Source organism: Clostridium sp. LIBA-8553, from assembly GCF_057782465.1.
The window spans coordinates 3,490,687-3,548,357 of record NZ_CM173489.1 but is presented as its reverse complement, the minus strand read 5'-3'; the positions used below and the strand labels follow the sequence as shown (position 1 = coordinate 3,548,357).

43 protein-coding genes, 8 tRNA genes, 3 rRNA genes and 1 other annotated feature (2 of these 55 only partly in view) are annotated in these 57,671 nt (G+C 30.2%); of the genes, 15 read left to right on the top strand and 39 right to left on the bottom strand.

Translation table 11 applies throughout. The annotated features are described in order from the left end of the window. Window positions 1-72: the 5' end (the start) of a CobW family GTP-binding protein gene (locus tag AC2JAQ_RS16215; protein WP_488457281.1), read on the bottom strand. It extends 855 nt beyond the left edge of the window; only the first 72 of its 927 coding nucleotides appear in the window; it begins with the start codon at window positions 70-72; its stop codon lies beyond the left edge, outside the window. A gap of 219 nt (window positions 73-291) precedes the next feature. Next, window positions 292-1,488: a phospholipase C gene (locus tag AC2JAQ_RS16210; RefSeq protein WP_488457280.1), complete on the bottom strand. Its 1,197-nt coding sequence runs from the start codon at window positions 1,486-1,488 to the stop codon at window positions 292-294. A 334-nt stretch (window positions 1,489-1,822) separates the two neighbouring features. Between AC2JAQ_RS16210 and AC2JAQ_RS16205 the strand changes: the two genes are divergently transcribed. Beyond that, a complete protein-coding gene (locus AC2JAQ_RS16205; protein WP_488457279.1) occupies window positions 1,823-3,295 on the top strand; it encodes a protein adenylyltransferase SelO in 1,473 nt (490 codons plus the stop codon). Window positions 3,296-3,367: 72 nt separating this feature from the next. On the opposite strand, the gene AC2JAQ_RS16200 is transcribed toward AC2JAQ_RS16205, so the two are convergent. The 7 genes from AC2JAQ_RS16200 to AC2JAQ_RS16170 all read right to left on the bottom strand — a co-directional run bounded on the left by AC2JAQ_RS16200 (window position 3,368) and on the right by AC2JAQ_RS16170 (window position 7,733). Continuing rightward, window positions 3,368-4,030, bottom strand: a complete 663-nt coding sequence (locus tag AC2JAQ_RS16200) for a glucosaminidase domain-containing protein (RefSeq protein ID WP_488457278.1) — start codon at window positions 4,028-4,030, stop codon at window positions 3,368-3,370. Window positions 4,031-4,138: 108 nt separating this feature from the next. After that, a complete protein-coding gene (locus tag AC2JAQ_RS16195) occupies window positions 4,139-4,504 on the bottom strand; it encodes a ribosomal maturation YjgA family protein (protein ID WP_488457277.1) in 366 nt (121 codons plus the stop codon). 154 nt (window positions 4,505-4,658) lie between these two features. Continuing rightward, on the bottom strand, window positions 4,659-5,117 hold the full coding sequence (locus AC2JAQ_RS16190) for a hypothetical protein (protein ID WP_488457276.1): 459 nt from the start codon (window positions 5,115-5,117) through the stop codon (window positions 4,659-4,661). A 62-nt stretch (window positions 5,118-5,179) separates the two neighbouring features. Further along, on the bottom strand, window positions 5,180-5,611 hold the full coding sequence (gene tadA, locus AC2JAQ_RS16185; RefSeq protein WP_488457275.1) for a tRNA adenosine(34) deaminase TadA: 432 nt from the start codon (window positions 5,609-5,611) through the stop codon (window positions 5,180-5,182). A 2-nt stretch (window positions 5,612-5,613) separates the two neighbouring features. Further along, complete coding sequence (locus AC2JAQ_RS16180) at window positions 5,614-6,879, bottom strand: HlyC/CorC family transporter (RefSeq protein ID WP_488457274.1); 1,266 nt, start codon at window positions 6,877-6,879, stop codon at window positions 5,614-5,616. Between the two features lie 155 nt (window positions 6,880-7,034). Further along, window positions 7,035-7,109, bottom strand: a tRNA-Arg gene (locus AC2JAQ_RS16175). A gap of 54 nt (window positions 7,110-7,163) precedes the next feature. Then, a complete protein-coding gene (locus AC2JAQ_RS16170) occupies window positions 7,164-7,733 on the bottom strand; it encodes a TetR/AcrR family transcriptional regulator (RefSeq protein ID WP_488457273.1) in 570 nt (189 codons plus the stop codon). A gap of 168 nt (window positions 7,734-7,901) precedes the next feature. On the opposite strand from AC2JAQ_RS16170, the gene AC2JAQ_RS16165 reads away from it, so the two are divergent. Next, window positions 7,902-8,786 (top strand): phosphatidylserine decarboxylase, encoded by an 885-nt coding sequence (locus AC2JAQ_RS16165; protein ID WP_488457272.1) that lies wholly within the window; start codon window positions 7,902-7,904, stop codon window positions 8,784-8,786. 117 nt (window positions 8,787-8,903) lie between these two features. Here AC2JAQ_RS16165 and AC2JAQ_RS16160 read toward each other — a convergent pair whose 3' ends face one another. Next, a complete protein-coding gene (locus AC2JAQ_RS16160; protein WP_488457271.1) occupies window positions 8,904-10,043 on the bottom strand; it encodes a Card1-like endonuclease domain-containing protein in 1,140 nt (379 codons plus the stop codon). A gap of 216 nt (window positions 10,044-10,259) precedes the next feature. Beyond that, window positions 10,260-10,336 (bottom strand) — tRNA-Arg (locus AC2JAQ_RS16155). Window positions 10,337-10,513: 177 nt separating this feature from the next. Between AC2JAQ_RS16155 and AC2JAQ_RS16150 the strand changes: the two genes are divergently transcribed. Beyond that, entirely contained in the window at window positions 10,514-11,389 is an 876-nt protein-coding gene (locus tag AC2JAQ_RS16150; RefSeq protein ID WP_488457270.1) for a DegV family protein, read from the top strand. A gap of 71 nt (window positions 11,390-11,460) precedes the next feature. On the opposite strand, the gene pepT is transcribed toward AC2JAQ_RS16150, so the two are convergent. Beyond that, window positions 11,461-12,681, bottom strand: coding sequence for a peptidase T (gene pepT, locus AC2JAQ_RS16145; RefSeq protein WP_488457269.1), 1,221 nt, complete (start codon window positions 12,679-12,681; stop codon window positions 11,461-11,463). Between the two features lie 231 nt (window positions 12,682-12,912). Here pepT and AC2JAQ_RS16140 point away from each other — a divergent pair, with 231 nt between their 5' ends. Then, window positions 12,913-14,073: a L,D-transpeptidase gene (locus tag AC2JAQ_RS16140; RefSeq protein WP_488457268.1), complete on the top strand. Its 1,161-nt coding sequence runs from the start codon at window positions 12,913-12,915 to the stop codon at window positions 14,071-14,073. A gap of 29 nt (window positions 14,074-14,102) precedes the next feature. Here AC2JAQ_RS16140 and AC2JAQ_RS16135 read toward each other — a convergent pair whose 3' ends face one another. Then, window positions 14,103-15,074: a 3'-5' exoribonuclease YhaM family protein gene (locus AC2JAQ_RS16135; protein WP_488457267.1), complete on the bottom strand. Its 972-nt coding sequence runs from the start codon at window positions 15,072-15,074 to the stop codon at window positions 14,103-14,105. A 139-nt stretch (window positions 15,075-15,213) separates the two neighbouring features. Here AC2JAQ_RS16135 and AC2JAQ_RS16130 point away from each other — a divergent pair, with 139 nt between their 5' ends. Beyond that, a complete protein-coding gene (locus AC2JAQ_RS16130) occupies window positions 15,214-16,482 on the top strand; it encodes a CCA tRNA nucleotidyltransferase (protein ID WP_488457266.1) in 1,269 nt (422 codons plus the stop codon). A 134-nt stretch (window positions 16,483-16,616) separates the two neighbouring features. Here the strand turns inward: AC2JAQ_RS16130 and addA are convergent, their stop codons facing one another. Together addA and addB are read right to left on the bottom strand one after the other, a co-directional pair. Beyond that, window positions 16,617-20,438 (bottom strand): helicase-exonuclease AddAB subunit AddA, encoded by a 3,822-nt coding sequence (addA, locus tag AC2JAQ_RS16125; RefSeq protein WP_488457265.1) that lies wholly within the window; start codon window positions 20,436-20,438, stop codon window positions 16,617-16,619. After that, window positions 20,428-23,904: a helicase-exonuclease AddAB subunit AddB gene (addB, locus tag AC2JAQ_RS16120; protein ID WP_488457264.1), complete on the bottom strand. Its 3,477-nt coding sequence runs from the start codon at window positions 23,902-23,904 to the stop codon at window positions 20,428-20,430. The genes addA and addB overlap by 11 nt, the downstream gene beginning before the upstream one ends. A gap of 216 nt (window positions 23,905-24,120) precedes the next feature. Between addB and AC2JAQ_RS16115 the strand changes: the two genes are divergently transcribed. Continuing rightward, window positions 24,121-24,285, top strand: a complete 165-nt coding sequence (locus tag AC2JAQ_RS16115) for a hypothetical protein (RefSeq protein WP_488457263.1) — start codon at window positions 24,121-24,123, stop codon at window positions 24,283-24,285. An 88-nt stretch (window positions 24,286-24,373) separates the two neighbouring features. On the opposite strand, the gene AC2JAQ_RS16110 is transcribed toward AC2JAQ_RS16115, so the two are convergent. From AC2JAQ_RS16110 to dnaA, 24 genes are all read right to left on the bottom strand, one after another. Beyond that, window positions 24,374-25,255 carry a metallophosphoesterase gene (locus AC2JAQ_RS16110; protein ID WP_488457262.1) on the bottom strand — a complete coding sequence of 294 codons (882 nt, stop codon included), beginning with the start codon at window positions 25,253-25,255 and terminating at the stop codon, window positions 24,374-24,376. Between the two features lie 204 nt (window positions 25,256-25,459). After that, a tRNA-Ser gene (locus AC2JAQ_RS16105) sits at window positions 25,460-25,550 on the bottom strand. 5 nt (window positions 25,551-25,555) lie between these two features. Further along, window positions 25,556-25,646, bottom strand: a tRNA-Ser gene (locus tag AC2JAQ_RS16100). Between the two features lie 109 nt (window positions 25,647-25,755). After that, the gene (locus AC2JAQ_RS16095) at window positions 25,756-26,022 is read right to left on the bottom strand and encodes a hypothetical protein (protein ID WP_488457261.1); all 267 of its coding nucleotides are present in this window, start codon (window positions 26,020-26,022) and stop codon (window positions 25,756-25,758) included. A gap of 363 nt (window positions 26,023-26,385) precedes the next feature. Further along, window positions 26,386-26,476: transfer RNA gene (locus tag AC2JAQ_RS16090), tRNA-Ser, on the bottom strand. A 33-nt stretch (window positions 26,477-26,509) separates the two neighbouring features. Next, window positions 26,510-26,600 (bottom strand) — tRNA-Ser (locus AC2JAQ_RS16085). A gap of 98 nt (window positions 26,601-26,698) precedes the next feature. Then, window positions 26,699-27,442 (bottom strand): hypothetical protein, encoded by a 744-nt coding sequence (locus AC2JAQ_RS16080; protein WP_488457260.1) that lies wholly within the window; start codon window positions 27,440-27,442, stop codon window positions 26,699-26,701. Between the two features lie 198 nt (window positions 27,443-27,640). Further along, window positions 27,641-28,918, bottom strand: a complete 1,278-nt coding sequence (gene serS / locus AC2JAQ_RS16075) for a serine--tRNA ligase (protein ID WP_488457259.1) — start codon at window positions 28,916-28,918, stop codon at window positions 27,641-27,643. Window positions 28,919-29,003: 85 nt separating this feature from the next. Next, window positions 29,004-29,208, bottom strand: a binding site (T-box leader). Window positions 29,209-29,265: 57 nt separating this feature from the next. Beyond that, on the bottom strand, window positions 29,266-29,499 hold the full coding sequence (locus AC2JAQ_RS16070) for a DUF1667 domain-containing protein (protein WP_488457258.1): 234 nt from the start codon (window positions 29,497-29,499) through the stop codon (window positions 29,266-29,268). Between the two features lie 13 nt (window positions 29,500-29,512). Continuing rightward, on the bottom strand, window positions 29,513-30,907 hold the full coding sequence (locus tag AC2JAQ_RS16065) for an NAD(P)/FAD-dependent oxidoreductase (protein ID WP_488457257.1): 1,395 nt from the start codon (window positions 30,905-30,907) through the stop codon (window positions 29,513-29,515). Window positions 30,908-31,074: 167 nt separating this feature from the next. Next, window positions 31,075-33,834: a UPF0182 family protein gene (locus tag AC2JAQ_RS16060; protein ID WP_488457256.1), complete on the bottom strand. Its 2,760-nt coding sequence runs from the start codon at window positions 33,832-33,834 to the stop codon at window positions 31,075-31,077. Window positions 33,835-33,985: 151 nt separating this feature from the next. Further along, a complete protein-coding gene (locus AC2JAQ_RS16055) occupies window positions 33,986-34,489 on the bottom strand; it encodes an HD domain-containing protein (protein ID WP_488457255.1) in 504 nt (167 codons plus the stop codon). A gap of 273 nt (window positions 34,490-34,762) precedes the next feature. Next, window positions 34,763-34,838: transfer RNA gene (locus AC2JAQ_RS16050), tRNA-Ala, on the bottom strand. A 5-nt stretch (window positions 34,839-34,843) separates the two neighbouring features. Then, window positions 34,844-34,920, bottom strand: a tRNA-Ile gene (locus AC2JAQ_RS16045). Between the two features lie 5 nt (window positions 34,921-34,925). Beyond that, a 5S ribosomal RNA gene (rrf, locus tag AC2JAQ_RS16040) occupies window positions 34,926-35,044 on the bottom strand. Between the two features lie 95 nt (window positions 35,045-35,139). Beyond that, window positions 35,140-38,044: ribosomal RNA gene (locus AC2JAQ_RS16035) — 23S ribosomal RNA — on the bottom strand. A gap of 187 nt (window positions 38,045-38,231) precedes the next feature. Continuing rightward, a 16S ribosomal RNA gene (locus AC2JAQ_RS16030) occupies window positions 38,232-39,744 on the bottom strand. The 16S, 23S and 5S rRNA genes sit together here with 2 tRNA genes alongside, the layout of an rRNA operon. Window positions 39,745-40,297: 553 nt before the next feature. After that, window positions 40,298-42,817, bottom strand: coding sequence for a DNA gyrase subunit A (gene gyrA / locus AC2JAQ_RS16025; protein ID WP_488457254.1), 2,520 nt, complete (start codon window positions 42,815-42,817; stop codon window positions 40,298-40,300). A gap of 21 nt (window positions 42,818-42,838) precedes the next feature. Beyond that, window positions 42,839-44,755 (bottom strand): DNA topoisomerase (ATP-hydrolyzing) subunit B, encoded by a 1,917-nt coding sequence (gene gyrB / locus AC2JAQ_RS16020; protein WP_488457253.1) that lies wholly within the window; start codon window positions 44,753-44,755, stop codon window positions 42,839-42,841. Window positions 44,756-44,991: 236 nt separating this feature from the next. After that, window positions 44,992-45,252: an extracellular matrix regulator RemB gene (gene remB / locus AC2JAQ_RS16015; RefSeq protein ID WP_003451015.1), complete on the bottom strand. Its 261-nt coding sequence runs from the start codon at window positions 45,250-45,252 to the stop codon at window positions 44,992-44,994. Window positions 45,253-45,265: 13 nt separating this feature from the next. After that, window positions 45,266-46,351 (bottom strand): DNA replication/repair protein RecF, encoded by a 1,086-nt coding sequence (gene recF / locus AC2JAQ_RS16010; protein WP_488457252.1) that lies wholly within the window; start codon window positions 46,349-46,351, stop codon window positions 45,266-45,268. A 55-nt stretch (window positions 46,352-46,406) separates the two neighbouring features. Beyond that, window positions 46,407-46,613, bottom strand: a complete 207-nt coding sequence (gene yaaA, locus AC2JAQ_RS16005) for a S4 domain-containing protein YaaA (protein WP_488457251.1) — start codon at window positions 46,611-46,613, stop codon at window positions 46,407-46,409. A gap of 123 nt (window positions 46,614-46,736) precedes the next feature. Beyond that, window positions 46,737-47,837, bottom strand: a complete 1,101-nt coding sequence (gene dnaN / locus AC2JAQ_RS16000) for a DNA polymerase III subunit beta (RefSeq protein ID WP_423240344.1) — start codon at window positions 47,835-47,837, stop codon at window positions 46,737-46,739. A 295-nt stretch (window positions 47,838-48,132) separates the two neighbouring features. Beyond that, the gene (dnaA, locus tag AC2JAQ_RS15995; protein WP_488457250.1) at window positions 48,133-49,506 is read right to left on the bottom strand and encodes a chromosomal replication initiator protein DnaA; all 1,374 of its coding nucleotides are present in this window, start codon (window positions 49,504-49,506) and stop codon (window positions 48,133-48,135) included. Between the two features lie 973 nt (window positions 49,507-50,479). Here dnaA and rpmH point away from each other — a divergent pair. The 9 genes from rpmH to noc all read left to right on the top strand — a co-directional run. Beyond that, window positions 50,480-50,614: a 50S ribosomal protein L34 gene (gene rpmH, locus AC2JAQ_RS15990; RefSeq protein WP_003451019.1), complete on the top strand. Its 135-nt coding sequence runs from the start codon at window positions 50,480-50,482 to the stop codon at window positions 50,612-50,614. 60 nt (window positions 50,615-50,674) lie between these two features. Next, complete coding sequence (rnpA, locus tag AC2JAQ_RS15985) at window positions 50,675-51,052, top strand: ribonuclease P protein component (protein WP_488457249.1); 378 nt, start codon at window positions 50,675-50,677, stop codon at window positions 51,050-51,052. Beyond that, entirely contained in the window at window positions 51,024-51,233 is a 210-nt protein-coding gene (yidD, locus tag AC2JAQ_RS15980) for a membrane protein insertion efficiency factor YidD (RefSeq protein ID WP_322504935.1), read from the top strand. The genes rnpA and yidD overlap by 29 nt, the downstream gene beginning before the upstream one ends. Window positions 51,234-51,266: 33 nt before the next feature. Then, window positions 51,267-51,986: a membrane protein insertase YidC gene (locus AC2JAQ_RS15975; protein ID WP_488457248.1), complete on the top strand. Its 720-nt coding sequence runs from the start codon at window positions 51,267-51,269 to the stop codon at window positions 51,984-51,986. Window positions 51,987-52,026: 40 nt separating this feature from the next. Continuing rightward, window positions 52,027-52,650 carry an RNA-binding cell elongation regulator Jag/EloR gene (jag, locus tag AC2JAQ_RS15970; RefSeq protein ID WP_488457247.1) on the top strand — a complete coding sequence of 208 codons (624 nt, stop codon included), beginning with the start codon at window positions 52,027-52,029 and terminating at the stop codon, window positions 52,648-52,650. A gap of 341 nt (window positions 52,651-52,991) precedes the next feature. Beyond that, entirely contained in the window at window positions 52,992-54,368 is a 1,377-nt protein-coding gene (mnmE, locus tag AC2JAQ_RS15965; protein WP_488457246.1) for a tRNA uridine-5-carboxymethylaminomethyl(34) synthesis GTPase MnmE, read from the top strand. Between the two features lie 14 nt (window positions 54,369-54,382). Further along, the gene (gene mnmG, locus AC2JAQ_RS15960; RefSeq protein ID WP_488457245.1) at window positions 54,383-56,275 is read left to right on the top strand and encodes a tRNA uridine-5-carboxymethylaminomethyl(34) synthesis enzyme MnmG; all 1,893 of its coding nucleotides are present in this window, start codon (window positions 54,383-54,385) and stop codon (window positions 56,273-56,275) included. A gap of 173 nt (window positions 56,276-56,448) precedes the next feature. Then, complete coding sequence (rsmG, locus tag AC2JAQ_RS15955) at window positions 56,449-57,168, top strand: 16S rRNA (guanine(527)-N(7))-methyltransferase RsmG (RefSeq protein ID WP_488457244.1); 720 nt, start codon at window positions 56,449-56,451, stop codon at window positions 57,166-57,168. Window positions 57,169-57,326: 158 nt separating this feature from the next. Further along, window positions 57,327-57,671: the start of a nucleoid occlusion protein gene (gene noc / locus AC2JAQ_RS15950; RefSeq protein WP_488457243.1), read on the top strand. It continues 438 nt past the right edge of the window; only the first 345 of its 783 coding nucleotides appear in the window; the start codon lies at window positions 57,327-57,329; its stop codon lies beyond the right edge, outside the window.

Sequence of the window (57,671 nt, the reverse complement as noted above, 5' to 3'; positions counted from 1 at the left end):
TTTATCTAAAATCTTTTTTATTAAAGTGGTTTTACCAGCTCCTAGGAATCCAGAAATTATATCTACTTTCATTTGAATCCTCCCAATATAGCAACAATATTCTTATTGATTATATTCTTAAAATAAAAGGATTATTACTTTAAGTAATAATCCTATAAAGGCTATTTAAATATATATAAATAAAAGACTATGTTTTAAAACACCATTGGTTTTCAGATAAAGCAAAAAAGCCTAAACAAGATTTTTATCTTGCTTAAGCTTTTTTCTTTAAATACCACCAAAAACCTATTATTATTTTATATTAAACGTTGAATTTCCTGAAATCCATTCATTTACATCCTTATTCACTACAACATTTCCATTTGCTATTACCTTTATATTTGCAGGTTTATAGTCATCTCCAAATTCCGTGAATTTACTTTTTCTAATCCACATATCTTGTATATCGTCAATTTTTAAATTTTTATCTTTTAACTTAAAAGTATAAGTATCTTGACTTCCAGTCATAAAATCATTTCCAGGGTTGTCCATTTTCCATTCTTGAGTTTGTCCATCTTTTGTTTTAACTCCAAAATACATGTAGTCATCTGTTCCAGCATACTTTTCACCACTAGTTGTTATATAAGCTACTAATTCATTTACATTTTTGTTAGCTGATGAATCATTTCCATCTGATACATCATGTAAAAATCTATATATATACCCAGATGTTCCTTTTTGAGAATTTGCTAAAGCTACTCTTGCTGCATAATCCCAGTCGTCCCAACTGCGACTCATATTAGCATGACTATAATATAAATCTTTTGCCGTTTTAGCAAAACTTCTAACAAATTCTTTTGACCATGAATTGAAATCTTCATTTGTTAATATATTAGAATAAAAAGCATCATTAGTTTTACTTCCTGTTGTATTTATCTTATACTGATCTTTTCTCTCTTCTACAAAAGTTTCAAATTTAACATGTCCTGGACTATCAACTGCAGTTACGTTAGCAGCATGATATGGAGTATCTGCATCTCCAAAATAATGCATTGCTTCTCCAAGATAAAAAGTGGCTTGCTTATAATTTCCTTTTTTCCATTCATATCTAGCTAATGCTGAAAATTTCCTTATTTGTGATTCTGCTGTATCTGGTATGGAATAAGATAAGTACCACTTATTGTCATTTGTGAAATTATTGTCTGTATCAGGATCCCAGAAGTGATCTTGATATAAGTCATAGGCATTCTTATCATAATCAGGATAAGTAGACCCAAGTTGAAGATCATGCATGTTCTGTTTTAAAATCTCTAAATTATTTCTTATACCTTCTGATTCATTGCTTGATAAATCGTTTTCTAGGATTGTAACACCTTGAGTTGCAATCATAGCATGAGTTCCTGTTCCATCAGCCTTTCCATCCCAAGCATAGACTTTAGTTGTACGCACAGCCCATAGGCTAGTTGCTATAGTTGCACAAATAAGTACTTTATAAATTTTTCTTTTCATTTTTTATCCCCCGTCATTGTTTTAAGCTTAAATCTCCCCTTTGTTTGATAACGATTAATACTTGTATTGAAATTATACCATAAATTTACCAGCAACTCACTAGAAAATTGAATATTTTTTAAATAAATTTTAAATATAATTCAAACTCCAATAATAATTAATTCATTCTTTTCTATGAAAGCCTTTATTTTTAGCTAAATCTATATAAAAATTTATATTTAATAGTGTTATAATAACTTAAACATTGTTTTTAATTTAATTTAAAAATTTTAGACATAATATAAGGGATGGAATAAAATTTGAAATAAATTATAAAACAAAGGATTTGAAAAATATGAATGATAAAAATTTAGAATTAAAGGCAGGATTTAATTTAGAAAATAGTTATTCAACTCTTCCAAGTATATTTTTTAGTGAACAAAATCCTAAGGGTTCAAAAAATCCAAAACTTATTAAATTTAATTCCTCTCTTGCAAGGGAACTTGGACTTAATGAAGAAGTTTTAAATAGTGATTTTTGGCTTAATATATTTGCAGGAAATAAAACTTTTGAAGAAATTAAGCCAATTGCTCAAGCCTATGCTGGCCATCAATTTGGTCATTTTACAATGTTAGGTGATGGTAGAGCAGTTCTATTAGGTGAACATATATCTAAAGATGGAAAAAGATTTGATATTCAGCTTAAAGGTTCAGGAAGAACTATATATTCAAGAGGTGGAGACGGAAAAGCAGCTCTTGCTCCTATGCTTAGAGAATATATAATAAGTGAAGGAATGTATGGCCTTGGAATTCCTACTACTAGAAGTCTCGCTGTTGTTGATACTGGCGAGGAAATAATAAGACAAAAATTTGAAACTGGTGCTATATTAACTAGAATAGCATCTAGTCATATTAGAGTAGGTACCTTTGCTTATGCGGCACATTGGGGAACTCCAGAGGATATTAAAGCCCTTGCGGATTACACTATTAGAAGACATTTTCCTCACATAGAGAATAGTGAAAATAAATATATATTATTCCTTGAAGAAGTAATAAATCTTCAAGCAAGGCTTATATCACAATGGCAGAGCGTTGGATTTATTCATGGAGTAATGAATACTGATAACGTAGCTATTTCTGGTGAAACTATAGACTATGGTCCATGTGCATTTATGGATACATATAATATTAATACAGTATTTAGTTCTATTGATGTTGCTGGAAGATATGCCTATGGAAATCAACCTAGCATAGCTATGTGGAATCTAGCTAGATTCTCAGAAACGTTACTTCCTCTCTTAAGCAATAATTTAGAAGAGGCAATTGAAATTGCAGGAAAATCAGTATCAAACTTTTCTAAAATATATAAAGATTATTGGCTTGATAAGATGAGAGCTAAACTTGGTTTATTTAATAAAAAGCCTGAAGATGAATCATTAATTGAAGGTCTTTTAAGTACAATGCAAAAATACGGTGCTGATTATACTAATACTTTTGTATCATTAACTCTTAACAAAATTGAAAATGAAGTAATTTTTAATACTGAAGAATTTAAAACTTGGTACACTCTTTGGAAGAATCGATTAAAAGAAGAAAATAAATCAAAAGAGGATATACAGAACTTAATGATGAAAAATAATCCTTATATAATTCCTAGAAACCATAGAGTAGAAGAAGCTTTAAAAAGTGCTGAAAAAGGAGATTATACTGTTATGAATAATCTTTTAGAGGCATTAAGAAATCCTTATAACTATTCTAAAACCTTAGAATATTATACTAGATTACCTGAAAAAACTAATATTCCTTATGTAACTTACTGCGGAACTTAAAAAATTTTTACTATAAATAAAAATGGTCTACTTACATGATTAATTGAAGTAGACCATTCTTTTTATTCTTTCTTAAAATATATTAATTACTTCCACATCCTGACTTCCTGTAACTTCAATCAGCTCATTATACATGGCAAGAATCTCTTCTCCATAAGTTTCACTTGGAGCCCAACTTTTACTTAAATCAATTACTGATTCAGCCTTTCCATGTATTGAAGGAAAGTGCCTAGGATCATTTGTCTCAACCTTTGGATATCCTTCAGCTCCTGCATATAAAGCTAAATGATCTAGATGAGCTTTTACTCCCTCACTCCAACTTTTAAACTTCATGTGAGCATTAGGGTCTTTATCACTTCCACCTTTCTTAGTTTTTAACCCACAAGGATTATGATATGAAGCATCTAAAACTCCACCAAAATTACCATAAGCGGTTTCTTTAGCGGCTTGTACATAAGCTAAAGCTGGATTTACATTGCCATGTTCAGCTGAATATTCCCAATACAAATCAGCTAATTCAATAAACTCACTAGTAGCTCCTTTTACCTCAGCCCATCTCTTAGCATGGTCAGCTGTTATAAAAACATTTGAAACTATAGGAACATTTTCTTCTGTTTCTATCTCTATATTTATATTTTGTGCTTCAGTTATATTAATCACATCAATATTTATAAGTGTCAACATTATAAGTATTGATACTAATAAGGTCTCTATGCTAAATTGATCTTCATTCACAAGAAGTCCTCCTAATACAATTACATAATATTCTCTCTAAAATAATATGCCTCTTGATCTTCATTTATGTAAAAAAGTGAACTCAAAATTTGAGTTCACTTTAAATAGTTAATTTTTATTTATAAATTCCCAAAGAACTAAAATTAAACATCCAACTAAATAACATAAAATATCTTTTATATCAAAGGATGTTCCTATAAGTATCGTGAAGAACCTGCTATTTTGAAGATTTAATAATTCAACAATTTTAAAGTATTGTAGAATTTCAACTAAAACACCAAATAAGAATATATAAAAAGGTAAAAATCTTATTTTTCTTCCTACTAATCCTCTTATGAATGTGTATATTACTATTACAACTAGAATATCACCAATATAAGGTCTAATAAAATTATCTTTAATAAAAAGCGCAATAAAAACCTCAACTATTAGTAATATAAAAAATGTAAATAAATATTTTTTATTTATTTTCATGAAAACACTTCTTTCACATTATTCTATGTAATTATTGCTTAAAACTTTAACTTTTATCTATTGTTATTTTCTAATTCTTAAATCTATTTATTAATTATATAATATAAACAAAATCAGTAAGTAAAGCTTTACTTACTGATTTAAAAAAATATTATTATGAAACCTTTAATGATCTTACTTTACATTCTTTTTGTAAATAATTATCCTTAATATAATCGAAAACTTCCTTATAATCTTCTTCACCATATTTTTTAACTAACATAACATTTAAGCTTGTACCAAACCATACTCTACAGAAAGAAGGATCTATCATTAGTTTTGCCCCTTCTTTACCACTTATTTTTACATTCTTATCTTCTAATAATTTGTTAAAGTGGTTTATAAGTCCCATCATTATTCTGTCACCCATTTTAGGATCTTCATCAGCTATTGTAACAAAATAATATGACCAAGCATATAAAAGATTTTCTTCTATAGCTATTCCAGCAACTTTTTCCCCTATAGTTTCATTAAAGCATCTATGCATATAGTAAGATAATTTCTTTATGTTTTCATCAAACTTCTTTTCATAGAAATTTATTTCATATCCTACCATCATGTCTAATTTATTCATAACGCACCCCCACCAATATTTGTATTTTCAGTATAACATAAAAAGGGTAAGTAAATCATTACTTACCCACGTCTATCTTTGAAAAATTCTGTTAATATTTTACTACAACTCTCATCATTCTCCCAATTAACTTCAAGAAAATGATTTAAATTAGGATTTTGAAGAATATTAACTATAGAACCAGCAGCTCCAGTTGTATCATCAAAGGTTCCTATATAAATTTTAGAAATTCTACTTTGAAGAATTGCACCAGCACACATAGGACAAGGTTCTAATGTTACATACATCTCACATCCATGAAGTCTCCAGTTATTAAGTTTATTACAAGCTTCTCTTATAGCAAGGATCTCTGCATGAGCTGTTGGATCATTTAAGCTCTCTTTTAAGTTATGGGCCTTTGCAATAACTTTCCCATCTTTGACGATTACAACACCTACAGGAACCTCTCCTTTTTTTCTAGCCTTTTCTGCCTCTTCCAAAGCTAAACTAAGCACTATTAACTCTCCTCTTGTTCTCTCTTATATGTGTAAACTCTAACTTTTTTTATTCTGTTTCTATCTAATTCTTCAACAATGACTCTAATATTATTTGTTTTTATTTCTTCTCCAACCTCAGGCATTCTTCCTAAATATCCTATGACATAACCTCCAATAGAATCAAATTCTTCAGACTCTATATCAAAGCCTATCATATCACTTAAATCTGAAAGTCTTGTGCTACCATCTACTACGAACTCATTTTCCTTGATAACTTCTATATCCTTATCTCTCTCATCATATTCATCTTCAATATCTCCTACGATTTCTTCTATTAAGTCCTCAATAGTAACTATACCTACTGTTCCACCATATTCATCTAATACTACAGATATATGATTTCTAGTTGTCTTCATTTCTGAGAATAATTCTGTTATCTTCTTAAATTCAAATGTTCTAAATGGCTCTCTCATGTACTTAGTTACATCAAAGTTTTCTTCATCACTATCTAAAAGAATTAAATCTTTAATATATAATATACCAACTATATCATCTATTGATTCATTGTAAACTGGTATTCTTGAAAACTGTTCTTCTTTTATAACTTTTAATATCTCTTCATAAGTAGCTGTTACATTAACTGCAACAACATTTACTCTTTGAACCATTATATCTTTTACTTGAAGGTCTCCAAATTCAAAAACATTAAATATCATTTCTTTTTCTTCAACCTCTAGAACACCTTCTTCTTCACTTACGTCAACCATTGTTTTTAATTCTTCTTCTGTTATAAATGGCTCACTTTTATTTAAATCACCGCCTAGTAATTTTACCATTAATGATGATATTGAAGAGAATAACCACACCAATGGTTTAAAAACTATAACAACTATATTTATTATAGGCGCCACAAATAAAGAAACTTTTTCTGCATTTTGCTTAGCTAATGACTTAGGTGTTATTTCACCAAAAATTAAAATAAGAATAGTCATAACACCAGTTGCTAAAGCAACTCCACCATCACCAAAAATTCTATAAGCAAGTGTTGATGCTAATGATGATGCACCTATGTTGACTATATTATTTCCTATCAATATTCCACCTAATAATTTATTAGGATCTTCTAATAATTTTTCTAATAATTTAGCTCCCTTTACCCCTTCATCAACCATATGTCTTATTCTAATTCTACTTAAAGACATTAAGGCAGTTTCTGATGCTGAGAAAAATCCTGATAGTACTATTAATACTATAAGAAGCACAATTTGAAACGTATATTGGTCCAAATAAACCACTCCTATTATTTTATATATTTTTCTTCTTTTTTTTATTTTCCTTATCTAATATTATATTATACAAAATTTTCATATTGAATATATTTTTATAAATATTTAAAAAACTCCATATAAATATGGAGTTTTTTTCTTCACAGTTAAAACCGTGGTATCCCCAGTAGGAATCGAACCTACATTTATCCCTTAGGAGGGGATTGTTCTATCCATTGAACTATGGAGACTTATTTAAATTTTATAATAATTTTAACTCTTTAACTAATATATGTCAATACAGCTTATTTTATTACAACACCATTTAAAGTATTTTCAGTCAGTTCCTCTATAACAGTATTAACATCTATTTTTTTATCTATACTTAGTTCATATAATGATGCAGATATAAGGCTTCCAAATAAGCTATGAGCTAATAGCGAAACATCACAATCTCTTATTTGTTTTTTTATCATAGCTTCTTTTAATATTCTTTCTATTCTCTCTATATATTCTGTAATCTTACTTCTTAACTCATCTTGTCTTGTTTCTTGACCCCAAAGTTGGCTTATTACAAGCTTAAAAAATGCTCTGTTATCATATAGTAATTTAAACTGCATTCTCCAAATCGCCTTTATCTTATCTATAGGCTCATCTTTTGATATTTCTATTTCTGTTAACTTTTCATTCCAAATCTCTAAACCATTTCTTACTACAAAATTAAAAATTTCTTCTTTACTTTCAAAATTATAATAAAGGGTTCCTTTAGCGACATTAGCCTTAGCTGCAATCTCATCGACTGTCGCTCCCTTATACCCTGAAGTAGCAAAAACATTTATAGCTGCTTCAAAAATAGCCTTCTTAGTTCTACTCATACTACTCACTCCAACCTTTATTTATAAACTAATTTTAATGATATACCACTTATTTTGTTTAATCAATAATATATAAATTTGTAATTTATTTGTTTACATTTTGATTTTATATATATAATAATATAAGATATGATATTTAACATAATTTTTTTAGGAGAGATATAATTTATGATAAAAGTTTATAATAGGAAAACTAAAACTTATGACATCGAGCAAGTAGCTGGTCTTAAATATATAAATTGGTCTTATGCATCTCCTGTAGGAAAAAGCTTCTTAGAATTATTTATTAAAAAGAAGATGTTCTCAAAACTTTATGGAAGTTTTTGTGACTCTCCTTTAAGTAAGAAAAAAATTAATGCTTTTATTGATGAGTTTAATATTGATATGTCTCTTTGCAATAAAAATATAGATGAATTTGAAAACTTTAATGATTTCTTTGCAAGGACATTAACTCCTGAAGCTAGACCTATTGATTATAGTGAGAATATTTTAATTTCTCCTGGAGATGGCAGATTATCTGCATTTGAAAATATAGATCTTGATAAAGTTGTTCAGATAAAAGGATATACATATTCTTTAAAAGAATTAATAGATGATCCTGAAGTAGCTAAAGAGTTTGAAGGTGGAACTTGTCTTATATTAAGACTATGCCCTACAGATTATCATAGATTTCATTTTGTAGATAACGGAACTTGTGGTGAAACAAAGAAAATTTCAGGTTTTTATTACTCAGTTAACCCAATAGCACTTAATAATATATCTGAACTTTTCTGTAAGAACAAAAGAGAATGGTCTATTTTTAACTCTGATAATTTTGGTGAAATTCTTCATGTAGAAGTTGGTGCTACTTGCGTTGGTACAATTCTTCAAACATATGCTCCTGGTAAGAAAGTTACTAAAGGAGAAGAAAAAGGTTACTTTAAATTTGGTGGTTCAACTACTATATTGTTCTTTAAAAAAGATATGGTAAAGATAGATGAAGATATAGTTGAGCAAACAAAGTTAGGATTTGAAACTAAAGTTAGTATGGGTGAAACTATTGGTCATAAATAGTTAAACAGAAGCTTAATTATTTTTAATAATTAAGCTTCTGTTTTTTATAAAATAAGATTATAGGAGAATTTAATTTTATTTTCTCCTTATTTTTTTTATTTATCCAAGTAATAAAATTTATTTTATTATTTTTTCTAACTCTTTTTTAAATGATTTTTTATCTCCATCAAAGATTACTAAATTTATATCCATTTCCTTAGCTCTCTTTGAAGTAGATGATTTAATAGGAGGCTTAGTAGCTACTAATATTTTTATTACATTTTCTCCTCCTAACTGTTCTGAATAAACATTTAATTCATTTAAAGCAACTTCATCATATTTTTTTGAGTCTTTACAAGAAACACATATAAGAACTGAATCTTTTATAGCAACAACATCTAACTCATTTTTAACTCTAGCTTCTTTATCATTCCAGAGAAATAAAACTCCACTTTTTATATCATCAACACTTTTTATTTCTTCAATAGTATTTTTTGTTAAAATTTCAAGCCAAGTTCCACTTTTAAAAATAAATCCTTTTATAAATTCATTTTGAAACATTACTTTTAAACATTGATCTGCATTTTTTATTTTTATCTGGCCATTTTTTTCTAAGAACTGAAGTATCTTATCTAAAAGTATTTTCTCTTCTCTACTTAATAATTCCTTATCTATCTTTATACATTTTGGGTTTGAAACATCATGAATAAATACGCTATTATCACTAAGTCTTCCTTTATAGTTTTCCCATAATGATAAATTATCTGCTATATAGTTAGTCATACTCTCTATAATATTAATTTCAGAAATTTCTGTTGAGTCTATAACAATAGATGCACCAATACTACTTATAATATCCTCAACCTCTAAGTCTGCAAAATTACATTTTTCACATTGTATATCTTCTAAATTAAATTTTAAAAGTTCTTCCTTTGGTATATCAATAAAAAAACCATCTATATTATGCTTTAAAGCTAAAGTATACATCCTTAAAATGTCCTTTTTATTCCCCTGATTTAGACATACTGCTACTTTTTTATCTTTAATTTTTTTTATAACTCCTTCAATAGAAATTAATTTATCTTTTTCTAATTTTTCATCATTAAAAATACAATTAGGAAATTTGTTTGAATAAAATTGTCTTAAAGGATTCAAAATTTTTAATTCATCATCACTTTCATATAAATAAAGTATTTCTCTAGGCTTTAATTTTTCAGTTAATAAAATACTGGATTCGTTATGTTCATCTAAAATCGTAATTATAAAATCATAATTCATACTACTTCACCTTTAGTGTATTATTTTATCTTTCTTTAAACTTAGATAATTTTGACTAAAATTCTTAATTAAGCTTAATTTTATAATTATTTTCACCTAAGAAAATTTTTTTATTCTAAATTCCGATTATAACTAAAATATAAAGAGTATATTTATAGAGTTTTTTATAATATATTAATGGACAAAAAAAGCTTGTAACTTAAAGTTACAAGCTTTTGGTGCGGCGAAGAGGATTCGAACCCCCGACCAATCGGTTCGTAGCCGACTACTCTATCCAGCTGAGCTACCACCGCATATTAACAGACTTATAATATCATATATTAATTAATAAATCAAGGCATTACATATTATTCCCAAAGCTTAATTTATTATTAAATATATTATTACGCTATTCTATTAACTAGATATTTTTTATATTAAATATTATACTTAGTTAGTAATATTATATTAAAAAAGGAGGAAAATGTGCTTTGAAAAATTTTGTTATATTCACTGACTCAGCAGCAGACCTTCCAAAGAGCATGGTCAAAGATTTAGATATTAACTATTTAGGACTTATATGTAATATTGATAATAAAGAATATGTTGATAATTTTGACGGAGAATTAACTCATGAAGATTTTTATAATAAATTAAGAGCTGGTGCCATGCCATCAACAAGTCAAATAAATTCATTTAGATTTGTTGAAGCTTTTGAAGAGTATATAAAACAAGGAATCTCAGTGCTATATTTAGCATTCTCATCTGCTTTAAGTGGAACATATAATAGTTCACTTATAGCTCGTGAAGAACTTTTAGAAAAATATCCTGATGCAGATATAAGAATAATTGACACTAGAGCTGCTTGCTTAGGTCAAGGATTAATAGTTTATTATGCTGCTCAAATGAAAAAGGATGGAAAATCTATAGATGAAATCTACTCTTGGGTAGAGGAAAATAAAAATAAAGTATGTCACTATTTCACAGTAGATAACCTAGATCATTTAAAAAGAGGTGGTAGAATCTCTTCTACAGCAGCCGCTATTGGTAGTTTATTAAACATAAAACCAATGCTATATGTAAATGATGCAGGAGAACTTCATAATTTTGCAAAAGCTAAAGGAAGAAAAAAATCTTTAAAAATGCTTTTCCAAGAGCTTGAAAAGCATATTGTAAATCCTGAAGAGCAAACAATTTTTATTGCTCATAGTGATTGTCTTGAAGATGCAGAAACTTTAGCAAACATGATTAGAGAAAAATATAATGTTAAAGACATAGTTATAGATTATATAGGAATAGTTATAGGTTCTCATACTGGTATAGGAACACTAGCCCTATTCTGCTTAGGTGATACAAAAGAACCTTAAAAAAATCAAAACCTATAAATATATTTCGAGAAATTCTCTCAATATATTTATAGGTTCATTTTTATTTCAATTTATTTTTCTGCATAAATTTTTATTATGTTTAGTATTACTTCAACAGCTTTTTCCATTGAATTTATTGATATATATTCGTATCTACCATGGAAGTTTTCTCCACCAGTAAATATATTTGGTGTTGGTAATCCCATAAATGATAATCTAGCACCATCAGTACCGCCTCTTATAGGACTCTTAATTGGCTCAATTCCACATTCTTTCATAGCCTTTTCAGCACTCTCAACAATGTGCATTCTAGGTTCTATCATTTCTTTCATATTCATGTATTGATCTTTTAAAGTTACATTAACTGTACCTTCACCATATTTTTTATTTAGTTCACTAGCAATTTCATTAAATTTAGCTTTTCTATTTTTAAAGCCTTCTTTATCAAAATCTCTTATTATGAATGATAATGTAGTTTTTTCTACTTCTCCTTTTATATCTAATAAGAATGAGAATCCTTCATATCCCTCAGTTTTTTCTGGAACTTCATCTAGAGGAAGCATAGAAACAAACTCATGAGCAACTAAAATAGAGTTAATCATCTTTCCTTTAGCACTTCCTGGATGAACGTTTTTACCTATGATTTCAACCTTAGCTCCTGCAGCATTAAAGTTTTCATACTCTAATTCACCTATTCTGCCTCCATCCATTGTGTAAGCAAAATCTGCGCCAAATCCTTTAACATCGAAGTGATCTGCTCCTTCTCCGATTTCCTCATCTGGAGTGAACGCTATTTTAATATCACCATGTTTTATTTCTGGATTATTTACTAAATATTCGATAGCAGTTATTATTTCAGCTATTCCAGCCTTATCGTCAGCTCCTAAAAGAGTTGATCCATCAGTAGTTATTAAAGTTTGACCTTTATACATTGGAAGTTCTGGTGAAAAGCTTGGTGACAATACAAACCCATTTCCTAATTCTATATCTTTACCATCATAGTTTTCAATGATTTTAGGATTTACATTTTTTCCACTCATATCAGGTGCAGTATCCATGTGTGAAATAAATCCTATTTTAGGAATATCCTTATCACAATTGCTGTTTAAAGAAGCATATACATATCCTTCTTCACTTATTCTTACTTCATCTACTCCAATTTCTTTTAATTCCTCTGCAAGAATTTTTCCTAGCTCTAATTGCCCTTTTGTACTAGGAGTTACTCCTGTTGTTTCATCTGATTTAGTATCAACTTTTACATATTCTAAAAATCTTTCATGAACTTTTTTCATGCTCAACACCACCTTATTACAAAATAAATTGTTAACGTTTTAGCAAAACTGCCACTTTATACTAATATTATGACTGTTTAATATTAAAAATACAATAGTCCTTATTTAAAGGACAAAAATGTAATATAATGATTATTGTTAATATTTTTTTCATATATGAAAATTATTGTCTATTATTTAAATTATTGTCTATTATTAAAATATAAATATTAATTTTTTAGGGGTACATAAATGAAAAAACAAAAACTTTTAATCACAATCTGTTCAACATTATTAATATTATTAGTATTAGTTGTAACTTATTTTACAATATCATTTAAAAATAATTTAAATGAATTTAGTGAAGCTTTAGAATCAAATAATTATGAAACAGCTTCAAATTACTTTAATAAAGGAACAAAAAATATTTTATTAAAAAAATCATTCCTTAATTCATCAGATGACATAATAATAAAAAAGTTCTCAGATATAAAAGCTGATTTTTCTTCTGGAGATATATCAGAAGAAGTAGCAGTGGAACAATTAAATCACTTACTTTCTTTCAATGTATTAAGTGAAGAAATATCAGGCTTTAAAAATACAATTCCCATAATTAAAAACTCAAAGGAATATTTTGATATTGGAGTTTCCAAATTAAATGAATCTAAGTCTTTAGAAGCTTTAAACTACTTTAAAAGTGTTAATGAACTTTCTGATCTAAAGCCTAAAGCTTTAGATTATGAAGATATATGCTTAAATGAAATAAGAAAACCTATTTTAGAAACTGTAGATGAATATATTTCAAATGAAAAATATTCAAAAGGAATAGAGTATTTAGATTCTCAGCTTGAAACTTTACCAGAAGATTCAACATTACAATCAAAAAAAGATGAATTAGAAAAACTTAGATTAGAGCATCTTGAAAATTATAGTCAAGAAAATATAGATAAGGCTACAGAAAGAACTGCTCCTGTTATGGAATATTATAAAAAATTAAATTCAGATACAATAAATCAATTTAATATTAGTAGTAAAACTGATCATTTAGTTTTTGTTAATATTGCTGAACAAAAGACTTATGTATATAAAGGTTCAGAAAATAATTGGTCCTTAGAAAAATCTTTCCTTTGTTCAACAGGTATTGAAGGAAAAGAAACACCAGTTGGAGTATTTACAGTACAAACTAGAGCACCATGGTTTTTCTCACCTAAATACGGTCAGGGTGGAAAGTATTATGTTCAATTCATGGGAAATTACTTATTCCATTCAATTCCTTTTGATTCAGACCAAACAACAGTATCTGATCCAACTTTAGGTGTTCCATCCTCTCATGGATGCATAAGATTAGCTGTTGAAGATTCTAAATGGCTTTATGATAATGTAAAAAATGGCTCAAAAATAATAATATACTAATAAAAAACAGCTCTTTTAGAGCTGTTTTTTTAATTATTTTTTTCACTTATTCCATGATTATATATTCTTCTACTATCTAAAGACCAAATTCTTTCTGAGAATTCATTTACTTTAGTTTCACTAATTGCCTTCTTCATATCATACATTCTCGCATCCATTACATCTAAATAGTGTAATATTTCTGCCTCTGGTATAAGAGGCTTAACAGGACTTCCGTATTCTGGCTCATAATGATGAGATAGCACCATATGTTGAAGTAACATTATAATTTTGCTCTCTGCATTCACTTCTTTTCCTATTACCTCAATTTCTTTTATTCCTTGGGTAATGTGTCCAAGCAAAGTTCCCTCTAAAGTATATTCATCAACTATTCCCATTTCATTAGAAGACATTTCCTTTATTTTAGCCATGTCATGAAGTATTACCCCTGCATAAACCAAATCTTTATTTAAGAAATCATATATATCACAAATATTTTCAGCTAACTTTAACATAGTTGTTATGTGATATAAGAGACCTCCCTTTATTGAATGATGATTAGATTTCGCTGCTGGATAATACTTAAGCTTATCCTCATTAATTTCTAAAATTCTATTAAGAATATTTTTTATGTCTATATCATTCATATTATCAACAACACATTTTATAGTGTTAATCATTTCATCACTAGTATATGGTGCACATTGAACATAATCGTCTAAATTTATATTATCTTCTTCATTAGCTTCTCTAGCATGTTCTACTTTAAACTGAAGTGTTCCTTGCCAACTATTTATAGTTCCGCGCATCTTAACAACAGTATTGCATTTTAACTCTTCATGCTCAGGTTTTATCTCCCATACTTTACCTAATATATCCCCAGTTTTATCACTTAGAACTAAATCTAAATACTTTTTCCCACCTGAATTAGTAGTCTTTAAAGTAATTGATTTTAAAAGAAAAAAACCTTCGACTCTTTCTCCTTTAACGAATTCACCTATTTTTTTTACCGGTATTTCCATAAGTCTATCCTTTCTTTCATTTTAATAATCTCTATTTTAATTATTGCATATTATTAAATTTTGTAAACAAATAAACTTCTTATTTATAGCTAAAATTTATATTAATTGATAAAATAACTTATATGGAGGTGGCTAGTTAATGAATTTACCCAATAATGTTCAATATATCTTAGATAAGTTTAACACCAATAATTTTGAAGCCTTTATAGTTGGTGGTTGCGTAAGAGATTCATTATTGAATAAACGTCCACAAGATTATGATATTACAACTAATGCATTGCCTGAAAAAATAGAAGAACTTTTTGATAAAACAATTCCTACTGGCATAAAGCATGGAACTGTAACAGTTTTAATAGATAAAACTCCTTATGAGGTAACTACATATAGAGTCGATGGTGAGTACCTAGACAATAGAAAACCTAAAGATGTAAAGTTCGTTTCTAACATAGAAGAAGATTTATCTAGAAGAGATTTTACTATAAACGCAATGGCATATAGCCCTTATTTAGGATTTAAAGATTATTTTGATGGAAAAGGCGATTTAAAAAAGAGATTAATAAAATGTGTAGGAGAACCTGATAAACGTTTCTCTGAAGATGCTTTAAGAATGCTTAGGGCGATTAGATTTAGCTGTCAATTAAACTTTAAAATAGAAAAAGAAACTGCTGAATCAATAAAAAGAAATTTTAAATTAATAAAAAATATAAGCATGGAAAGAATTCAAAGTGAATTCACTAAAATCATCCTAAGTAATAATCCTGACAGAGGACTTATGCTTCTTAGAAAACTTAGTTTTGCTGATTTATTAGTTAAAGAATTTAATGATTTAAAACTAATAAATTGTTATGATGCATATGATGATATTCATGATACTTATGGATTATTAAATTCACTTCCTAAAAAACTTCATGTAAGATTAGCAGGTTTATTTCATAAAGTTTATAATTCTGAAAATGCAGTTGATAAATGCAGAACAATTTTAAAGAAACTTAAATATGATAATAGCACCATAAATAGTACATGTAATCTAGTAGAAAATATAAATATGATTTCATCTAATATGACAAGAAAAAAACTTAAGTTACTTATAAACTCAGTAGGAACTGAGAATATTTTTGATTTACTAGAGTTAATAAAAGCTTATTTAACTTATATGGATGAATATGATACTGAGTATATAGATATTTTAAAAGATAGAATTTCTGATATACTAGATTCAAAAGAACCTATATTTATCAAGGATTTAGCCATAACAGGTAATGACTTAATTACCGAACTTAACTATAAACCTGGAAAGAATATAGGTATTACATTAAATTTTCTTCTTGAAAATGTGCTAGAAACACCAGAATTAAATACAAAAGAAAATTTATTAAACCTTAGTAAACAATTTTCTTCTTATAGATAATAAAAAGATGCTGTATCAAAACTTAAAATAATAAAACTTATAAATAATATGTTGATTTTTAAAACTTATTACTTAACAAATTATGTGTAGAAATAAAATAAGCAGAGAATATTTTCTCTGCTTATTAAATAAAATTATTTTATTTTTAATTCTTTTTCAAGATAGAAAGAATATAAATAAGATTCTTTAACATCTTCTCCTAAAATTTTATTTAAAGTTTTTTCATATAATTCTATTTGGATTCTATATTTATTTATAAACTCTTCTTCTTCCCCTTCTTTAATGTAATCTGTCTTATAGTCTAAAAGAACATATCCGTCATCTTCTTCGAAGAAGGCATCTATTATACCCTGTAATCTAACTTTTTCATTACTATAAACTTTAGGATCAAGATTTTTTTCTATAATTGTACTTGGTATTTCAGTTATAAAAGGTAATTCTCTATAAACTTTTTTCCCTGATTTATAAGCATGTAGCATTCTTTTTCCTAAATCACTCTTAAAGAATTTTTGTATTTTAAATACATTCACTACCTTTCCTTCTTCTTCAGTTAAAAGTTCTTTTTGAACCATTTCCTCAACCTCTTTTTTTATTTCATCTATATAAGTTACCTTATCTAAATCAATGTGTTGCATTACAAAATGAGTTATAGTTCCTTTTTTAGCAGCTGAAAACTCTTCTTGTTTTTCTTCCATGAACTTTGGCTTTCTTTTTATTTTTTCCTTTTTATTTTCTTCATTACTGTCATTATCAATAATGTTATAACTCTCTTCCATAAAATCTTCTTCTTGATGAGCTCTCTTTAATTCAGTTACAGAAATATTTGAAGGCATACTACATGATTCTATATATTTATATTTAAAGTCTAATCTATTTCTTATTTCTATAACTTCTTTTATATCTTTCTTGGATTCTATCCAACTACCACTTTCAAAGGCATCAATATTATTTTTCTCAACCTTACTTTCATTGCTACCTAAAAGTTCACCTTTTTCCCAGCTTCTAAACTTCCAGCTTGAATTATCCTCTGAATTTATTATAATATCTCCATCCCCTATATTCCTTATAGCGTCACCATCCTTATGTTTAGATAATGCCATACCAATCCAATCTAAATAACTCTTTCCTTTTAAGACATTACCAGGATTTATTCTAGTTGTTTCAGATGAAGCTCCTGCCTTACACCATTTTTCACAGGATTTCTCTAAATCCGATACAGCACCAGTTATAATCAACTTTTCCTTTGCTCTTGTGAAGGCAACATATAAAATTCTCATTTCCTCTGATAAAACTTCTAATTCACATTTTTTCTTTATAGCATGTTTTTGAAGAGTATCATACTTTATTCTCTTTTTAACATCTATGCAGTTTGTTCCTATTCCTAAAGTTTCATGAAGAAGTATATCTTCTCTTAAGTCCATTTTATTAAATTGCTTTCCAGTTCCCCCTAGTATAACAACTGGGAATTCTAGCCCTTTACTCTTGTGAATGCTCATTATTCTTACAACATCTTCATTTTCACCAAGAATTTTAGCACTTCCCATATCTCCAGAGGATCTCTTAAGCTTATTTATAAAGTTTATAAAGTTAAATAATCCTTTAAAACTTGTAGATTCATACTGCTTAGCTCTTTGGAATAATATCCTTAAATTTGCCTGACGTTGAACCCCATTTGGCATTGTTCCGACATATCCATAATAAGAGGTATCAGAATATAAGAACCAAATAAATTCATCTATCGGCATATAAGCAGCCTTTTCTCTCCATTTATTTAAATATTCCAAGAAATATTTGCATTTATTCTTTAATTCCTCTGAAATGGCTCCATCATAATTTTCTTCAACAACCTCTTTTATAATCTCAAAGAAATATTTATCCTTATTTAATAATCTTAAATCAGCAAATTCATCAGATGTAAATGAAAATATAGGTGAACGTAAGGCTGACAATATATAAATATCTTGCATCGGATTATCTATTATGTGAAGCAATGCCATTATAGTTCTTATCTCTATAGTTTGAAAATATCCTGTTCCTGTATCAGCATAAATAGGAATCCCTTCAGTTCCCAACTCATCTACGAAAGTTTCAGCCCAGTTTTTAGTGGCTCTAAGTAGAATTACAATATCCTTATATTTAATTCTTCTATACTTTCCTAAATCCTTATCGAAAACCATATAAGTTCTACCATCATTAGGACTCATTAACTCTTTAATCTTTTTACCAACTATTCTAGCCTCTAGTTGTATGCTATCTAAATCCTCTTCTTCCTCGCTTTGACTCTCTTCATCACCAAATTCTTTATTATCTTCTAAACTTCCTGCTTTATTTAATATATTTAATTCAATATCTCCTGCAACCTTTAAGTTATCTATTTCCTCAATGTACTCAACTTCCACATTTTCTTCATTTATTTCACCATAACTAGCTCCTAAGTTTAAAGCTTCTTTTTCATCATACTCAAGCTCACCTACAGTATTGCTCATTAGAGTTTTAAATATATAGTTTACTCCATTTATAACCTCTACTCTACTTCTAAAGTTTTTATAAAGCATAATTTTTTTATTTGGAGATTCTTCCTCACTATAATTAATATACTTATCTAAGAAAAGCTCTGGATTTGCCTGTCTAAACTTATATATACTTTGTTTAACATCACCAACCATGAATACATTAGGATTATCCACATCTCTTCTTGATACCATTCCTACAATAGTTTCTTGAATTGTGTTACTATCTTGGTATTCATCAACTAAAACTTCTTCAAATTTCTCTCTAAATTCTAATGAAACTTGAGAAGGCTTTATATTTTCCTCTTCATCTTTATCTATTAAAATTTCTAAACAAAGATGCTCAAGGTCATTAAAGTCTAAAATATCCTTTTCTCTTTTTTTATCTCTATATCTATTAGAAAATTCAATTACTAAATCACTTAAACATCTCATTAAAGGATACATTTTTTGCATTCCTAAAACAGCTTCCTCTAAAGAAGTTTCAAAAACTTTATCCCTTAAATTTTCTATTATTTTTTTACTATCATCCCTAAGATTTTTAGTTTTTATTAATGCTTTTTCATCATCAACACTAGCTTTTCTTACAGATTTTAATCTTCCAAAAGCTGTTTCTACAAGTTTATTATAAAATGGTACTATACCATCTTTTAAAGCTAATTTAAGCTCTTCAACTTGAATTATTTCTGGATATATGTTTACTAAATAAGGATCAAGACCTCCGCCCATTTCAGCTATGTCTCTAGCCTGAATAAGCATTGAGTAAGCATTGTTTAGATCTAAATTTATACTTTCTTTTAATACTTCTACCCACTTTTTATTTTCAAGCTCATTTACTGAGCTTATATTAAATTCCTCTACTTTTTCATTTAACCACTTCTCTGGCCAAGGACCACTCATTATGAAATTATAAAATTTTAATATTATACTGTTTAAATTATCATCACTTTTACTTCCACCATAAGCTTCAACTAAATCTTTAAAACATTTATCATCTTTAGCATACATATCTTCAAAAAGATCAGCTAAAATATCTTGCTTTATAAGTTCACATTCAGTTTGGTCTCCAATCCTGAAACCAGGATCTAAATCTATTAAATGAAAATTATTTTTTATAACATCTAAACAAAAAGAATGCATAGTTGTTATACTTGCTCTATTTAAAAGTGCTAATTGTCTCTGAAGTATTTCAGAACTAGGATCCTTCTCTAAAGCTTTAGATATGGCATCTCCTATTCTCTCCCTCATTTCAGAAGCAGCAGCATTAGTAAATGTAACAACTAATAACTTATCTATATCAACAGGGTTTTCGCCTTCTGTTATCATTTTTATTATTCTTTCAACTAGTACAGCCGTTTTCCCAGAACCAGCCGCAGCTGCGACTAAAAGGTTACATCTTCTTGTATTTATAGCTAATTCTTGTTCCTTAGTCCATTTAGTCCCCATTTACTTCACCACCTACTTTTTCATTTATACTCTTCCATATATCCTCTTCTTTTTTCTTTGCAATAACCTTATATCTGTTATCTTCTAAACTAGAATCAAATTGACATATGTGAGAGTAATTACAATAATCGCACACAATATTTTTATTTTCTTTGCATGGTTCTATATCAATTTTACCGTCTATCATGTTTTGGCATATCTCAACCATTTTTTCATTAACATATTTTCTTAAAAGCTCAAATTGTTCCATTGTTATTAAAGCTTTATTCTTACCTAAATCTCCTGCCTTTTTCATATTAGCAGGTATTATAAGTGAGTGCATTCCTGGCTCTAAAGTATTATCCATGGCTTTAATAACTCTTATATCATCTAATAGAAGACCTTCTAACTTTAATTCTTTTAATATTTCTTCTTTTATTTCTTCTTCTGTTAAATCTCCTTTAGACTTTAAGATAGGGTCATCTATTTTAAAATAAAGTATAGCACCTGGCATAGCTTGCGTTTCAACTATACTTTCAGAATTATTTATAAGAGCATCTAAATAAACTAAAAGCTGCATTTGAAGCCCATTATAAAACTGATTTAAGTCAAATTTCTTTGAACCAGTTTTATAATCTATAATTCTTAAATATGTTTCTCCCTCTAAATCAAGCTTATCAACTCTATCTATTCTTCCATTTAGATAAAAACTCTCTCCTGATGGAAGATCAATCTTTATGGAATTCACATCCTTAGTAAATCCAAAAGCTAACTCATTTTTATAAATTTCAAAATCACTTCTCTTAATTTGTTCACTAATAACCATAACTGATTTAGTAAGGATTCTCTTAAATCTATCTGTAAAGTAAGAATATCTTTTTGAACTATTTAATATTGAGGATTTATTGTTCTTAACTTGATTATCAACTAAAGAATTTATTATATTTCTACAGTTCTCATGGCTTAAATCACTCCATCTTAATCCTTGTTCCTTAACTTCATTAGTAAACTCATCTAATATCTCATGCATAAAACTACCTAAATCAGGAGCTGTAAACTCATATATCTTTCTATCCTTTGCTTTCAAACCATATTGTATATAATAAGCGAAAGGACACTGAGCATATCTCTCTAACCTTGAAACACTTAAAGAAATTTTATTATTATTATCTTCATAAATTTTTTTAGCTTTTTCCTTTGAAATATTATTAGGTAAATTTGTGTATTCAAGACCTTTCTTAACATACTCTATTTTTTCTTTCCACCTAGGTTCACTTAAATACCAATCATAAACATACTTCCAGTAATCCTCTATCTCAATATTTTCATAATTCTTTCTAATAGCTATCATAAGTTCATTTAAAGTAGGAATCTTAGCAGAAACCTTCTCATATTTATCACTTATTAATTTAAACCCTTCACTTTCTTCTTTTACATTTGGAAGAATCTTTTTTAACCTATGAATTATTATTGATGGTCTCTGAGATTTGCCTTCAAAGTCTGCTAAAGGATAAGTTATAACTAAGTATTCTTCTGCTATAGTAAATGCTGTATAAACTAAAAACTGTTCTTCAAATATTTTAGTTCTTGTATCAGAAGCTAATGCCACTCCTTTATCAAGTAAAATTTCCCTATCATTATCTGATAATATCCCTTCCTCTTTATTAGCTGAAGGAAGTACCCCATCATTTACTCCAATAATATATAAGGCTTTTGCACCTCTACTTTTTATTCTACTTATATCACCTATATTTACTTGATCTAAAGCTACAGGAATCAATCCCATTTCATATTGAGATAATCCAATATTTAATACTTTCATAAATTCATTTAAATCCATAATCTCATGTCCTAAAACATCTACTGCCTGTTCTAAAACATCTATGAAAATATCTCTTACCTCTGAATATTCCTTTGCTTTAATTATCATATCTTTCTCTTTAAAGTACTCAACATAACTATCTATTGTCTCCATAATATCTAGTTTAGAATCTAAAAATTCATATAAATTTACAGCAAACTCCTTTAAAGTTTTCTTTCCTTTACATTGATTATTAAACTCTTCTAAAGGCTGAACAATAGTTTCTCTAATATCATTTAATCTACTTAATACTTGCTTATTTTCCTCAGAAATCTCTTCCTCTTTTAAAATACTTGAACTATAATTAATCCATTCTTCCATCCACTTTTTACCCTTTATTCCATAGGCTAAAACATAGTTTTCTAGTTCATCAATAAGTTCAGCACCCTCAATTCCTCTAAACTCTTTTATTAAACCAGTTTTAAGATATTTAAATACATTTTCATAAGTCCAATTTTTATTTATTATATCCACGGCTGAATTTATAAAAATAATTAAAGGATTGCTTGCTATGTCTATCTTTTTATCTATATAATATGGAATTTTATATTCAGCAAAAATTGCTGATACAACTTTTTCATAGCTATCAACATCTCTACATATTATAGAAATATCTTTAAATCTATATTTCTTTTCTCTAACAAGTCTTAATATATCTTTTGCTACAAATTCCACTTCATCATAATTATTATTTGCTCTATAAAGTCGTAAACTTTCATTCTTACCTCTATATTGTTTAAATGGATATGCATAAAGCTGTCTTTCTATATGCTGTAAATCCTTATTTTCCTTAAATCTATATGGAACTTCTTCATTTAAATCAATATATCCACTAAAAGCTATTCCTTCATCTTGAATTAATTTCATTAATTTTCTTTCTGTATTTTTTGTAACAGCAAAAAGATCACTTTCCACCTTGGCAGAACTTATTTCATCAAGAGCTAAAGTTATGTTAACATTCTTTGCTCTCTTTAAAAGCTTTCCTATTACACTTAATTGGTTAGGAGTAAAAGTGGTAAATTCATCTATCCAAATCTCTGCACCATCATATAAAGAACATCCATCTAATTTTTCATTTAAAAGTAATAATTGATCTTCTCCGTCTATATGACTTTCGTGTAATTTTGAATTAAACTCATTAAATATATCTTTTAATTCTTCCATTTTCATTTTAAGATTTTCATCTTCTAACTGACTTAGTGTTAAATCCAAAACTTCATTATTTACATTATATTTTTTGAATTCTGTTATTGTTTTTGAAGCTATATCTATAAAGCCTTTTTGTCTAGAAGCATTTTTAAAAACTGTCATATCATCAGATAAATCTTCTAAAACCTTAAAAATAAGCATACTCTTTCCAGCATCATCCATGATACTTCTTGTTGCTCCTCCACACTCATTAAAAACCTTATATGCAAGTCTTTTAAAGCTAAGAACTTCTGCATTTAATACATACTTTTCTCCTATAGACTTTAACATTCTATTTTCAGTCTGAAACGTAAATTGCTCTGGAACAATTAAAATTAATTTATTATCAGGTGAATTATTTATTTTCTTTTTTATTTGATTTATACAAAAAGTACTTTTACCAGTACCGGCTCTTCCATATATGATTCTTAATCCCATGTTCACACCTCGAAATTTATTTATATATTTCCAAATTATTACCTCTTATAATAACATTTTATACTTATTTATGCGTTTTAAATAGCAATATAATAAAAAAAATATATAATGCATTTTATTATAGAAATAGTTTACAATACATTATATAATAATGGTGAAATCTTTAAATTTTATTAATAAACTAATATTTTTATTAGTTTAAGAGGGGTGTTTTAAATGAACATAAGCAATACTTTCAAAAAATTAATGGATACAACATCTGAGATTGAAACTAACCTTGGTAATCCAATGGCATGTTTTCTTGAAAAGCAAGAAAGAGAAGAAAAAGAAAGAAAAGCACACCATGATAGAATAAAAGCTAAGGGTAAAAAAAATAATTAAAATTCGGACTTATTAATATAAAAATTAAAATTATCAACAAAAAATATAAAAACTCTAATGTTATGCACAAGAACATTAGAGTTTTTTTTTAATAATTTTCTATTTTAGTGGGTCCTCCGATAATATCCCTTCCAATAAACAATGAACCCTTTTGATCAACTTTTATTGTCCACTTTACAAGAGCAATTTCTCCCCTTTCAACTTCGATAGCTGTGACAGTTCTCGGTAATACACAACATCCTATATTAAAATATGTTGAATCTCTCTTACTTCTTGGAAATAAAGTCTTATGAGTATGACCAAGAACAACTCTTGTATTATTTTCTTCAGCCCAATTAATTATTTTTTCATCAAATTTATCTCTTTTATTATCACTCTTAGCAGGACTTATAGGATCTTTAAATCCCATAAAAGCCTCTAATATAGCCCAAACATATCTAACTAAAAATTTTGATAAAAAAGCCAATTCATTATTTAAAAAGTCCACTTGATGACCATGTAATATAAAGAAATCTCTCTTGCTTTCTTCATGTATTAGAACTAATGATTCATATATTGGTAATGTACTATAAAAATCACAAGCAGAGTGATTTCTCCTATTTCTTTTCTTACTTTTTCTTAAAAATTTTATTTTGCTTTTATCTTTATCATGATTTCCATATATCATATAAAGTTTCTTTTTTTCTTTAAAATCATCTAAAACTTCATATACATCATGATTCATATCATATATTTCTTGCAGATTTTTAAACTTCCAAAGCTCATCTCCATCTCCAACTTCTATATAAGTAAATTTATTTTTATAATAATATCTAAGTGCTGTTAGATATATGTTAATGTTAGGAGCTAAGCTATCCTTATATGTTCCATCTCCTCTATGACAGTCACTAAAAAAAACTATTTTAGAATCATTATTAAAAGTAATCCTTTTAGAATTATTTTTTAATTCATTTAATTTTTCAACTCTCATTAATAACTCCATATAATATTACTTCATATATATCTTATGTTCTTAATTAAGCAATAGATACTTCTTATTTAATGAAGCATTTATTGAATTAAGATAATGAAAGACTTAAGTTATTAATTAAGGAATGTCTTAGAGAATATGATTTTTCTAAAAAAAATAAAGATTAAGTAAAATAAAAAAAGCATCTAGTAAAACTAGATGCTTTGGCGGAGAATCCGGGATTTGAACCCGGGCGCCGGTTGCCCGACCTACTCCCTTAGCAGGGGAGCCTCTTCAGCCACTTGAGTAATTCTCCACTTGTGGCGGAGAGAATGGGATTCGAACCCATGGTACGCTCACACGCACGCCGGTTTTCAAGACCGGTGCCTTAAACCAACTCGACCATCTCTCCATACTTGACACATTTATTATTATATCATCTTTGATTTATATGTCAACTATTTTTTTATAAAAAAAGATACTATTTTTATTATTATAGTATCTTTTTATTACATAATTGATTATTGTAAAGGTATTTTCATAAATAATACCCAAGTGAATACTGTTAATATAAATCCTATTATATTTAATATTAAAGGAAATTTACTTTCATTATGCTTTTTAAAAGCTATGTACCCAGCAATAATTCCTGGAATTGAAAAAGGTAATCCAAGCATAAAAAAATATAACGCTGCAAAAATACTACTCCATCCTAAATATATAGATAGTGTGTATGCTGTTGATTTTTTAGGTTTTTTAGCTCTAACTGGCCCTGATGATCCTTTCAAAATATCTCCTCCCAATAAAAATTCATATACTTAAATTATACATTTTAAACCAATAACAAAATTATATTATGTATAAATTTTATATTAATAATTTTAATTGTTATAAGTTATTACTAAATAATTTTTTATCTTAAAAGTACAAAATAAAACTTTTGTTACCATAAAAAAGTTTATCTAAAATTCTACATAAAGTAAATTATATTTTAAAATAATATCATATTTTATATATATACAAAATGCTATGTTTTATGTAAATGCTAATTTTTAATTAGACCTTCAAATCTAGGTTTAATGAGTAGCTATATGTAAAAATCAACACTACTTTAAAACATAAATAAAAGCACCTAGTAAAACTAGATGCTTTGGCGGAGAATCCGGGATTTGAACCCGGGCGCCGGTTGCCCGACCTACTCCCTTAGCAGGGGAGCCTCTTCAGCCACTTGAGTAATTCTCCATAATATCCCATTTTTATTTTTTGTAAAAAAAATGGCGGAGAGAATGGGATTCGAACCCATGGTACGCTCACACGCACGCCGGTTTTCAAGACCGGTGCCTTAAACCAACTCGACCATCTCTCCGCGGTACGTTAATTATTATATCAACTGTTTAAGTTTATGTCAATACTTTTTATAAAAAAAATAAGAGATACTATATCAGTATCTCTTATTTGATTTAACTAATCTTCACAATATCTTTCATGTTTACATTTACAGCAGCATTTACAACAACACTCTTTATCTTTATCCTTACAATCTTTATAACAATCAATTGTAGCATATAAATACTTAAATGCCTCACAAACTGTTCTTTCTAATAATTCATCTAATTCCATTACTTCACATAATAAAGCTTTTTCTTTCTTCATTAAACATTTTAATTCTTTCTCTAATTCATCAATTTCTTTTCTAACTTCTTTTGCTTTTTTAACCTTTTCTTTAATAGCTTTATTAAGTTTAGCAGCTTCTTTAGTTAATTCTTCAGATTTTTTCTCTAACCATTTACATTTATCACAGTCTTGTTTACATTTATCGTCTTCCTTTTCGCACTCTGATTCTTTACATTTACGACACTCGTCTTTACATTTATCCCATTTTTTCTCACAGCATTTGCGACATTCTTCTTTACATTTATCGCATTCTTTTTCGCAGCATTTACAACATTCTTCTTTACATTTATCCCATTTTTTTTCACAGCATTTGCAACATTCTTCTTTACGTTTATCGCATTCTTTTTCGCATTTTGATTTTTTGCATTTGCAACATTCTTCTTTACATCTATCTTCTTTTTCACATTCTGACTTCTTACATTTACGCCAGTCTTCTTTGCATCTATCGTCTTCTTTTTCCCAATCTTTACATTTACGATATCCTTGTTCATATTTATCGTATTCATTTTCATAATTATATCTATAGTTATCCATAATAGTACACCTCACTTTAATTTAAACCTAATTTATAATATGTTAATCAATAATTTTTTGATACTATAAAAATAAAAACGGTATTGAAAATACCGTTTTTATAAATTTCATGTTATAGATTTAAATTTTATAAAGTGACATATATTATGTTTTTATATAAATTTATTTAAATCACTTAAATTTTCTAAATAATAAACATTATTTTAATAAGTCACATCTCATGTATTCTTTTAAAGCTTCTGGTATAACTACTGAGCCATCTTCTTGTTGATAGTTTTCTAATATAGCAGCTACAGTTCTTCCAATAGCTACTCCTGATCCGTTTAATGTATGAACGAATTGTGGTTTTTCTTTTGGAGAGTTTTTGAATTTTATGTTAGCTCTTCTAGCTTGGAAATCTTCAAAGTTTGAACAACTTGAAATTTCAACATATCTATTGTAGCTTGGCATCCAAACTTCTATGTCATATTTTAATGCAGCTGTGAATCCTAAATCACCCTTACATATTCTAACTATTCTATATGGTAATCCTAAACCTTGTAATACAGATTCAGCATCTTTAACTAATTTATCTAACTCTTCATAACTATTTTCTGGTTTACAGAACTTAACTAACTCAACTTTATTGAATTGGTGTTGTCTTATAAGGCCTCTTGTGTCTCTTCCTGCTGAACCAGCTTCTGCTCTGAAACAAGCACTATATGCAGCATGTTTTATTGGAAGTTTATCTCCATCTAAAGTTTCATTTCTGTACATGTTTGTTACAGGAACTTCAGCTGTCGGTATTAAGAAATATCCATTGTTTTCTACCTTGAAAGCATCTTCTTCAAATTTTGGAAGCTGACCTGTACCTGTCATACTATCTCTATTTACCATGTATGGAGGTAATACTTCAGTATATCCGTTTTCAAATGTGTGTTTATCTAAGAAGTAGTTTATTATAGATCTTTCTAATCTAGCACCCATTCCTTTATAAACTGTGAATCTTGATCCAGCAACCTTTCCACCTCTTTCGAAGTCTAAAAGATCTAAATCAGTTCCTAAATCCCAGTGAGCTTTTGGTTCGAAGTTGAATTTAGTAGGTTCTCCCCATCTTTTTATTTCAACATTATCCTCATCAGTCTCTCCTTCTGGAACAGCTGGGTTTGGTATATTAGGAATTCTTAGCATAATGTAGTTGATTTTATCATTTAACTCAGCAACTCTAGCATCATCAGCTTTTATTTTATCTCCTATTTCTCTCATTTCAGCCATTACTTCAGTAACGTCTTCTCCAGCTTTCTTTCTCTTTGGAATTTCAGCTGATACTTCATTTCTTTGCTTTTTTAAAGCCTCAACATCAACTAATATTTTTCTTCTCTCTTCATCTAAAGCTATGACTTCGTCTATAACATTTACATCGAAATCTTCTCCTCTATTAGATAAAGCTTTTTTAACTTCTTCAGTATTGCTTCTTATTTTTTTTAAATCTAACATTTCTATTCTCCTTTCAAGAACTTTATTTATATAAAAAATTTACTTAACTAAAAAAATATATAAAAAAGGAGCCCCGTTCCCTATAAAAAGGGACGAAAAGACTCCGCGTTGCCACCCTAATTGATAAAATCAAAAAAGATTCTATCCTCTTAAAAACTTTAACGGTTAATTCCGTACTGCTCATCACAGTCCCTCACAGGTGGATTCATGAAAATACTGTACTAGTTCACACCAACCACTAGCTCTCTGAAAGCAATATATAACATTACTAGCCTGCTCACAGGTTTAATATTAAATTAAACATAATATATAAAGAATATACTTTAATATTTATCTTTTGTCAATTCTTAACTATCTTTTGGTAGATTTTTTGTACATATAATGTCTACTCCTGTATTCATTATATTCTTACAAACCACATTTCCACTTTTAGTAGGCACCCCAACATATAATCTACTTAAAACACTTGAAAAATCTATCCATTTAGATATCTCAACTGGTTTGTTACTTTTTACAGGTACTACGTTATATTTTTTAGATCCTCTAACTCTAACAACACTAGTAAATATATCTTTATGCATTAAAAACACCCCTTTAGACTCTGTCAAACTCCTTAATTCTAGATGCTAGAACCTTAGAGTTTTTAGAATCCTCAACTATTTCTGTTGGCTTTTTATCAAGCTCTCTAGCTAATATATTTATTATTTTACTTATACAATAAGCTCCATGACAAGTTCCAAAGGTAGCACCTGTTCTTCTCTTTACACCTTCAACAGTTCTTGCACCTAAAGGACGTCTAATACAGTCTACTATCTCTCCTTCACTAATGCCATTGCAAAGACATACTATCTTTCCATATCTCTTATCTAAAGATATAAGCTCATTTCTCTCTTCAGCAGATAATTCTCTAAAACGATAAAATTCTCTTCTTTTATCTACAAAATTTTTATTTAAGCTACAATTTAATTTATCAATTATTTCATCACATATTATTTTTGATACAGCAGGAGCTATGGTAACTTCTCCATAATGTTTTCCCATAACCTTTATATATCCTTTATTCTTCATACTGTCATCTATAATCATTCTATCCTTGCTATGATCATCATAAAAAATATCTTTAACATTTTTTCTACTAATGCTATTTATCATTTCTTTGGCTATTTTTAAGGATTTCATAAAACCTAATGAATGATTTGAGTTTATTCCAATTAAAGTATCACCATTAACAGTATTTTTTTGAATTATAAATTCTTCCTCATTTTTCAGTTTAACAACTATATTTGATGTTTTTTCTTTTATTTCATCATTTAATAATAAATAATAAGTTTTTAAAGCATTTTTTTGCTCATAATCCTTATCTTGATCTATAGTATAGTGCTCACCTGGTGTTGTGTTAATAACAAATCTACAAGTAAACTTATTTTTATTTGTAGTTACCTTAAATCCTTTTGCTATACTCTGGATATCTAAAACTATTTCCTCTAGTCTGAAGCTTACTCCATTATCATAAGCTATTTCCGCAAATCCTATTGCCAAATCATATGGACTTGTAACAGCTATATTTTCTGAGTACATAGCTTTTTTTATTTCACCCTTATAATTAGGCTCTATTTCTCTTGCTCTTTTCTCATCAACTAAGTAAATATTATTTATACCTCTAGCTTTAGCTCTTCTATAGTTTTCTTCAATTATTCTAACTGTTTCATCATTTTCAGCTATAGTTAAATGGCCTACTCTTTTAAATGGAACATTTAATTTTTTAGTTATTTCAGGTAACATCATGTTTCCCATATTCTCTAAATAACCCATTAAATTATCCTTACATTCAGAACCATCATATACAATTGCTGTATTAACAAAGGAAACATCATCTGCAATATCAAAATCTTTCTCTATAAGAGCTATGTTTAAGTTATATTTTGATAACTCATATGCAACAGAGCATCCTATGATTCCTCCACCTAATATCAACACATCATAATCCATATGTTTCACTCCTAGCTCTTAGATATATTCTAATAAAAATTATATCATAAATTCCCAAAACTATTATGAAGATTAGTAAAATTATAAACATATAAAAAGGAGCGTTTAAACGCTCCTTAGAAATTTAATATAAAATTCTAAAAGATATTTAATACACTCCAATTATTTTATTGCTCTTGAGATATTTTATTTAAAATATCTCCTAATTGATTTATAAATTCACCATATGAAGCCCAATCACCATTCTTTTGTGCCTCTATAGCCTTATTAAATAAATCAGCAGCCTCTTTTATTCCACCATTATTTACTGGTATTTCACTAGTGATATTTCCATTATCATCAGAATTTTTTTCCTCTTCTGATGAACTATAGTTAAATAATTTTAGTAATGCCTTTTCAATACTTTCCTCTATAACTATTTTATCTCCATTAGAAAGTATAACCCTCTTCATTTCAGGCATACCATTTCCTGAATCAGCTTTTAAATAAATTGTATTCAAATATAATAAAGAGTCATCTATAGGAACAATAATTATATCACCATATATAACCTCTGATCCCTTTCCAGTCCAAAGACTTATTTCTTTAGATATATTAGGATCTTGTTGTATTCTATTCTTAAATAAAATCGGACTATATATAGTTCTTTGAGGAGGGAACTTGTACATCACTAATTCACCATAGTTATCTCCATCCATTCTTGCCCCAAGAAGAGCTACCATACTTTGTTTACCTCTCATATTAAAATAATCTAAAAGCATCATTTCAACATTCTCTTCTCCAGGTAACTTTGTCATAAGGTAAAGACCTTCATTTTCAAATTCATTATTTTTAGGTTCTTTTACACTATCGAAAATTGACTTTTCATTTCCTTCACTTTCCTGATTTAAATTTTCTCCCCCATGTTTAACAATCTCTAAAGATCTATCCCATAAATCTTCTTCAGTAAATAATTTAATAGGATCATCTACATGATACTTTGTTAAAACCTTACTTTGTAGTTCAAATAAGTTTTGAGGATATCTGAAATGTTCTTTTAAGTCTTGAGGCATTTCAGAAATAGGTTTAAATAAACCTTTATATATTTTTGAGTAACACTCAATTATAGGATCATTTTCATCTGCTATATAGAAATTAACATCTCCATTAAAAGCATCTACAACAACTTTAACAGAGTTTCTTATATAGTTTATTCCTTCATAAGGCTCTGAAAAAGGATATTTATCTGTTGTTGTATATGCATCCATCATCCAAACTAATCTTCCCTCATGAACTACCACATATGGATCATTATCATAAGTTAAGAAAGGCGCTATAGCCTGAACTCTCTCAACTATATTACGATTAAGAATTATTCTACTTTCTGATGTTATAGAACTAGACATTAACATTTTAGGGCTCTTTTCGTAAATACTAAATAATAATCTATTAAACGGTGTCATTTTTATTCCACCAGTTCCATTATAATTAAATGTATTTTCAGTATCACCTGTTGGATAATCAAATTCACCACCTTCAGTATTTACAATAACATATTCATTATCCCCTTCACCAAAATATATTCTTGGATTCTCAAGATTAATATCTGTATTATTGATTGTCGGTATATCCTTCATAACAAAATCAGGTTGTCCAGCTTCTGTTACACTATTAACTCTACTCATTGCTACTCCATATCCATGAGTATATCTAAGATGTTTGTTTTGCCATGTAGTCATAGCATCTCTATTTATTTCCCTTGGTGCAACAAATACTTGAGTATATTTTCCATTTATATCATATCTATCTGTATCAGCATCATTAAATTGATAGTAATTTTTTATAAGTTGAACTTGTTGATAGAAACTTAATAAAGGACCTGTTGAATTAACCTTTAAGTTTTCAATTATATCCTTATTAGCCTCTAGCTTTTCACTAGTTATATTCTCATTAGGTTCCATTTCTTTTACTTCAATATTATCAACATTAAAAGCCTTTTTAGTGGCATCAATATTATAAGAAATATAAGGTTTTTCTAATTCCATTTCATTTGGCTTAACAACAAATTGTTGAGTAAGAATTGCTACTACAGGTTCTAAGACAATAAGTACCGCAATTGCTGCAATTGATATTAATATAGGTCTAAATTTTGTTTTTAATATTGAAACAAAAACTATTATCGAAGCTATTACACAAGCTACAGCTATAACCTTATAAAATAATAGTGTTATCTTAACATCTGTATAGCTTGCTCCATAGGTTACTCCCCTAGTGCTATAAACTAAATTATATGCTTTTAATAAATAACCACCAGCTATAAGCAATGATAATATTGCTGCTAAAACTGCTAGTTGTTTTCCTGCAAATTTTCTTATGCCATCAACCTTACTATTTATAGTTATAACATTATCTTGGTTTTGATAAAATTTATCTTTAATACTTAAGGCTAAATATATTATAACTGTTATAAGAGCTAATATAACTATTAATGATATAGTAGCATTAAAAATAGATTGCACTAATGGAAGTTTAAAAACATAAAAAGATATATCTTTATTAAATATAGGATCTACCTCTCCAAAAGAAACTGCATTAGTAAATTGAAGAATTTTATACCATTGGGTTACCGCAGTAGCTCCAGCCCCTAATACTGATATTCCTAAATTTAATAACACTAAATATTTTTTGATTGATTTAAACTTAAATTCCCCTACTAAATTCTTTATACTTTTTCTTAAAGTAAAAAGATATATAGCTATAACAGCAAAATATATTATAAATATAGGTATAAATAATTTGCATATAGCTACTAGTTTAGTAAAAAATACATTTAAATATCCTACTTCTTTAAACCATTGAACATTAATAATAAAATTAGTTGAAACTAATAAAATTACAACTAGAAGTAAGACACTTATAAGAACTATATTTAGTATCTTATTTTTCAAAATTTCCCCTCCTTAAATTTTTAATATTTCATATATATACTTAAAATAAAACTTTATTAAAATTCAGATATATGTTAATAAGCTCTGAATTTTAATAAAATCTATATATAAACTTATATTTACAAATTCTATAAAGAAATATCACTTTAAATTAATTCATATCATCTGCTTCTTTTAATATATCTAGTAATATGTTATTCCCAGACTTCATAGAATGATGTCCCTTAATTGCTTCTATAAAGTCTAAATCATAATCATTTTCTCTTAGGTAATTAAATGCTTTATCTCCGTGATTATAATAAATGTGTATAGCTTTTATATTTTGAAACTTGCTCATTTTATTATTAGATAAACTTTTCCCTAAAACTAAAAAAGATTTTGTTATTGTATTTATTGGATAATATAATTTTCCTATATCATGTAACAAACCTAATTTAGAAAGTTTTTTTAATTGTATTTCTGAATCTATTCCTTTGGCTTTAGCTAAGTTAATACAATCCTTAGAAACTTTTATACAATGTAGTTGTTCTGACTTTTTTAGCCTTCTAAATAAACTTAATTCATAATCATTTAAAAAAATTTCTACATAAGTATAATCTAACTCTTTAAAATTAGCAGAAATAGCCCAAAAGAATTGCTTTATCCTGTAAGTCATATTAGGTATTCACCCTCTATTCTTATTAAAAATATTAATATTGTAAATTATAACATATAAAGATAATTATTATATATTATCTTTCCGTTAATATATTTATCCACCAATTAAATGTTTATATGTATATAACTTCTCTATTTTCTGTGGATAACTTGTTAGTTTTTTTGAATTCTTGTGGAAAAATTTTAAGATTAATTTGAAACTTATAGATTTTTTAGAATTGTTTATGTATTTAAGACAATAAAAAAACTCTAAACATTTGTTTAGAGTTTTTGGTGGAGGTAAGGAGATTCGAACTCCTGACCCCCTGCGTGCAAGGCAGGTGCTCTCCCAACTGAGCTATACCCCCAAAAATGGTGGACCTTCAGGGACTCGAACCCCGGACCTACCGGTTATGAGCCGGTTGCTCTAACCAACTGAGCTAAAGATCCATATTACCTGGCAACCACCTACTCTCCCACACAGTCTCCCGTGCAGTACCATCGGCCTCAATAGGCTTAACCTTCGTGTTCGGAATGGAAAACGGGTGTTACCCTAAAGAGCATCATCACCAGATGACATGTATATGTTATCAAATCTAAAATAATTTGTCAACATATTTTTTGAAAGTTTTTGTTCTTTCAAAATTGCACATATTTAATTTACTATATTTGGTCAAGCCCTCGATCTATTAGTATCGGTCAGCTGAACATGTTACCATGCTTACACCCCCGACCTATCAACCTTGTGTTCTTCAAGGGATCTTACTAGCTTACGCTATGGGAAATCTCATCTTGAGGTTGGCTTCACGCTTAGATGCTTTCAGCGTTTATCCATTCCCGACTTAGCTACCCAGCTGTGCTCCTGGCGGAACAACTGGTACACCAGAGGTCAGTCCATCCCGGTCCTCTCGTACTAAGGACAGCTCCTCTCAAATTTCCTACGCCCGCGACGGATAGGGACCGAACTGTCTCACGACGTTCTGAACCCAGCTCGCGTGCCGCTTTAATGGGCGAACAGCCCAACCCTTGGGACCTACTTCAGCCCCAGGATGCGACGAGCCGACATCGAGGTGCCAAACCTCCCCGTCGATGTGGACTCTTGGGGGAGATCAGCCTGTTATCCCCGAGGTAGCTTTTATCCGTTGAGCGATGGCCCTCCCACGAGGTACCACCGGATCACTAAGCCCGACTTTCGTCCCTGCTCCACTTGTGGGTGTCGCAGTCAGGCTCCCTTCTGCCTTTGCACTCTACGAACGATTTCCGACCGTTCTGAGGGAACCTTTGGGCGCCTCCGTTACTTTTTAGGAGGCGACCGCCCCAGTCAAACTGCCCACCTAACAATGTCCTGTGACCAGATTCATGGCCGCCAGTTAGAATTTCAGTACTGTCAGGGTGGTATCCCAAGGATGGCTCCACTAAGGCTGACGCCCTAGTTTCCTAGCCTCCCACCTATCCTGTACAGACAATACCAAAACTCAATGCTAAGCTACAGTAAAGCTCTACGGGGTCTTTCCGTCCAATCGCGGGTAGCGAGCATCTTCACTCGCACTACAACTTCGCCGGATTTACAGTTGAGACAGTGCCCAAGTCATTACGCCATTCGTGCGGGTCAGAACTTACCTGACAAGGAATTTCGCTACCTTAGGACCGTTATAGTTACGGCCGCCGTTTACTGGGGCTTAAGTTCACACCTTCGCTTGCGCTAAGTGTTCCCCTTAACCTTCCAGCACCGGGCAGGCGTCAGCCCCTATACATCAGCTTACGCTTTAGCAGAGACCTGTGTTTTTGCTAAACAGTTGCTTGGGCCTATTCTCTGCGGCCTACTCTCGTAGGCACCCCTTCTCGCGAACTTACGGGGTCAATTTGCCGAGTTCCTTAACTGTAATTCTTCCGCCGGCCTTAGGATTCTCTCCTCACCTACCTGTGTCGGTTTGCGGTACGGGCACTACTTCTCTCTCTAGACGCTTTTCTTGGCAGCGTGGAATCATGTACTTCGGTTCCGTGGAACCTTCCCCATCACGCCTCAGCATTATGAAAGCGGATTTGCCTACTTTCACTGCCTAAACGCTTAGACTAGCATCCAATAGCTAGCACACACTATCCTCCTGCGTCACGCCATCGATAATAACGATGGTAGTGGTACTGGAATATCAACCAGTTGTCCATCACCTACGCCTTTCGGCCTCGGCTTAGGTCCCGACTAACCCTCAGCGGACGAACCTTCCTGAGGAAACCTTAGGTTTTCGGCCTGTGGTATTCTCACCCACATCTCGCTACTGATGCCAACATTCTCACTCGTAACCAGTCCACCGCTCCTTACGGTACGACTTCAGCCCGGTTACGACGCTCTCCTACCGCTTGAACTAAGTTCAAGCCCGTAGCTTCGGTGGTAAGTTTAGCCCCGTTACATTTTCGGCGCAAGATCTCTCGACTAGTGAGCTATTACGCACTCTTTTAATGAATGGCTGCTTCTAAGCCAACATCCTAGTTGTCTTAGAAATCTCACATCCTTTCCCACTTAACTTACACTTTGGGACCTTAGCTGACGATCTGGGCTGTTTCCCTTTTGACCACGGATCTTATCATTCGTAGTCTGACTGCCGAGCTCAAAGTATGTGGCATTCGGAGTTTGATAAGGTTCGGTAAGCGCTATGCCCCCTAGCCCATTCAGTGCTCTACCTCCACTACTCATACTCGACGCTAGCCCTAAAGCTATTTCGGAGAGAACCAGCTATCTCCGGGTTCGATTGGAATTTCTCCGCTATCCACAGCTCATCCCATGCTTTTTCAACAGCAACGTGGTTCGGTCCTCCACGAGGTTTTACCCTCGCTTCAACCTGGCCATGGATAGGTCACCCGGTTTCGGGTCTACGGCATGCAACTAGTCGCCCTATTCAGACTCGGTTTCCCTTCGGCTCCGTACCTTAAGTACTTAACCTTGCTACATACCGTAACTCGTTGGCTCGTTCTACAAAAAGCACCTCATCACCCTCATAAGGGGCTCTGAGCGGTTGTAGGCACACGGTTTCAGGTTCTATTTCACTCCCCTCCCGGGGTTCTTTTCACCTTTCCCTCACGGTACTGCTTCACTATCGGTCATCAGGTAGTATTTAGCCTTGGGAGGTGGTCCTCCCTGCTTCCCACAAGGTTTCACGTGTCTCGTGGTACTCTGGATCATAACTCGTGGTCTTCTCGTTTCACTTACAGGACTATTACCTTCTACGGTGGAGCTTTCCAGCTCTCTTCAGTTACAATAGCCTCCACTTTTATGTTATGTCCACAACCCCGGAAACAAGTTTCCGGTTTGGGCTCTTTCCCTTTCGCTCGCCGCTACTAAGAAAATCGATTTTTCTTTCTCTTCCTCCAGGTACTTAGATGTTTCAGTTCCCTGGGTTACCTTCATTAAGCTATGTATTCACTTAATGATACATGGGGTTTCCCATGTGAGTTTCCTCATTCGGAGATCTTCGGATCTCAGGCTATGTGCGCCTACCCGAAGCTTATCGCAGCTTATCACGTCCTTCATCGGCTCCTGATGCCAAGGCATTCACCATGCGCCCTTTGTAGCTTGACCTATATTAGTTATAGTTCTCATTTTACAAAGAATAGAAATTGGTTTTGCCAATTTGGCTTGTTGTTTCTATAAATTAAATTATGTGCAATTTTCAAAGAACAATTTTGAGAGATAGTCTCTCAAAATTAAACAGAGATATTATCCAGAATTCATTATCATCTTAGTTATCCTAAGATGTATTCCTTAGAAAGGAGGTGATCCAGCCGCAGGTTCTCCTACGGCTACCTTGTTACGACTTCACCCCAATCGCTGACCCTACCTTCGGCCGCTGCCTCCTTGCGGTTAGCTCACGGACTTCGGGTATTGCCAACTCTCATGGTGTGACGGGCGGTGTGTACAAGACCCGGGAACGTATTCACCGCGACATTCTGATTCGCGATTACTAGTAACTCCAGCTTCATGTAGGCGAGTTTCAGCCTACAATCCGAACTGAGACTGGTTTTAAAGTTTGGCTCCACCTCACGGTATTGCATCTCTCTGTACCAGCCATTGTAGCACGTGTGTAGCCCTACACATAAGGGGCATGATGATTTGACGTCATCCCCACCTTCCTCCTGGTTAACCCAGGCAGTCTCGCTAGAGTCCTCAACTTAATGGTAGTAACTAACGACAAGGGTTGCGCTCGTTGCGGGACTTAACCCAACATCTCACGACACGAGCTGACGACAACCATGCACCACCTGTCACCTTGTCCCCGAAGGGATTTCCTCGATTAAGAGTAATGCAAGGGATGTCAAGTGTAGGTAAGGTTCTTCGCGTTGCTTCGAATTAAACCACATGCTCCGCTACTTGTGCGGGTCCCCGTCAATTCCTTTGAGTTTTAATCTTGCGACCGTACTCCCCAGGCGGAATACTTAATGCGTTAGCGGCGGCACGGAGGTGTTGAAACCCCCACACCTAGTATTCATCGTTTACGGCGTGGACTACCAGGGTATCTAATCCTGTTTGCTCCCCACGCTTTCGAGCCTCAGCGTCAGTTACAGTCCAGAGAGTCGCCTTCGCCACTGGTGTTCTTCCTAATCTCTACGCATTTCACCGCTACACTAGGAATTCCACTCTCCTCTCCTGCACTCTAGATAACCAGTTTGGAATGCAGCACCCAAGTTGAGCCCGGGTATTTCACATCCCACTTAATCATCCGCCTACGCTCCCTTTACGCCCAGTAAATCCGGATAACGCTCGCCACCTACGTATTACCGCGGCTGCTGGCACGTAGTTAGCCGTGGCTTCCTCCTTGGGTACCGTCATTATCTTCCCCAAAGACAGAGCTTTACGATCCGAAAACCTTCATCACTCACGCGGCGTTGCTGCATCAGGGTTTCCCCCATTGTGCAATATTCCCCACTGCTGCCTCCCGTAGGAGTCTGGGCCGTGTCTCAGTCCCAATGTGGCCGATCACCCTCTCAGGTCGGCTACGCATCGTCGCCTTGGTAGGCCGTTACCCCACCAACTAGCTAATGCGCCGCGGGTCCATCTCATAGCGGATTGCTCCTTTGGTTAAAAGATGATGCCATCTCTCAACATTATGCGGTATTAATCTCCCTTTCGGGAGGCTATTCCACTCTATGAGGCAGGTTACCCACGTGTTACTCACCCGTCCGCCGCTAATCCGTTCCCCGAAGGAAACTTCATCGCTCGACTTGCATGTGTTAAGCACGCCGCCAGCGTTCATCCTGAGCCAGGATCAAACTCTCAATTTAAAAGTTTAATCTATACTCATATTACTTATAAAAGAATTGCTGGTTTATGTTAATATCTTCTGTTTAATTTTCAAAGACCATTTCTTAGTCGCCCTCAAGCGACTTCTTTATTTTATCACCGCTTTCGAACTTTGTCAACATTTTTCTTCAAAAAACTTTTTTAACTTGTTTCCCAAGTTTTGTTTTTTGTTTGTTGCTGTTCGTCAGCGACAAGTAATATCTTATCACATACCTTCTAATACGCTTTTAAACTCCACTTCATTTTAGTAAATTAAACTCTATTTCCTCTTATTTTCTTATCTTTTCTAATATATTTAATTATTGATACACTAGGTAAAGTTTATATCTCATTTTATCTTTTCTCTACGCTTATTGCCTATTTTTCTTTACCTAAATCTAAAATATCTTCAGAAATTTTATTTTATCAATATTATATTTTATTATATATTTCTCTTAATTTAACTTACTTTTTATTATTTAATTTAATAAACATGTAAATTTCTATAAAAAAAGCTCTGATGCTATAAAACATCAGAGCTAATTTAAAACTATATTAGTTTTCCTCTTCTTTAACTTCTGTAGCTACTTCTTCTGCAATTTCATTTGTACTTTCTAATTGATCCAATAAAGTTGATTCTTCTTCTACTTCTTCATTATCTCCAGATATTTTTGCAATAGTTACTACTGCTTCATCCTCTAGAGTCCTCATAAGTTTAACACCCATTGCAGATCTACTTGTAACTGAAATATCACTTACATTTATTCTTATAGCTACCCCTTGGTTATTTATAAGCATAAGTTCATCATCTTCCTTACATACAGTAGCACCAACAACTTTACCAGTCTTTTCTGATACTTTGTATGTTATAAGACCTATTCCACCTCTATTTTGAACCTTATACTCATCTAAGTTAGTTCTCTTACCATAACCATTTTCACTAACAACTAGTAATCTTTCTCCTTCTACAGCTATATCCATACAAACAGCAATATCACCATCTCTTAAGCTTATAGCTTTAACTCCAGATGCAGTTCTACCCATAGGTCTAACATCTGTTTCATTAAATCTTATAGCATTACCGTCTTGAGTTACAAATATAATATCTGCATCTCCATATGTGATTTTAGCTCTTAGAAGTTCATCACCTTCTCTAAGGTTTAATGCTATCAATCCATTCTTTCTTATGTTCTTAAAGTCTTTTAATGGTGTTTTCTTAACTATTCCTAGTTTAGTTCCCATAAATAAATATCCATCTTCTTGAACATCCTTAAATGAAAGAACAGTTTGTATTTTTTCATCTGCTTCTAAAGGTAATATATTTACAAGGTTTGTTCCCTTAGCAGTTCTTCCTGCATCTGGTACCTCATAAGCTTTAATCTTATAAACTTTACCTTTAGTTGTGAAGAATAATAAGTTTGAGTGTGTTGATGTTACAAGTACATTTTCAACAAAGTCATCTTCTTTTGTTGTCATTGCTTGTATACCCTTACCACCTCTCTTTTGAGCTGAGTAAACATCTGAAGATATTCTCTTAATATATCCAGTATGAGTAAGAGTTATTACAACATCCTCTTCTTGTATTAAATCTTCTATATCTATTTCATTTTCTTGTTTTTCTATTTGAGTTCTTCTTTCATCTGAGTACTTAGCTTTGATTTCTAGAAGTTCTTCTTTTATAACTTCTAATAATCTTTCCTCACTAGCTAAGATTGCATTTAAGTAATCTATTAACTTCATAAGTTCATTATACTCATTTTCAATCTTATCTCTTTCAAGACCAGTAAGTCTTCTAAGTCTCATTTCTAAAATTGCAGCAGCTTGTTTTTCACTTAAATCAAATCTTTCAATAAGTGTATTCTTAGCTATCTCTGAAGTCTTAGAACTTCTTATAATGTTTATAACCTCATCAATATTATCAAGAGCTATTATTAATCCTTCCAATATGTGAGCTCTTTCTTTAGCTTTTTTAAGTTCAAATTGAGTTCTTCTAGTTATAACATCTTTTTGGAAGTTTATATAATGAACTAAAACTTGTTTTAAGTTTAATATTTGTGGTTGATTGTCAACTAAAGCAAGCATTATAACTCCAAATGTATCTTGCATTTTTGTATGCTTATATAATAGGTTTAATGTAACATTTGGATTTGCATCCCTCTTAAGTTCTATAACTATTCTCATACCTTCTCTGTCAGATTCATCTCTTAAATCTGATATTCCAGTAATCTTTTTATCCTTAACAAGATCTGCAATATATTCTATAAGCTTAGCTTTATTAACTTGGTATGGAAGTTCAGTTACTATTATTCTGTGTCTTCCATTTTCTTCTTCAATCTCAGCTTTAGCTCTTACTATTATTCTTCCTTTTCCAGTTTCATAAGCAGCCCTTATCCCTGATTTCCCCATTATTATTCCAGCTGTAGGGAAATCTGGACCTTTAATGTATGTCATTAATTCTAAGCTCGTTAATTCTGGATTGTCTATAAGAGCTATAGTTCCATCAATTACCTCACCTAAGTTATGTGGTGGAATATTAGTAGCCATACCAACAGCTATACCTGATGAACCATTAACTAAAAGGTTTGGATATCTTGAAGGTAATACAACTGGCTCTTTTTCCTCACCATCAAAGTTTGGTGTAAAATCAACAGTATTTTTATTTATATCTCTTAACATTTCAGAAGCTATTTTATTCATTTTAGCTTCTGTATATCTCATTGCCGCTGCTGAGTCTCCATCAACAGAACCGAAGTTACCATGTCCGTCAACAAGCATATATCTTAAAGAGAAATCTTGTGCCATTCTAACTAAAGCATCATAAACTGATGAATCACCATGTGGGTGGTATTTACCTAAAACTTCCCCAACTATTCTGGCACATTTTCTATATCCTTTCTCAGGATATAATCCTAATTCTTGCATTGAATATAAAATTCTTCTGTGAACTGGTTTTAAACCATCTCTAACATCTGGTAATGCTCTACCAACAATAACGCTCATAGCATAGTCTATGTAGCATTTTTTCATTTCTTTATTTATATCTATGGGTATTACTTTTCCCTCATTAAAGCTCATGTACTTCACCTCATATTAGTACTATATATCTAAATTGCTAACATTCTTAGCATTCTTCTGAATAAATTCTCTTCTTGGCTCTACTTTATCGCCCATAAGAATTGTAAATATCTCATCAGCTACCATAGCATCTTCAATATCTGCTCTTAATAATATTCTTGATTCTGGATCCATAGTAGTTTCCCAAAGTTGGTTTGCGTTCATTTCTCCAAGACCTTTGTATCTTTGTACATTAACACTACTGTCTTTTCCACCAAAATCAGCTATTATTTCGTCTGCATCAGCATCTGAGTATGCATATTTTTCTTGTTTACCTTTAGAAATTTTATATAGTGGTGGTTGTGCTATATAAACGTGACCTTGCTCAACTAAGTCTCTCATATATCTATAGAAGAATGTTAATAATAAAGTTCTTATGTGAGCACCATCGACGTCAGCATCTGTCATGATTATTATTCTATTGTATCTTATTTTTTCTATATCAAATTCAGGTCCTATACCTGCACCAATTGCGGTTACCATTGATCTTATAGTATCTGAACCTAAAATCTTATCTAATCTTTGCTTTTCTACGTTCATTATCTTACCTCTTAAAGGTAATATAGCTTGGAACTTTCTATCTCTTCCTTGCTTCGCAGATCCACCAGCTGAGTCCCCCTCAACTATATAAATTTCGCATTCCTTTGGATCTTTTGATGAACAGTCAGCAAGCTTACCTGGTAATGAACTTCTTTCAAGAACTGATTTTCTTGTAAGCTCTCTAGCTCTTCTTGCAGCTTCTCTAGCTCTTGATGCTAATAAAGCTTTTTCTATTATTATTTTACCAACTTCAGGATTTTCTTCTAAGAAAGTAGATATTCCTTCTCCTGAAATTGAATCCACAGCACTTCTAGCTTCACTATTTCCTAGTTTTGTTTTAGTCTGTCCTTCAAATTGAGGTTCAGATATTTTAACAGAGATAACAGCAGTTAAACCTTCTCTTATGTCATCCCCTGATAAATTCTTATCTGATTCTTTTAAATGACCAAATCTTCTACCATAATCATTCATTACTCTTGTTAAAGCTGTTTTAAATCCTGCTAAGTGAGTTCCTCCCTCAACAGTGTCTATATTATTAGCAAAAGTAAATATGTTTTCATTAAATCCATCATGGTATTGTAAAGAAACCTCTACTGAGATTCCATCCTTAAGTCCTTCTACATAAATAGGTTCTTCATGTAGAACTTCTTTATTTCTATTTAAATAGCTTACAAAAGATTTTATACCACCTTCATAATGATATACTTCTTCTTTTATTTCATCTTCTCTTTCATCAATAAGAGTTATGTTTATTCCTTTATTTAAGAATGCTAACTCTCTAAGTCTTTGTGATAAAATTTCGAAATCATATTCAGTTTCTTCAAATATTTCTGGATCTGGTTTAAAGTGAACTTTAGTTCCACTTCCTTCAGCTTCTCCTATTTTCTCTAAACCTGTAAGTACTGCACCTCTCTTATATATTTGTTTCCAAACATATCCATCTCTAGTTACAATTACTTCGCATAATTCTGAAAGAGCATTAACTACAGATGCACCAACACCATGTAATCCACCAGATACCTTGTATCCGCCCCCTCCGAATTTACCTCCTGCGTGTAGAACTGTCATGATAACTTCTACAGTTGGTTTTCCCATCTTTGGATGGATTCCTACTGGCATACCTCTTCCGTCATCAACTACAGTAATTGAATTATCCTTGTGTATGTAAACTTTTATATTCTTACAGTATCCTGCTAACGCTTCATCAATACTGTTATCAACAATTTCGTAAACTAGATGATGAAGACCTCTAGAACTAGTACTACCAATGTACATCCCTGGTCTTTTTCTTACAGCTTCTAATCCTTCTAAGACTTGAATCTGACTAGCATCATAATTTTGATTGTTTTGCTCCAACATATAACTCCTCCTATATAGCAGCAATTTAACTTTTATAGGGTCTTCCGTGAATAATCTCAAACAACTTAGTTGAAATTCCTTCAATCCTCACACTTAACGTAAACATTATTTAAGAGCTATTAATTTAAAGGCTATGGGTTAACCCTTCCCAAATAAATGTGGCAATCCTATATTTATAAAAACTTTAAAAAATAAATCTTAAGTTAATAACCTCAAGTTTATCTTAATTCAAAAGTTTAAGGATTATAATTAATATCTGTACGCTTTGTTAATGTAGATGATGAAATAGGTGAAAGATATACTTTACTCATTTTATCTATCTCAGCTATAACAAAAGATTTTGGCTTTTCATCTGTAATTCTTTCAACGAATCCATCCTCTTCAGCCATTCTTAAGAATTGTATAGTATCTGAACTATACATAGCAGTTTGAATATCAAATATTCCTATAACATCTTTAACTGGAACTACTACATTCTCTCCTAAATGTAAAAACACAAATACTCCTCCTTTAACATTGAATACGTCCATTTATAACTCTAAATACTTTTGAGTTTTCATCTAAATAACTGGTTAAATCCTCTATTCCTGTACATGTTATTACTGTTTGTATGTTTTTTATAGATGTTAAAACATATCTTTTTCTATTAAAATCTAACTCTGACAATACATCATCTAATAATAACACAGGATATTCCCCTGTTATTTCTTTTATTATTTTTAAAGATGCAAATTTTATTGTTAATACACTAGTTCTTTGTTGACCTTGTGAACCATAAATCTTTGCATCTATATTATTTAAATATATATTAAAATCATCTCTATGCGGACCTATAGATGTTGCTCTTTTATCTATATCCTTTTTTCTATTTTGTTCTAATAGCTTTATCATAGAATCTTTAATATTATCTAAATCTTTTACAGTTGAAATATATTTAAATTCAATCTCTTCTTTTCCTGAAGTTATTTCTTTGTGAATTTCTTTAGAATATTTGTTTAACTGTTTAATGTAATTTAATCTTGTCTTAATAATATTCTCTCCATATTGAGCCAATTGTATATCATATATATCTAACATTTCTTCATTTACATTTTTATTTTTAAGAACTAAATTTCTTTCATGTAAAACTTTATTGTATTGAACTAAATTATGATAATATCTTCTATTTAACTGACTAAGCTCCATATCAAGAAACTTTCTTCTTATTCCAGGAGATTCTTTTACTATTTTCAAATCTTCTGGAGAGAACATAACAACGTTAAACGTTCCAATTAATTCTCCAATTTTACTTATCCTTATTGAATTTATGCTAATAGCTTTTTTTCCGTCTTTTAAAATATTCACATCTATGATTTTATCTAATCTATCTTTATGAACATCTAACCTTATAAAAGCTCTGTCCTTATTCCACTCTATTAGCTCCCTGTCTTTATTGGTTCTATGGGACTTAGCAAATCCACAATAATATATTGCTTCTATCACGTTAGTTTTTCCCTGTGCATTATCACCTATAAAGACATTTACATTCGGACAAAGCTTGATTGATAAATTTTCATAATTTCTATAATTAATTAATTGCAAACTTTTTATATACATAAAAACACCTATATTTAATTATACCATATTCTTATGTTCTTTAGGCTATGTATCTTTAAATTAACTTATAAATTTCACCATTGAACTCTACAGTATCATCAATTCTTAATTTTTTTCCTCTTTGAGTACAAATCTCTCCGTTAACTAAAACTTCTCCATCCATTATGAACATTTTAGCTTCTGATCCTAAGCTAACTGCTCCACACCATTTTAAAAATGAATCTAACTTTATAAATTCTGTATTAATTTTTACTTCTTGCATAATTATTCACTCAATGTATATTAAAAATAAATACATTGTTTCTCCTTTCAAAAATAAAATAAAAAATAGTCTATGGTGAGTTTAGTAATACTAAACTCACCATAGTTATAAAATAAATTTAAATTATCTTGCTATTCTTACTGGTAAAACTAGATATTCACACAAATCATTGTTTTTATTTCTAATAATACAAGGAGATATACTACTTGTCATTCTTAATTCTATTTTATCCTCTTCCATATTTTTTAAAACATCTAAAAGGTATTTTGAGTTGAATGCAATTTGTATTTCTTCTCCTTGCAATTTTATAGTAACTTCTTCTCTAACTTTTCCTAATTGAGAATTAGATGTGATTACTATGTTTTCATCAGTTATATCAAACTTAACTAAATTACTATTTCCTTCTTTAGCCATAAGTGATGCTCTTTCGATACCATTTTGAAGTGATTGTTTATCTACTTCAATCTGTAATTTATGTTCTTTTGGTAATAAAGCATCGTATTTTATAAATTCACCTTCTAATAATCTAGAAATTACTTTTGTATCTCCCATATTAAATAATATATGATTTGGAGTAAATGTAATATTAACTATTTCATCAGAGTCTTCTAATATCTTAGCAACTTCATTTAAAGTTTTTCCTGGTATAACAGCATTGATTGTATTGTTAGTATCTATATCTTCTGTTCTTATTGCTAGTCTATATCCATCTAAAGCTACTAAGTTTAATTTAGAATCTTTAATTTCGAATAATATTCCTTGAAGAATAGGTCTTGTTTCATCTTGAGCTATAGCAAAAGATGTTCCTTTTATCATATTCTTAAGAATTCCTTGATTTATTGAGAAAATCATATTCTCATTTATTTTAGGTAAACTTGGGAAGTCTTCTGCATTCATGTGTAATAAATCAAAAACAGACTTTTGACATGTTATTCTTATAGCTTCTTCTGAAACTGTTTCTATTTTAATTTTATCATTAGGTAACTTTCTTATTATTTCTCCAAAGATTTTAGCATCAACAACTAATTTACCTGGCTCAGTAACTTCTGCTTCAAATTTAGTCTCTATACTAACATCTTTATCTGATCCTATTATAGTTACTATATTTTCTGAAGCTTCTATGTATAGACCTTCTAATATAGGCATTGTTGATTTTCCTGTTATAGCTTTTTGAGCTATAGCTATAGATTCTTGTAGTTTATTTTTATCGCATGTAAATATCAAAATTAAAACCCTCCTTCTAGGACTTATTCACATAAGTTATACACAGTGTGAATTTTTGTATAATAGATATATTAATAGATAATATATATAATAATAATAGTAATAGTACCTGTGGATTTGTGGATAAACCTCGGAACCTTTTATATATCAAGACTTACAGAGATTTTTTGCTTGTGGATAACCTGTAGATTACTGTGAACAATTATCCACAATAAAATAACAGGTAAAAAAACAATAAACATAATAATTCACAGGTTATCCACAGATATTATACAGTTATTATGTACTTTGTTAATTACTTTTGAGTAAGCTTTTTGGTAATGTCGTTTATCATACTTTGTAGACCTTCATCAGTCTTTAAATTCTCAGAAATTTTTTCATAAGCATGAATTACTGTAGTATGATCTCTTCCACCGAATTCTTCACCTATTTTAGGTAAAGACATATCTGTAAGTTTTCTGCTTAAATACATAGCAATCTGACGAGGATAAGCTATATTTCTAGTTCTTCTTTGTGATTTTAAATCATCTATTCTTAAATTATAATAATTTGCTACAGATTCTTGAATAGTTTTTACTGTAACTGGAGCACTTTCTTTATTAGATATTATATCTTTAAGTGCTTCAGAAGCTAAATCAACGCTTACATCTCTATTAGTTAAAGATGAATAAGCTATTATTCTTATAAGTGCGCCTTCTAATTCTCTTATATTTGACTTTATTTTAGTAGCTATATATACCATAACTTCATTTGGTACATTTAGCCCTTCAACATCAGCTTTTTTCTTTAGTATTGCCATTCTAGTTTCGAAATCAGGTGCTTGAATATCTGCGATTAAACCCCATTCAAATCTAGATCTTAATCTATCTTCTAATGTAGGAATTTCTTTTGGGGGCCTATCTGATGATAGGATTATTTGTTTATTCTCTTCATGTAATGCATTAAAAGTATGGAAGAACTCTTCTTGAGTACGTTCCTTTCCAGCTATGAATTGAATATCATCTATTAATAAAACGTCGACTTTTCTATATTTATTTCTAAATTCTTCGTTTTTATCATCTTTAATAGCATTAATAAGTTCATTAGTGAATTTTTCAGATGACACGTAAACTACTTTTGCCTTAGGATTTTCTTGAAGAATATAGTGTCCTATAGCGTGCATTAAGTGAGTCTTTCCAAGTCCAACTCCTCCATATATAAATAAAGGATTATAGGCTTTAGCTGGTGACTCAGCAACGGCTAAAGACGCTGCATGAGCGAAACGGTTACTATTACCGATGACAAAAGATTGAAATGTATATTTAGGATTTAGTGTAGCAGACATTTCATCGCTTACAACTATAGAGCCATCGACCTCATTTGTATTCTCTTTCTTTTCTTCTTTTTGTCTTTCTTCATTCTCTTTCTCTTCTTCTAAATCAGATTCAAGGTAGAACTCTATTTTAAATCTTCTAGATGTAACTATCTTTAAAGCTTGAATTAATAAGTCCTTATATCTTGTATCTAGAATCCCTTTAGTGAATTCATTAGGAACAGAAAGTTTTAATGTGTTGTCTGACATTGATATAGGAGTACAGCTCTTAATCCAAGTATTAAAGCTGATTTCAGAGATTTCTCCTTTTATTATGTTCAACGCTTGTTCCCATAGATTATTTAGTTGGGTATCCATCTTCTATCCTCCAATCATAAATGATTTTAAATTTTAGTTATGCACATATAATTAACATATTAGATTATTGCTCTACATGGTGTGAATAAATTTATTAACAGCCTGTTGATATTGTGGATAATTTTTATTCAAAAAAATATATCAACAAGAAGTATAAACAAGTATTGTTGAAAATTTAGAACATAATAAACCGTTGAAATAACGGGATTACAAAGAATATGTATATAATAGAATATAAAGAATATACAAGTTATCAACAGGGTTATTCACAAGTGTGGATAAGTTGTGAAAGGAAATAAAGTTATTCACAATGCATTAATATGATAACATAAAGCAACAGGGGTATTCAATAAGTTATCCACAAAAATAACAGCTGTTGATAACTTATTTTGTGAAAAACTTATAAGAATTTAGAAATAGGTAAATATATATACAAGCTCTGTTGAAATTTAAAATTTTAACAGAATTGAAAAGTAAGATATTATGAATTTATATAATAAAAAGAGGAAGAGAATTATAGAATTCTAAAAGTTAATAACAATTGTTATTTATTTTGTGGATAACTTTATAACTATAGTTATAAAGTTGGGATTAAATTAAAGAAATAAGTTTATTTATCTATAATATATAGAAGTAAATCATAGGAGATAAATTTCTTTATATAAAAAAAGGAGAGATAAGTAATTAAATTACTGTATTAAGGATAAAATAATAGAATATTTTAGTAAACTATTTTCTAGTATATTAAAGAAGCTTTTTTATAGTAAGTTAAAATTAAGAGATTAATTAATTTTTATTTATATATTTTACAAGGAAAATAAGGTAGACATAACAAATCTTTAAGTGAGTTATTTTCTTGACAGAGCGCAACTTGAAAGATATAATTAAACAGTAAAACCTAAATTAGCGAATAAGTAAAAAAGCTTTTAGCTTTTTACTAGAATAAAATATTGGTTGAAGGGGGTGTATTTAAATGTTCATGACATATCAACCTAAAAAGAGACAAAGAAGCAAAGAGCATGGTTTCAGAAAGAGAATGAAAACTAAATCTGGAAGAAATGTTTTAAAGAGAAGAAGACAAAAAGGTAGAAAAAGATTAACAGCATAAGGGCCGCATTTTGTGGCCTTTTTCTGCACCAAAAAGCAGAAAAAAGGAGAGCAAATTTAAATGTTACTAAGTTTAAGAAAGAACAATGAGTTTAGAACAGTTTATAGGAGAGGAAAATCTTATGCTAACGATCTACTAGTTCTTTATGTTTTTCCTAACAGAAAAAATGTTACGAAAGATGGAGAACGTTTCAATAAGGTAGGAGTTTCAGTTAGCAAGAAGGTTGGAAAAAGTGTGGTTAGAAGTAGAGTTAAAAGACTTATACTTGAAAATTACAGACTTAATTCTAGTGAGCTTAAAGAAGGCTATGACTTTGTATTTATTGCTAGAGTTGCTATAAACGGTAAAGATTTTAAGCAAGTAGGAAAAGCCATGAATAATTTAATAAAGAAGGCGGGTCTACGTGATAATGAAAAAATTGTTCATAGTAATGATTAAATTCTATAGAAAATATATTTCACCTTTAAAGAGACCTTGTTGTAGATTTTATCCAACATGTTCTCAATATGCACTAGAAGCAATACAAAAGTATGGTGCTATTAGAGGGGGATTTATGAGTATAGGAAGAATATTAAGGTGTAATCCACTTTGCAAAGGTGGGTATGATCCTGTCAAATAAATATAGACGGTTTAAATATAGGAGGGTAACATATTGCAGAAAATTTTAAAACCGATAACTGATTTATTCACAATTATATTTCAAGCTATTCACGGTTTTGTTGCTTCATTAGGAATCTTCAGTGAAGGTGCGGGATATGTAATGACAATTTTCTTATTAACTTTATTAGTAAGATTAATAGTATTACCATTAAATATAAAGCAAACTAAATCACAACAAAAGATGCAAGAAATACAACCAGAAATAGCTAAATTACAAAAGAAATATAAGAATAATCCAGAAAAAGCTCAACAAGAAATGATGAAGCTTTATAAAGATAATAACGTAAATCCAATGAGTGGTTGCTTACCTTTATTAATACAAATGCCAATATTATTTGCATTATACTATGTATTCTATGGATTAGGAGAATTAAAAGGTATATCATTCTTATGGCTTAAGGATTTATGGGCACCAGATAGAACATTCATATTACCAATATTATCAGCAGTTACAACTTACTTATCATCATTATTAATGACAAAGTCAACTCAAACTCCAGGTGGAGCAGCTCCAGCAGGTGGAATGAATATGACTACTATGAACATAGTAATGGCTGGTATGATGGGTGTAATGTCAATCAATTTCCCTTCAATGCTTGTATTATATTGGGTAATAGGTAACTTAATTCAAATAGCTCAAACATATTTTATAGTTGTTATACCTAAGAAAAAAAGAGAAAAATTAAAAGCTGAAGCTAAAGATGGCAAGTAATTAGATTTTATTTTATTTTTCTAAGGTGGTGAAACAGGGTATGAAGACAATTGAGATTACTGGTAAGACTGTTGAAGAGGCTTTAAAGAGTGCATTAAGACAGTTAGACACTACAGAAGATAAAGTAGAGGTTACTGTTATAGATGAAGGAAGCAAAGGATTCTTTAATCTAATCGGTACTAAGCCTGCTAAGATTTCAGTTACAATGAAAAGAGATAGAATCTTAGAAACTAAGAAGTTTTTAAGTGAAGTTCTTGAAAAAATGAATGTAAAGGCTGAAATTAGTATTGAAGAAAGTAATGACGTAGTTAATATAAATCTTACAGGTCCTAAGATGGGAACCATTATAGGATATAGGGGAGAGACCTTAGATTCACTTCAATATTTAACTAGTTTAGTTGTTAATAAAGCTAAAGAAGATAAATACAAAAGAGTGATTTTAGACACTGAAAATTATAGACAAAAAAGAGAAGAAACTCTTAAAAGATTAGCAAATAAAATTGCTTATAAGGTTAGAAAATCAGGAAGAGTTTTAAAGCTTGAACCTATGAATCCTTATGAAAGAAGAGTTATTCATTCAGAGTTACAGAACAATGATTTTGTTAAAACTTTTAGCGAAGGTGAAGAACCTTACAGAAGAGTTGTAGTAGAGTTAAAGAAATAAAAAAGAAAGCTTAAGGCTTTCTTTTTTTTATCCACAATGACCTATGGATAACTTGTGGATAACTTGTGGGTAATATTAAAAACATAGTCATATCAATGGTTTAGAATGTTGACAAATTTAAAAAATAAGGTGAAAATATACTATTTTCATCTTATTTTTTTATTAAGTATATCATTTAATTTATTGGATAGTATTTTTAAGTAAGTAATCTATTAAGTGATTTAGTAAAAACATAATTTTTTGCCATTAATAATATGATTTAAAATTTTGACTTATTCTATTTTGTTGGGTAAAATCAATATTAGTTCAAATTTCAGAATGTAATTATAAAGGAGGAGCTTATGAAAGAATTCGATACTATTGCTGCTATAGCTACAGCATTAGGAGAAGGTGGAATAGCTATAATTAGAGTATCAGGAAATAAAGCTCTTGAGATTGTAAATAAAATATTCAGAGGAAAAAACGGAAAAGACTTATTAGATATAAAACCATATACTATGAGATATGGTCACATGATAGATGAAAATAACGAAATTATAGATGAAGTTATAGTTAGCTTTATGAAAGGGCCTAGAAGCTTCACAGCTGAAGATACAGTGGAAATAAACTGTCATGGCGGTGTTGTGGCTACCAATAAAGTTTTACAAAACGTAATAAAAGCTGGGGCTAGACTTGCTGAACCAGGTGAGTTTACAAAGAGAGCTTTCTTAAATGGAAGAATAGACTTAAGCCAAGCAGAAGCCGTTATGGATATAATAACTGCTAAGACAGAGCTTTCAATGAAATCAGCTATGACTCAGAGCCAAGGAAGGCTTTCTACGGAAATAAACAATCTTAGAAAAGAAGCTTTAGACATATTAGCTCTAATTGAATATGCTGTTGACTTTACAGAAGATGATGAAGAACCAGATGAAACTATACCTGTTAAGGTAAAAGAAGATGTTATAACTCTTAAAAGCAAAGTAAATAACTTAATAAACACTGCCGATGAAGGTAAGCTTATTAGGGATGGTTTAAGTATGGTTATAGTAGGAAAACCTAACGTAGGTAAATCATCACTTCTAAATGCTCTATTAAACGAAAAAAGAGCAATTGTAACTGACATAGCAGGAACAACAAGAGACGTAATAGAAGAATACATAAACTTAGATGGAATACCAGTTAGATTAGTTGATACAGCTGGAATCAGAGAGACTGAGGATGTTGTAGAAAAAATAGGTGTGGAAAAGTCTAAGGAAAAAATCAATGAGGCTGATTTAGTTATCTTAATGCTAGATACAAGTAGAGAATTAGATGATGAAGATAAAGAAATCATCGACTACATTAAAGACAGAAAATACATAGTACTTTTAAATAAAGTTGACTTAGATAGAAAGTTATCCTCAGAGATTGTGGATAACTTAGAAAATAAGATAGAATTATCTGCAAAAACTGGTTTCGGAATAGATGATTTAAAGAGTAAGATAAAAGATTTATTCTTTAATGGATCAATTGATGCTGAAAGTTTAATGGTAACTAATACAAGACATAAGGAAGCATTATATAGAACTTCTGAGAACTTAGAGGGAGCATTAAATGGTCTTAATAACAATGAGTTTTTAGATTTAGTATCAATTTATGTAACATCTGCTTTAAGAGCTTTAGGCGAAATAACTGGAGCAGAACTAGAAGAAGACTTAGTAAACAAAATATTTGCAGAATTTTGTTGTGGAAAATAGGAGAATGATGAAATATGAGATATAATGCAGGAAGTTATGATATAGTTGTTATAGGCGCTGGTCATGCAGGTTGCGAAGCTGGATTAGCAGCAGCTAGAATGGGATGTAAAACTTTAGTTTGTACATTAACATTAGATTCTGTTGCTATGATGCCATGTAACCCTAACATAGGTGGTACTGCTAAGGGGCATCTAGTTAGAGAAATTGATGCTTTAGGTGGAGAAATGGGGGTAAATATAGACCATACATTTATCCAATCTAAAATGCTAAATACATCAAAGGGACCTGCAGTACACTCTCTAAGAGCACAAGCTGATAAAAAGAAATACCAAGAAAGAATGAAAAAGGTTTTAGAAAATCAAGAAAATCTTCACTTAAGACAATTAGAAGTAGTTAGCGTAGAAGTTGAAGATGGAAAAGTTAAAGGTGTTTTAACTAAAAATGGTGCATTTTTTGAGTGTAAAGCTGTTATAATGACAAGTGGAACATATTTAAAAAGTAGAATAATAATTGGGGATGTAAGCTATAGCCAAGGACCAAATGGGCTTAGCAATGCTAATGAACTTTCACAATCCCTAATAGATTTAGGAATAGAACTTAGAAGATTTAAAACTGGTACTCCAGCTAGAATAAACAAGAGAAGTGTTGATTTCTCTAAGATGATAGAACAACCAGGAGATGAGGAAATAGTTCCTTTCTCATTTATAAGTGAGAATATAGATAGAGATCAGGTTTCATGTTGGTTAACATATACTAATGCTGAAACACATAAGGTAATTCAAGATAATATACATAGATCTCCTATGTATAATGGAAGTATAAAGGGTGTTGGACCAAGATATTGTCCATCTATAGAAGATAAGGTAATGAGATTCCAAGATAAAGAAAGACATCAAATCTTCATAGAACCAGAAGGTGACGATACTCAAGAAATGTATGTTGGAGGGATGTCATCATCTCTTCCAGAGGATGTTCAAGTTCAAATGATAAAGACAGTTCCAGGTCTTGAAAATGCCGAAATTATGAGAACTGCGTATGCAATTGAGTATGATTGCATTGATCCAACACAATTAAAGGCTTCATTAGAATTTAAAAACATAGATGGATTCTTTAGTGCTGGACAAATTAATGGTAGTTCAGGATATGAGGAGGCTGGTTCACAAGGTATCGTTGCAGGTATAAATGCAGCATTAAAAGTTCAAGGAAAAGACCCTATGATACTTACAAGATCAGACGGATATGTTGGAGTTTTAATTGACGATTTAATCACTAAGGGAACTAATGAGCCTTATAGAATGATGACATCAAGAGCTGAATATAGATTAATATTAAGACAAGACAATGCTGATTTCAGATTAACTGAAATAGGATATAAAGTAGGATTAGTTAGTGAAGAAAGATGGAATAAGTTCCAAGAAAGAAAGCAAAGATTAGAAGCGGAGCTTGAAAGACTTAAAGAGCTTCAAATAACTAATAAAGCAGAAAATAATGAGAAAATAGTTGAATTAGGTTCAACAGAACTTAAAAAACCAATAAGAATGTATGAGCTTATAAAAAGACCAGAGTTAGATTATTTTTCATTAGCTTGTTTAGATCCTGAAAGACCTGATTTACCAAAGGATATTGGAAATCAGATAAACGTAATGGCTAGATATGAAGGATATATACAAACTCAATTAGAACAAGTAGCTCAATTTAAGAAATTTGAGAAGAAGGTTCTTCCAGAGGACTTAGATTATAATGATGTTAATAGTTTAAGAATAGAAGCTATTCAGAAGCTAAATAAAATAAGACCTTTAAATATAGGTCAAGCTTCAAGAATATCAGGGGTATCCCCAGCTGATATATCAGTTCTGTTAATATTCTTAGAGCATTATAGAAAAACTGGAAGAAATACTGAAAATTAAAAGTTATTCAGAAGTTTTCAACAGCACCTGTGGATAAGTCTTGAAAAAACTTTGAAAGGTGCTGTAATACCACTTTTAAAAAGTTATCCACATGTGGATAACTTTAGTTTTTTAGTAGAAAATAAAATTATAAGATAAATTATTTATACTCTTAAGGTTTTGGAGGATTAGGAATGCAATATTTTGATTTAATGAAAAAAGCTTGTGATAGTGTTGGGATGGAATTTAATGAAGACAAGTATCAAAAATTTATGCTTTACAAAGATTTATTAAAAGAATGGAATGAAAAAATAAATCTTACAGCTATAACAGAGGATGAAGAAATAGTAAAGAAACATTTTATAGATTGTATAAAAGCTTTTAAGGCAGATGAATTTAAAAAAGCTAAAACAGTAATAGATGTTGGAACAGGTGCCGGATTTCCAGGGTTACCTATAGCTATTATGAGGGATGATGTAAATGTTACCCTATTAGACTCATTAAATAAGAGAATAAACTTCTTAAATGAAGTTATAAATAAATTAGGCTTAAAAAATGTTGAGACTATACATTCTAGAGCTGAAGATGGTGCAAGAAAAAAAGAATTAAGAGAAAATTTTGATATTGCTACATCAAGAGCTGTTGCTAATATGTGCGTACTAAGTGAGTTTTGTATTCCATATGTAAAGGTAAATGGAAACTTTATAGCTTTAAAAGGACCAAATATAACAGAAGAGTTAAATGATTCAAAAAATGCTATTGGAACTTTAGGTGGTAAGCTTGAAGGAATAACTGAGGTTGAAATTGAAGGAACAGATTTAAATCACAACTTAGTAATAGTAAAGAAAATAAAAAGTACACCAAAAACTTTCCCTAGAAAAGCAGGTAACGTAACTAAAAAACCATTAAAATAAAATAATAGCCAAAGGAAAAAGTGAAGAGCTCTATCAACTTTAAAATTTAATTAATTAGTTGAGGAGCTTCTTAATAAATTAAACTTAGATTTTTATGAAAATAGTTTAATTTAAACTTTTATTATTTAAATATACATAAATGGGGATAGGAGTTAGAGATGGGGAGAGAGATAATACATATAAGAGTTGAGGATATAGTGCCTAATATCTATCAACCAAGAAAATATTTTGATGAAGAGGCATTAGTAGAATTATCTAATTCAATAGTTAATCATGGTATTATTCAACCTTTAACAGTTAGAAAAATTGGTGATATATATGAATTAGTTGCTGGAGAAAGAAGATTAAGAGCTGCTAAATTAGCAAGTTTAAGTACAGTTCCATGTACTGTTGTAGATATAACAGAAAAAGAATCTGCTGAAATTGCTTTACTTGAAAATCTTCAAAGAGAGGATTTAAATTTTATAGAGGAAGCGGAAGCTTACTATAACTTAATACAAGAT

Bases quoted from the DNA above. Each gene is read 5' to 3' on its own strand.
- AC2JAQ_RS16210 (WP_488457280.1), bottom strand. From the start codon at position 1,488: ATGAAAAGAAAAATTTATAAAGTACTTATTTGTGCAACTATAGCAACT.
- AC2JAQ_RS16205 (WP_488457279.1), top strand. From the start codon at position 1,823: ATGAATGATAAAAATTTAGAATTAAAGGCAGGATTTAATTTAGAAAAT.
- AC2JAQ_RS16195 (WP_488457277.1), bottom strand. From the start codon at position 4,504: ATGAAAATAAATAAAAAATATTTATTTACATTTTTTATATTACTAATA.
- AC2JAQ_RS16190 (WP_488457276.1), bottom strand. From the start codon at position 5,117: ATGAATAAATTAGACATGATGGTAGGATATGAAATAAATTTCTATGAA.
- AC2JAQ_RS16170 (WP_488457273.1), bottom strand. From the start codon at position 7,733: ATGAGTAGAACTAAGAAGGCTATTTTTGAAGCAGCTATAAATGTTTTT.
- AC2JAQ_RS16165 (WP_488457272.1), top strand. From the start codon at position 7,902: ATGATAAAAGTTTATAATAGGAAAACTAAAACTTATGACATCGAGCAA.
- AC2JAQ_RS16160 (WP_488457271.1), bottom strand. From the start codon at position 10,043: ATGAATTATGATTTTATAATTACGATTTTAGATGAACATAACGAATCC.
- pepT (WP_488457269.1), bottom strand. From the start codon at position 12,681: ATGAAAAAAGTTCATGAAAGATTTTTAGAATATGTAAAAGTTGATACT.
- AC2JAQ_RS16140 (WP_488457268.1), top strand. From the start codon at position 12,913: ATGAAAAAACAAAAACTTTTAATCACAATCTGTTCAACATTATTAATA.
- AC2JAQ_RS16135 (WP_488457267.1), bottom strand. From the start codon at position 15,074: ATGGAAATACCGGTAAAAAAAATAGGTGAATTCGTTAAAGGAGAAAGA.
- AC2JAQ_RS16130 (WP_488457266.1), top strand. From the start codon at position 15,214: ATGAATTTACCCAATAATGTTCAATATATCTTAGATAAGTTTAACACC.
- addA (WP_488457265.1), bottom strand. From the start codon at position 20,438: ATGGGGACTAAATGGACTAAGGAACAAGAATTAGCTATAAATACAAGA.
- addB (WP_488457264.1), bottom strand. From the start codon at position 23,904: ATGGGATTAAGAATCATATATGGAAGAGCCGGTACTGGTAAAAGTACT.
- AC2JAQ_RS16115 (WP_488457263.1), top strand. From the start codon at position 24,121: ATGAACATAAGCAATACTTTCAAAAAATTAATGGATACAACATCTGAG.
- AC2JAQ_RS16110 (WP_488457262.1), bottom strand. From the start codon at position 25,255: ATGAGAGTTGAAAAATTAAATGAATTAAAAAATAATTCTAAAAGGATT.
- AC2JAQ_RS16080 (WP_488457260.1), bottom strand. From the start codon at position 27,442: ATGGATAACTATAGATATAATTATGAAAATGAATACGATAAATATGAA.
- serS (WP_488457259.1), bottom strand. From the start codon at position 28,918: ATGTTAGATTTAAAAAAAATAAGAAGCAATACTGAAGAAGTTAAAAAA.
- AC2JAQ_RS16070 (WP_488457258.1), bottom strand. From the start codon at position 29,499: ATGCATAAAGATATATTTACTAGTGTTGTTAGAGTTAGAGGATCTAAA.
- AC2JAQ_RS16065 (WP_488457257.1), bottom strand. From the start codon at position 30,907: ATGGATTATGATGTGTTGATATTAGGTGGAGGAATCATAGGATGCTCT.
- AC2JAQ_RS16055 (WP_488457255.1), bottom strand. From the start codon at position 34,489: ATGACTTACAGGATAAAGCAATTCTTTTGGGCTATTTCTGCTAATTTT.
- gyrA (WP_488457254.1), bottom strand. From the start codon at position 42,817: ATGAGCTTTAATGAGGGAAAAGTAATACCCATAGATATAAATAAAGAA.
- gyrB (WP_488457253.1), bottom strand. From the start codon at position 44,755: ATGTTGGAGCAAAACAATCAAAATTATGATGCTAGTCAGATTCAAGTC.
- recF (WP_488457252.1), bottom strand. From the start codon at position 46,351: ATGTATATAAAAAGTTTGCAATTAATTAATTATAGAAATTATGAAAAT.
- yaaA (WP_488457251.1), bottom strand. From the start codon at position 46,613: ATGCAAGAAGTAAAAATTAATACAGAATTTATAAAGTTAGATTCATTT.
- dnaA (WP_488457250.1), bottom strand. From the start codon at position 49,506: ATGGATACCCAACTAAATAATCTATGGGAACAAGCGTTGAACATAATA.
- rpmH (WP_003451019.1), top strand. From the start codon at position 50,480: ATGTTCATGACATATCAACCTAAAAAGAGACAAAGAAGCAAAGAGCAT.
- rnpA (WP_488457249.1), top strand. From the start codon at position 50,675: ATGTTACTAAGTTTAAGAAAGAACAATGAGTTTAGAACAGTTTATAGG.
- yidD (WP_322504935.1), top strand. From the start codon at position 51,024: ATGAAAAAATTGTTCATAGTAATGATTAAATTCTATAGAAAATATATT.
- jag (WP_488457247.1), top strand. From the start codon at position 52,027: ATGAAGACAATTGAGATTACTGGTAAGACTGTTGAAGAGGCTTTAAAG.
- mnmE (WP_488457246.1), top strand. From the start codon at position 52,992: ATGAAAGAATTCGATACTATTGCTGCTATAGCTACAGCATTAGGAGAA.
- mnmG (WP_488457245.1), top strand. From the start codon at position 54,383: ATGAGATATAATGCAGGAAGTTATGATATAGTTGTTATAGGCGCTGGT.
- rsmG (WP_488457244.1), top strand. From the start codon at position 56,449: ATGCAATATTTTGATTTAATGAAAAAAGCTTGTGATAGTGTTGGGATG.